This window comes from Allofranklinella schreckenbergeri (genome assembly GCF_003703475.1).
Lineage (GTDB): Bacteria > Pseudomonadota > Gammaproteobacteria > Burkholderiales > Burkholderiaceae_C > Lampropedia > Lampropedia schreckenbergeri.
The window spans coordinates 55,525-112,754 of sequence record NZ_RDQM01000010.1; the positions used below are offsets into that span (position 1 = coordinate 55,525).

Genomic DNA, 57,230 nt, shown 5'->3' on the forward strand with positions numbered 1-57,230 from the left:
TTGCTGCGCGAATTTCGCCTGCACCGCAACCACATGGCGGTGTTGGTCGATGAGTTTGGCCGCATCGCAGGCCTGATCACCATCGAGGATGTGCTGGAGGAAATCGTCGGCGAGATTGAGGACGAGTTCGACGAGCCGGGCGACCAGGGCGAGATTTACGCCCTGGCCAACGGCAGTTGGCGCGTGCGTGGCGACACGCCCATCACCAAGGTGGAGGCGCACTTCGAGGTGGAGTTGGCCGATGCGCACGAGGAGGAGGAGTTCGAATCCATCGGCGGCCTGATCGCCCACCGCCTGGGCCGCGTGCCGCACAAGGGCGAGAAGCTCGATCTCTCCGGCCTGCAATTCGATGTGCTGCACGCCAAGGGCGGCGCGGTGCGCTGGTTTCGCGTCAGCCGCCTGCGGTGATGGGCGCGGCCGCGGCTACAGCGGCAGCGCAAGCTGCACTGGCCCGGCTTCGCGCCGGGCTTTTTCTTGCGCGGCGGCGTCCGCCTGGCGGGCTTGCTCCAGCGGCAGCAGGCCCTCGACTTTCACGCCCAGCAGGCGAAAGCGCTGGCTCAAATCCACGCGCTTGAGGCATTGGCCCGCCGCCTGGCGGATGGCGGCGGCATCCTGCGTGTGAAAGGGCAGCGAGAGCGAGCGCGTGGCGATGCGGAAATCCTGAAACCGAATCTTCACGCCCACCGTGCGCCCGGCGTAGCCCTTGCGCTGCAAATCGCTGGCCACGCGCTCGCACAGGCGGGTGAACAGCGCGGTCAGTTCGGCACGGTCGGCGCGGGCGTGCAAATCGCGCGCGAAGGTCGTCTCCCGGCTGATGGAGACGGGCGCGCTTTGCGTGCACAGCGCGCGCTCGTCGCGGCCCCAGGCGGCGTCGTGCAGCCACAGGCCGAAGCTGGGGCCAAAGGCGTCGATCAGGGTTTGCACATCGGCCTGGGCGAGCTGGCCCAGCGTCTCGATGCCCAGGGCCTGGAGCTTTTGGCTGGCCTTGGGGCCAATGCCGTTGACCTTGCGGCAAGGCAGCGGCCAGATGCGCGCGGTGACATCCTCGGGCATCAAAATGAAAATGCCATTGGGCTTGTGCCACTCGCTGGCCAGCTTGGCCAGCAGCTTGTTGGGCGCCACGCCGATGGAGCAGGTCAGCCCGGTTTCGGCGTAAATGGCCCGCTGGATGCGCTGCGCCAGGTGCAGGCCACCCGCTTCGCCGCCCTGCGGCGCGCTGGTGAAGTCGATATACACCTCGTCGATGCCGCGATCCTCCATCACCGGCGCGTGCTGCGCGATCACCGCCTTGAAGCGGGCGGAAAAGGCGCGGTATTCATCGAAATCGGCCGGCAGCAAATACGCCTGCGGGCACAGGCGCGCCGCCTTCATCATCCCCATCGCCGAGCCGACGCCGAACTGCCGCGCCTCATACGTGGCCGTGGTAATCACGCCGCGCCCCACGTAACTGTGCAGGCGCGGGAAGGCGTGCAGCGGCCATCGCGCGGGCGGCAGCGCCTCCAGCGCCGCATCGCCCAGCCAGCCCGGCGTGCGCCGCCCGCCGCCAATGACCAGCGGCAACCCACGCAACTGCGGTTGGCGCAGCAGCTCGACGGAGGCAAAAAACGCATCCATATCCAGATGCGCAATGCGCCGTTGCAGGGGTGGGGCGGAACTCATGCCGATGGGGGAGGTGCAGACGTTGGGGCAAAGGCTTGCGATTGTGCCGTTTGTCGCTGCCGCTGCCACTTGCTGCCGTCGCTTGCCGAGGCTGTTTGCGCCGCGTGGCTCGGGGTAAGCCGCATGGGCACACGGGCGGCCAGCGTCTATGCTCGCGGGCTGTTGTTATTCACTGCCATGTTTCCAAGGAGCAGCCATGAGCGAGCCAAGCCACAACTGGATGGAGTTCACCCGCTTTGTGCCGGGGTTTGATTTTTTGCGCAACCTCGTGCCCCAGGGCCTGGCGGGCACGCCAGCGGCGCCCAGCGCGCCCAACGTCTTTCAGCAATGGCTGGCGCCGACGATGGACGAGGCCGAAGTGCAAAAGCGCATCGACGAGCTGAAAACCGTGCAGTTCTGGCTGGAACAAAACGGCCGCGCCCTGCAAGCGACCATCCAGGCGCTGGAAGTGCAGAAGATGACGCTCTCCGCCCTCAAAACCATGGGCCAGGGTGCGCAGGAAATGGCCCAGGGCGTGGCCGATGCCTTCAGCGGCGCGCAAAAGGGCGCGCACAAGGATACGCAAAAGGGCGCAGGCGATGATGCCGCGCCGCCACAGGCGCAAAACGCCGCTGCGGCATCCGAGGCCCCTACCAGCGGCACGGACAACGCCGCCGCCACGGCCAGTCACATGCTGGAGGCGGGCATGGCCGAGATGCAGCACATCCAGGGCCAGGCGCTGCAGTGGTGGGGGGCGCTGACCGAGCAGTTCCAAACCATTGCCGCCAAGGCGCTGGACGATATTGGCCAACAAGTCAGCCAGCAGCAGGCCGACGCCATGGAGGCGATGGGCGCCATGGGCGAGGCAATGGGCAGCGCCGCAGCCGCTGGGGCATCGGCGGTAGCGCCAGCAGCGACTTCGGCCCGCACGGCCCAACGTCCAGCGAGCCAGACCGATGGCAAAGCGGTGGCGAAAAAGGCAGCCAAAACCACGGCAAAAAGTACGGGTAAAGGGGCAGCCAAAACCCCGGTGAAAACGGCGGCAAAAAGCACAGCGAAAAACACAGCAAAAAAAGCGGTGAAAAATGCCACGGCTGCGAAAGCGGCCCAGAAGCCAGGGCAAAAACCGGCATCCGGGACGAAGCAAAAGACGGCGCAAGCAGCGGCAGCCAACGGGGCCAAAACCTGAGCCACCCCAAGGTTGCGCCCGGACTGACGACTTGCGGGGCGGCATGCACGCGCCGTAAGGGGGGTGCTTTGGGGCGGCACTAGGTGGGCCGCTACGTCTTTAAATTACACTTCAATAGAAAAATAAAACATCCTATTTTGGCAATTCTGTATTGAAATGGATTTTCTTTTGGTTTGAAGTCATGCGTTGGTGTGCAAGGCGGCCCCAGGCAGGCGGCGACGGCTTCTTCGCGCACGCAGGGGCGGCAAAGCGCCCGATGTGCGCGGCGCGGCCCATCAGCACCACCTCCTGCACCTTGAAAGGGAGCAGCCCGGCATGTGCTTGCGGCACATAGCCAACGTGGCACGCAAACGCGCTGTGCGACCAGTGTCGCGCGGGCTGCCCCTCCACCAACACCTGCCCGGCTAGCGGCGGCAACACACCCAGCAGCGTGCGCAACAAGGTAGTTTTGCCGCAACCGTTGGCGCCCAGCAGGCAAAGCACTTCGGCGCACCCCAGAGTGAAGTCCTGGCCTCCTACAATCGCGCGCCATGAATGTCCAATGGTTTCCCGGCCACATGCATTTGACGCGCAAGGCGATTGCCGAGCGCATCAAAACCATTGATGTGGTGATTGAAATGGTCGATGCCCGCCTGCCGGCATCCAGCGCCAACCCCATGCTGCGCGAGCTGCTGGCGCACAAGCCCAGCCTCAAGGTGCTGAACAAGGCCGATCTGGCCGATCCGGCGCGCACGCAGCAGTGGCTGGCCTGGTACGAGCAGCATCTGGCCACCAAGGCCGTGGCGATGGACAGCCACCACAGCGCCCCCGCGCAGGCGCTGATTGAAGCTTGCCAAGCGCTTGCCCCCGGACGCGGCGCGATGGATAAACCCATGCGTGTGCTCATCTGCGGCATCCCCAATGTGGGCAAATCCACCCTCATCAACACCATGGTGGGCAAGCGCGCAGCCAAGGCGGCCAATGAGCCAGGCGTGACGCGGCGCGAGCAGCGCTTTGCGCTGCAAGATGGGTTTTACCTGTTCGATACCCCCGGGGTGTTATGGCCGCGCATCATCGTGGCGCAAAGCGGCTACAACCTGGCGGCGGCAGGCTCGATCGGCCGCAACGCGTTTGACGATGAACTGGTGGCGCTGGAGCTGCTGGCTTATCTGCAAAAGCACTACGCAGCACACGTGCTGGCGCGCTACGCCGTGCTCGACGGCGATGGCCCTGCCGAGCAGGCGGCGCTGGCGCAGATGCCCGACTTTGAGTTGTTCGAGCGCATCGCCTACAAGCGCGGCGCTTTGCTGCCAGGCGGGCGCATCAATGCCCAAAAAGCAGCCGAATTGATCTTGCATGACTTCCGCAGCGGCGCCCTAGGCCGTTTGACTTTGGAAACGCCAGCAGAATTTGAAGCCTGGCTGGCCACCGGCGAACGCCTGGATGCCGAGCGCCAATTGCGCAAAGAGCAGTACGAACAACAGCGCCAAGCCAAAAAACGCCCGAAAAAGCGTTAGAATCGCGCCTTCGCCGGTTTAGCTCAGCTGGTAGAGCACCCGCCTTGTAAGCGGTAGGTCGTCAGTTCGAATCCGACAACCGGCACCAGTGATATAACCCACATGGTTACCCCATGTGGGTTTTTTCTTTGGCCTTTGAAAGGTTTGAAGGGCCATTTTTCGGGGCCATTTCTCTTGATGCGCAATCCTTACCGATCACTGGCGCCCTTGGGGCTGACCGTAGCGTTGCTGGTTTCTGGTTGTCAGGCGGCGGCCAATCGTCCGCTAAAAGGGGAGGATGTAGCCGCTCCCCCGATAGACGCGCCTGCGCAGTCCTTGAGCACCCACGCCATGGCCGAGAGCTTTTACGAAGTGCTGGTGGCTGAAATGCTGGGGCAGCAAGGTGACTTTGCCTCCAGCTACGAATTGTTGATGCGTGCGGCCACGACGCGCGAGCAGGACGATTTGTTCCAGCGCGCAGGGCAAGCGGCTTTGCACATGGGCGATGGCGAGCGCGCTTTGCGTGCGGCCAAGGTTTGGCAGGACACCTTGCCGCAATCGCGTGAGGCCAACAAAGTGGCCTTGCAGTTGCTCATCGCCATGAACCGCATTCCCCAAACGCAGTGGCACCTCAAGCAGGAGCTGCGCCTGACGCCCGATGAGGAAATGGCGGAGAACTTGTACGCCATCCCCTTGATTTACCAGCGCACGCCCAACAAGGAAATCGCATTCACCGTTGTGCAGGCGGCGCTGCACGCGCAGTTGCAGCTCGATTCGCCTTGGCGCGGCGATGCGCTGGCTGTGCTGGGGCGCTTGCGTTTGCACGCTGGTGATGTAGAGGCGGCTTTTGACTACTTGCAACAAGCGCATGCTGCCAATGCACAGTCGGGCGGCATGGGCTTGTTCGCGCTGGAATTGTTCAACGCAGGCGAGGCCCGCGCCGAACCGCTGTTGCGCGCTTATGCCGATGAGCCTGCCGCAGCGGCCCCCTTTTTGCTGGCCTATGCACGTTGGCAGATTGGCCGCGGCCAAGAAGCGCAAGCGCTGCAAACCCTGGTGCGGTTAACGGATAAAAAGCCTGATTTGCCTGAAGCTTGGCTGGCCAAAGCCGCCTTGCAGGCCGGTCAGCGCGATTACGCGGGTGCGCGCACCTCGCTCGATGTGCTGGGAGGCTTGCTGGACAACTTGAGTAACGCCCAAGCGCGCCAACGCGGCCTGGACGAGGCGGCGGTGCTGCGCGCGCAGATGGCCGATTTGGAAGGCGAATATGCGCAAGCCGACCGTTGGATCGCCCAAATCGAAGATGCGGAAACCGCCATGCGCGCACAAGTGCAGCGAGCGCGCATTCTGGCCGAGGCTGGCCGCCTGGCACATGCTCGCCACATCCTCCAATCCGTGCCCGCCGAGAATGCGCAACAGCAGCGCCTGAAGGTGCTGGCCGAAGTGCAGTTGCTGCGCGATGCGCAGCAGTTTGAGCAAGCGTATGTCTTGTTGGGCAACCTGCTCAAAAGCCACCCCAAAGACGGCGATTTGGCTTACGAACACGCGCTTTTGGCCGAGCGTGCAGGCCATATCAAAGAGATGGAGAAAAGCCTGCGGGCGCTGCTGGCACGCCAGCCTGACCACGTGCATGCGCTCAATGCCTTGGGCTACTCCCTGGCCGATCGGGGCGTGCGCTTGAGTGAAGCGCGCACGCTGATTGCCAAAGCGCTGGAGCTGGAGCCCGAAAGTGCCCACATTATCGACAGCATGGGCTGGCTGGAATATCGCCTGGGCCACTTGCCGCAAGCGCTGGAGCTTTTGCAAAAAGCCTATCGTATCGAGGCGGACCCTGAAATCGCAGCGCATTTGGGCGAAGTGCTGTGGAAGCTGGAGCAGCATGACGAAGCCAGACGCGTGTGGCGCCAGGGGCTTGCGCGTGATGCCAAAAACACCGTGCTGCGCGCCACCATCGAACGCCTGGATGGCCCCGGCAGCGCCTTGCTCCCCACTGCTCCACACAACAAGGTAGCGCCATGAAAACCCCCGCACCCATGACGCGGCGCCAGTGCCTGGCCTTGGGCAGCGCAGCATGGCTCGCTTTGGGGCTGAGCGCATGCGCCCTGCCCAAGCCGTATGCACCATTGCAAGAAGGGGTGTGGCGCGGGCGAATGGCGTTGCACACCGAAGAAGAGCCGCCCCAATCGCATGTGGCGACGTTCGAGCTGCGCGGGCATGCGCAAGCAGGCGCTTTGGACGTTTTCACTCCGCTGGGCTCCATCCTGGCGCGGCTGCACTGGGATGCGCGGCAAGCCGTATTGGAAACGGGCAGCGAAACCCATACGGGCCAGACGCTGGACGAACTGGCCCAGCGCATCTTTGGCGCGCCAATCCCCATCGCTGCCCTGTTCGCGTGGCTCTCCGGCCGCGCCCAGCCGGAGCCAGGCTGGCTGGTCGATCTCTCCCGTTACGACCAAGGGCGCATTTTCGCGGTGCGTCAACAGCCGCTGCCGCGTGCAACGCTGCGCGTCATCTTGCAATCGGACGCCGTTTTATTACAAATCATGCTGAATAACAAATATTGAAATTATTGCCAAAACAAGGTGATTTCTTTTCCTTTGAATTATAAATTGTGATTGAAAACATCCTCGCTCCCGCCAAAATCAACCTGTTTTTGCACATTGTTGGCACCCGACCCGATGGCTACCACTTGCTGCAATCGGCGTTTGTCATGATCGACTGGTGCGATCAGTTGCAGCTCCAATGGCGTGAAGCCCCCGCCATCACGCGCGAGGATTTAACCCACCCATTGCCCGCCGACGACTTGGTGCTGCGCGCTGCACGCGCGCTACAACAAGCCGCGGGGGTGAAGCAGGGAGCGCACATCCGCATTGCCAAACACATCCCTGCACAAGCGGGTTTGGGCGGCGGCTCATCCGATGCCGCCAGCACCCTGCTGGCGCTGAACCGGTTGTGGCGCCTGCATTGGCCTGTGGAGCGCTTGCAAGCCCTGGGTGTGCAATTGGGCGCCGACGTGCCTTTCTTTCTGGGCGGACGCAATGCCTGGGTGGAAGGCATTGGCGAGCAAATAACCCCGTTGCCCGACTGCCCTGCGCTAGGGCAAGCGCGCCTGCTTGTTGTGAAGCCGCAACAAGGTGTGGCAACGGCCCCTATTTTTGCTCATCCTTTGTTGAAACGGGATTCGCCACCCGTTAGAATGCGCGACTTCGCTGCATCGCCATTCGATTTTGGTCGCAATGACATGCAGCCTGTAGCTCAAACGCTCTGCCCTGAAATAAAAAACACCATCGATTTGCTCAAAAGCAAAGGTTTTCAGGCTAGAATGACGGGCTCTGGTTCGGCGGTGTTTGCTGTTGTTCCAGATTCTGAGATGGAATTGCAGGCCGCTGTTGATTTTGTGAGATGGTTTGAAGATCAAGGTTGTTATCAGGCGCGTGTGTGCAAGATACTGGATTCCCATCCAGGCAACAGTTTGAAGGGTTAGGCCAAGCCTGGCCCTGAGTAGGGGAGTCGCCAAGTTGGTTAAGGCATCGGATTTTGATTCCGACATTCGAGGGTTCGAATCCTTCCTCCCCTGCCAAATCTTTTGGTGACGCCGCTTTGCGGCGTTTTGTTTTTGTCGCTCCACAAGCGCACAAGCGCGGTGTCCTATGTCCTACCATCGCCCCGATTTCATGGTGTTTACAGGCAGTTCCAATCCGACATTGGCCGGAGAAATTGCCCAGTATTTGGGGATTGGCCTGGGGGCGATACAGGTTGGCCGGTTTTCTGACGGCGAAGTCACCGTTGAAATCAAGCAAAACGTGCGTGCCCGCGATGTCTTTGTGGTTCAGTCCACCTGCGCGCCCACTAACGACAACTTGATGGAGCTGCTCATCATGGTGGACGCGCTCAAGCGCGCATCGGCTGAGCGCATCAGCGCCGTTATCCCTTACTACGGCTACGCCCGCCAGGACCGTCGTCCGCGCTCGACTCGCGTGCCTATTTCCGCCAAGCTGGTGGCCGATTTGTTGCAGACCGCCGGCGTGGCACGCGTGCTGACGATGGATTTGCATGCCGACCAGATTCAGGGCTTTTTCGATATTCCGGTCGACAACATCTACGCTTCGCCCGTCTTGTTGCATGACCTCAATCAGCGCAAGTACGACGACTTGATCGTGGTGTCGCCTGATGTGGGTGGTGTGGTGCGTGCGCGCGCCTTGGCCAAAGAGCTGGGCTGTGACTTGGCCATCATCGACAAGCGTCGCCCCAAAGCCAATGTGAGCGAGGTCATGAACGTCATTGGCGATGTGGATGGTCGCAATTGCGTCGTGATGGACGACATGATTGACACCGCTGGCACGCTGGTCAAAGCGGCAGAAGTTTTGAAAGAGCGCGGCGCAAAGAGCGTGCATGCCTATTGCACCCATCCGATTCTTTCTGGTCCGGCGATCGACCGTATTGCCAACGGGCAGGCGCTGGATACCGTGGTGGTGACCAACACTATTCCCCTCTCTGATGCGGCCAAGGCGTGTACCAAAATCCGTCAATTGACAGTGGCTCCCTTGATCGCTGAGACCATCCAGCGCATTGCGCGTGGCGATTCGGTCATGAGCTTGTTCAACGAGCACAGCCTGTTCTGATTTGGAAAGCGCTGCAAAGACTTGCAGCGCTTTCTTTGTCTTTCTTTGTGCATGGCGTTGGCCATGCGTTATCAACCGGGGTATCGCTGGTCGCGGCCTGCCCCATTTCTGGAGAAAACCAATGCAAGTTGTTGCATATGCACGTCAAACGCAGGGTACGGGTGCGAGCCGCCGTCTGCGCAATGCCGGTCGTACGCCTGGCATCATCTATGGCGGCTCGGCAGAGCCCCAGTTGATTGAGCTGGATCACAACCCCCTGTGGTTTGCCCTGCTCAAAGAAGCTTTCCATTCCAGCGTGCTGGATATGGAGCTCGATGGCAAGGCGCAAAAAGTGTTGCTGCGCGATGTGCAATACCACCCCTACAAGCAACTGGTTCTGCACGTGGATTTTCAGCGTGTGGACGAGCGCACGCGCCTGCATATGAAAGTGCCTCTGCACTTCGAAGGCGCCGATAGCGCTCCGGCAGTGAAGACCGATGGCCAGGTGATCAACACCGTGACGACGGAAATCGACGTGAGCTGCATGCCTTCCGATCTGCCTGAGCACATCGTGGTGGATCTGAGCAAGCTGGCCAAGAACGGTGTTCTGCGCTTGCGCGATATCAAGCTGCCCCGTGGCGTGAGCGCGACCAAGCGTCAGGCTGCGCTCAACCCCGTGCTGGCAACGGCTACGCCTGCGCCTGCGGTGGAAGAAGACGCCGCTCCGGCTGCTGAGGAATAATCCTCCGCGCCTCTGTGGGCTTGCCGCTGAATAGGACGGCACTCTCGATACAAAGCCTGCCCCTTTGAGGGCAGGTTTTTTTATGGACAAGAATCAAGCCATGCCTTTGAAATTGCTGGTGGGCCTGGGCAATCCCGGGCCGGAATATGAAGCCACGCGGCATAACGCCGGTTTTTGGTGGGTGGATGCGCTGGCGGCGCGTCAGGGGGTGCGGCTGGAGCCGGAAAAAGGTTTTTTCGGCACGCTGGCCAAAACCTCGATTGCAGGGCAAGGGGTCTGGCTGCTCAAGCCCCAGACGTTCATGAACCGTTCAGGGCAGGCGGTAGGCGCCGTGGCGCGGTTTTATCGCGTGCAGCCTGAAGAAATTCTGGTTGTGCACGACGAGCTGGATTTGCAGCCCGGCCAGGTGAAATTGAAGAAAGGCGGCAGTCATGCCGGGCATAACGGCTTGAAAGATATCCAGGCGCAACTGGGCAGCGCTGATTTTTGGCGTTTGCGCATTGGCGTGGGGCACCCGGGGGTGAAGGCGGAGGTGATCCATTGGGTCTTGCGCAAACCTCAGGCCAGCGATCGGGAAGCGATTGACGCAGCTTCATGGCGTGCGCTGGACGCGGTGCCCGAGTTGGTGGCTGGCGAGATGGAGCTGGCGATGCGCAAAATCCACTCCGCGCCCAAGGCGGATAAAGCGTCGTGAATGCCTTTGTGGTCAAGACAGACTTTTATTTTGCAATATGAAAACAAAACCAGAAGGCGAAATATCGCTATGTTGCGATGCAGCAGAAACGTTGCATTGAGAAATAAAATTTCTCAATGCAGGAATGAAAATTTATCTATTTGTTTTTAAAAGAATTTTTTTATCTCTTATATAAGACATAAGAGGAAGCTCGAGCAGAAAAAGGCATTACATTAGTGCCCATGCAACCGTATTAACCCTGTAGGAGTAAACACCATGAGTCAAAAGCTCACCCGCGAACAACAAATTGCTGCCCTGGAGAAAGACTGGGCGGAAAACCCGCGCTGGAAAGGCGTGAAGCGCAATTACAGCGCTGCCGATGTCGTGCGTTTGCGCGGCAGCCAGCCGATTGAATACACCCTGGCGCGTCAAGGGGCGGAGAAGCTCTGGGCCAAGGTCAATGGCGGCGCCAAGAAAGGTTATGTGAACGCGTTTGGCGCCATCACGGCGGGGCAGGCCATGCAGCAGGCCAAGGCTGGGCTGGAGGCGGTGTATCTGTCGGGCTGGCAGGTTGCTGCTGATGGCAACACCAGCGAAACCATGTATCCCGACCAGTCGCTGTACGCCTACGATTCGGTGCCTACCATGGTGCGTCGCATCAACAACACCTTCAAGCGCGCCGATGAAATCCAGTGGGCGCGTGGCGTCAACCCGGGCGATGCGGAGTTCATCGACTACTTCCTGCCCATTGTGGCCGATGCCGAGGCCGGTTTTGGCGGCGTGCTCAATGCGTTTGAGCTGATGAAGAACATGATTGCTGCTGGTGCGGCGGGCGTGCACTTTGAGGATCAACTGGCGGCGGTGAAGAAGTGCGGCCATATGGGCGGCAAGGTGTTGGTGCCCACGCAAGAGGCGATCGAGAAACTGGTGGCGGCGCGTTTTGCGGCCGATGTGATGGGCGTGCCCACGATTGTGCTGGCGCGTACCGACGCAGAGGCGGCGAACTTGCTGACCTCCGATCACGATGCCAACGACAAGCCTTTCCTGACCGGCGAGCGCACGCAAGAGGGCTTTTACCGTGTGAGGAACGGCCTGGAGCAGGCCATCAGCCGCGGCGTGGCTTATGCGCCTTATGCCGATTTGGTGTGGTGCGAAACCGGCACGCCCGATCTGGGCTTTGCGCGCGAGTTCGCCCAAGCCGTGCATGCGGCTTGCCCGGGCAAGCTGTTGTCCTACAACTGCTCGCCGTCTTTCAACTGGAAGAAGAATCTGGACGACAAGACCATTGCCAAGTTCCAGGACGAGCTGTCCGCGCTGGGCTACAAGTACCAGTTCATCACGTTGGCGGGTATCCACGTCAACTGGTACAACACCTTCCAGTTCGCCCATGCGTACGCACGCGGCGAGGGCATGAAGCACTATGTGGAAATGGTGCAAGAGCCCGAATTCGCTGCACGTGAGAAGGGTTACACCTTCGTGAGCCACCAGCAGGAGGTGGGTGCGGGTTACTTTGACGATGTGACTACGGTGATCCAGGGCGGCTCCTCCAGCGTCAAGGCGCTGACAGGTTCGACGGAAGAAGAACAGTTCCACTGATCGATCCAGGTTTTCGGCGCACTCCGCGCCGATTGGGCTGACCGCTTGGCTGCGCTGCGTTTTTCGGGAGGTGCCGGAGAGTCAGCCTGCATGCAAACCGAAATAAAAAACCACGGCGAATGCCGTGGTTTTTTATTTCAAAAGAAAAACACCTTGTTTGTATTCAAGCCGAAACTTGGGTGTTTTTTTGCCTTTGATTTGTGATGTGTTGATGCTTGAATTCTACTTCAAAGAATTTTCTGCTTTATTGTCGATGCGCCGAAATAGGGTGTTTTTATTGCTTATTGATTTGTAATTTTGGGTGCGTCGATAGGCGCTGCGCCCAAGGCTTCGTCCATGGCCTGGAGCATGTCCGGGGCGGTGGCGATGTGCAGCAGGCCCGCTTGCGGATGGTCGATGCCGCGCAAAAACCAGTACAGGGCGCCGCCCAAGTGGCGCTGGGGGTGGTAATCGGGCAGGCGCGCGTGCAGCAGGCGGTGCAGGGCGTAGAGGTACAAGGCGGCTTGCAAGTCGTAGCGGTGTTGCAGCACGGCTTCGCCCAGCGCGCTGGCGTGGTAGCTCGCGGCGTCGGGGCCGAGCCGGTTGGTTTTGTAGTCCAGCACCCAGTAGCGGCCTTGGTGCTGGAAAACGAGGTCGGCAAAGCCCATGAGCATGCCTTGCCATTGGCGCGCTGGCAGTTGTGGCCGGGGCTGGCCGGGGTAGATGTGGCGGCGGCAGAGCGCGTCCAGCGTGTGGGCGTTGAAGGGGGCGTGGGGGTGCGCAGGGGCGTCGCTGCCGGGGGGCACGGGCAGCCAGAACTCCAATTCCGGCAGGGTGCTGTGGAGCTGGCACAGCCGGGCGTTGCCGTCGGGCAAGGGCAGCGCGGCGTCCAGCATGTGGGTCAGCCAGGTTTGCAGTGTGGTGATGTCGGCGTCGAAGCCTGCCAGGGTGGCGGTGCGTGCCAGGCGGTGCTGCTGCGCGGGTGTCAGCGGGGTGGGGAATCCTTCGGCTTGCAGCCATTCCAGACTTTGGTGTACCCAATCGCCCAAGCGGGCGCTACCGGCCAGGGCGTGCCAGGGCGCATTGGCGGGGGGCGCGTCATGCGCTGCATCATGGGGGGACGTTGGGAGCGCGCTGGCTTCTTGCACGGGCTCATCGCTGGCCAATTGGTCCAAAGGTTGCCAGAGCTTGAGGGGCGTGGCGTGGTGGAGGGCGGCTTCATCTGCATTGGCATCTGCATCGGCGGTGTGCGCGGCCGGTTGCGCCAAAGCGGGGGCGGGTTGTGCGCCGCGCACCAGGGCGCTGAAGCTGACGATGGCGAAGTCTTGCTCAATGCCTTGGGGGTAAGGCAGCAGGGGCCGCCAATGGGGGGCGGGCTGTGGCCGTTGGTAGGGGGTGCAGGAGGCGTCCTGAGTAGGGATGACGTGGATGTGGGGGCAGGTTTGCGCCAAGGCGCTGAGGGGGGTGAACCAGTCGCTTTCGCCGCGCTCTTTGGGGCGGAGGCTGCGGCTATCGATCAAATGGGCCAGCGCGCTGCGGGCATCCAGCTTATGCCGGGGGGCGCCGACCCACAGCGCATGGCGCGCCCGTGTGAGGGCTACGTAGAGCAGGCGCAGGTCTTCGCGCAGGCGCTCTTCGGCGGGGTCTGGCGCGGACGGCACTGGGGTTGGCCCTTGCCCTCGGTTGGCGCGGGCGTGCGTGGCAAAGGGCAGTAGCACGACGGGGTATTCCAGCCCTTTGCTTTTGTGGATGGTGACGATTTGGATGAGCTGCGCGTCGCTTTCCAGGCGCAGGGTTTGCTCGCCCGCATCCATGTCGCTCGCGCTGTGGCGGGCGTGGTGGATTTGCTGCACAAGGTGGCGGATCAGCCCTTGCATGCCTTCGTGCTGTTCACTGGCTTGCTGCAACAGCTCGGCCAGGTGCAGCAGATTGGTCATGCGGCGCTCGGCGCGGCCGTCGTGCAGGGCATGCCAGCGTTGGGCCAGATTCAGGCGATGGATGGTTTGGTGCAGCATGGGCAGCACGCCCTGGCGGCGCCAGATGGCATGCAGGCTTTGGAGTGTGTCGAGCTGGCGCTCCAGCGCGTCTTCATGGTCGGCGGCATGCAGCAGGTCGGCAATGGGCTGGGCCATGAGGGGGGTGGCAAAGGCCGCGCGCGCAAGGGCGACGTCGCCTGGCTCGGCCACGGCGCGCAGCCAGTGCACCAGGTCCAGGCTTTCAGGGCTGTCGAAGACGGATTGGCGATCGGAGAGGTAAACGGCATCCAGGCCGCGCTGGCGCAGCGCTTTTTGCATCAGTGCGGCGTCTTGCTGCCGATGCACGAGCACGGCGATGTCGCTCGGCTGCAAGGTACGCCCAGCTTCGGGGGCATCGGGCTGGGCGGCGCTTTGAAAGCGCAAGGGCTGGTTGAGCCACTGCGCGATTTGCTCTGCGCACAGTTGCGCCAGCAGCGGGCGATCGCCTTGCGCGTCGGCAGGCGGGGCGCAGAATGTTAGTGCAGGGACAACGGCGCCCTCTGGGGTTTGCAGGCATTCTTCCAGGCCACGCGCCTGCACGGGGGTAAAGGGCAAGGGATCGTGCTGTTCTGTACGGAAGCGAAACGCGCCTTCTTTGCAGCGGGCTTCGGCTTGCGCAAAGAGGTGGTTGACCGCCGCCACGATGGCGTGAGTGGAGCGGAAGTTGGTGTCGAGCGCGTAGTGTTGCCCTTGTGTGGCCTGCTTGGCGGCCAGAAAGCTGTAGATATCCGCGCCCCGAAAGCTGTAAATGGATTGCTTGGGGTCGCCAATGAGCAGCCATGCGCGGGGCGGTGTGGGCGCGGCCTCGTCGGTGTGGGGCGTTGGCGCGGATGGGCTGACGGTTTGATAGATGGTGTGGAAGACGGCGTATTGGTCTGGCGACGTGTCTTGAAACTCATCAATCAAGGCGACGGGGTAATCGCCGAGCAAGCGTTGGCGCAATGCGGGGCCATGCGGCCCATCCAGCGCTTGGCGCACGCGCAGCAGCAAATCCCCAAAATCCATCAAGGCCTGCTGGGCTTTGAGCTGTTGCCAACGTTGATAGGTATAGCGCGCGGCGAAGTCCGTGGCGGCGTCCCGCAGCGCAGGCAGTTGGGCGAGCTGGTGCAGCAGTTGCTGCAAATCTTCCAGCTCGGGCGGCAAGTCCTGGGCCGCAAGCGCTGGGGCGTTGCGCATGCGCGCAGCCAGCATGCCGCTGGGGCTGAGGCGGCGTTTGGCGCTTTCCGAGAGCGCGTCCATGTGCGGGGTTGGTTGCTGCGCCCAATCAGCGATGGCTTGCAGCCATTTGGGGTAATGCGGCTTGAAGCTCCCGCTCCAATCGGCGCCGTAGTGGAGAACTTGCTCATCCAGCCAGGCTTGCAAGCGCGGTGTTTTTTCTTGCCACTCTGCCGCCCATTGCTGGAGTTGTTGTTGCTGCTGGCGGTAAGCCTGGCCCAGCCACGCGCCAAAGTCGCCACTGGCGCCAGGAAATAACGGCGCTCCCTGTGGTGGACTGCGCAGGGTTTGGCTGGTGGCGAGCCACTTTTGTGCATCAGGCCAAATAGTTTGGATGGCCTGCATGGCATCGCCCTGCATGGGGTAGATGTGGTTGCGCCAGAAATCCATGGCGGCCGCTTGCCACAGCGCATGGGTATCGCCGTCGAGCGAGTCGTCGCCCATGACGCCTGTCAGGCTGGCGTAGTTTTGCAGCACGCGGCGGCACCAACCGTCGATGGTGTGGATGGCGGCCTCATCCATGGTTTCGGCCGCGTTTGCCAGTCGCCAGGCTGCTTGTTCGCGCAACGGCCCTGGGGGGTAGTGCGCACGCAAGTGCTGCAAAAAGGCATCAGGGTGAGTGCTGCCGTCGTCGTGTTGCCGAAAAAAATGCGCCGCTTCGCTCAAACGCTCGCGAATGCGACTGACCAACTCTTGCGTAGCAGCACGCGTGAAGGTGACGACCAGAATCTCTTTGGGGATGAGCGGGCGCGCAAAAGCCAGCCCCAGCATTTCCTGTTCTGCGGGAATGGAGGGCGGGATGGGTGTTTCTTCGGGCGCGGCGTTGGCGCCATGCCCGAGTACAAGCCGCAAGTACAGCGCAGCAATGGTCCAGGTTTTGCCCGTGCCAGCGCTGGCTTCGATCAAACCGCTGCCCGTTAGCGGCAACTTCAGGGCCAAGGGCAGGGCGCTCACCGAGGATGCGAAACGATGAAGCTGTGTGTGAGAGTGAGCAAAGGCATGGCTAGGCTCAGCAGTTTTTGCGAATGTCCTCTTGCGCGCGCTTGCGTTCGGCCTCTCGCTGCGCATCGTTCATGAAGCCGACGTTGCCTTTTTGATCCACCGTAGAAAGGCGCTTGCCCGATGTCAGTTGATCCAGGCGAATTCTGGCGCTGTTGCAAAGGGTGGCACGGTTTTGTCGTTCAATCTCTGCATTCTTTCTGTCGATCTCGGCATTCTTTTTATCGATAGCCTCTTGTTTTTTGGCTTGCTCTTGCTGTTGGGCGTTGTCGGCCGCATCGACTTTGGCTTTGAGATCGCTGTCTTCGGTTGGCGTGCTGTCCGAAGCGGGAGCTGCTGTTGTGGCGGCAGGCTTGAGCGAATTGCCAGTGCCTTTCCCTGGGGCTCTCAGGATGCGGTTTTGTGGAATGTGCGCCGGTGGCGGTGTGTCGCTGTAAACCTTACGGCCGCTGTCGTCAACCCATTGCCACTGCGCGGAGGCAGCGCCGGCCAAACTCAGTGCGATGGCAGCAAAAAAAATGCGAAAAGAGGGCTTGAACATGGTGGGTTTATGGGGTGAAGTGGCAGACAGCCCCAGAGGGAAAGCGAAGCCGTCGAGCCGTGAAAAAAAGTAAGTGCCAGTTTATCTGTTTGCGCCAGCCAAAGATCAATGGTGGGTTAGGCGATGACAATCGTTCAAGGTCTGCTCCTTAACAATGAGGGGGGCGGGTTCTCTTGGAGGGAGGTCCCGCAGTTTGAGTCGAATCGCCTATAATGCCCGGCTTTGCGCGAAAAGCGCTGCATGGTGCGTGCTAGCTGGAGCTGTGGTGCGCGTGGATTTTTGCATGGCAGTATGGCGTGCGCGCCGTTTCTGCTTTTCACTTTTCAGGAGCCGAAAATGGCTGTTCAACAAAATAAAAAATCTCCTTCTAAGCGTGGTATGCATCGTTCGCACAATGCGCTTAAGGTCCCTGGTATGGCTATCGAGCCGAATACGGGTGAAGTGCATTTGCGCCACCATATCAGCCCTGAAGGGTTTTATCGTGGCCGTCGTGTGTTGAAAAACAAGGCTGTCGAAGTTTGATGCTGTTGGCGCGACGTCGCGTTTAGATGCGTCGTTGCGTTTTGTTGGGTCGGTTGCGATTTGTGACGACGATAGTTGCTGTTGACTGCATGGGGGGGGATTTTGGCCCCTCTGTGACTGTGCCTGCCTGTTTGGAGGTGCTTAACCGCCATGAGTGGTTGCGCGTGCTGTTGGTGGGGCATCAGGATGTACTAGGGCATGTGGTGCATCCGCGTGCTGAGGTGGTTCATGCCGAGGAAGTTGTGGCCATGGACGATCCTGTCGAAGTGGCTATGCGGCACAAAAAGCGCTCCTCCATGCGTGTGGCGATCGAGCAGGTTAAGGAGGGGCGTGCCCAGGTTGCGCTTTCGGCAGGGAATACTGGTGCGTTGATGGCGATTGCGCGTTATGTACTCAAGATGCTGGACGGCATTGAGCGGCCTGCAATAGCCTATCCTTTGCCGAATATTAAAGGTGGTGCAACGACGGTGCTGGATCTCGGGGCGAATGTGGATTGCACGGAGCGGCATCTTCTTCAGTTTGCTGTGCTGGGATCGGCTTTGGATATGGCCTTGAAATCCCGCGATAAGCCTACGGTTGGCTTGCTGAATGTGGGTTCGGAGGCTATTAAGGGGAGCGATACCATCAAGCGCGCAGCCGAGTTGTTGCGTGAGGCTGGCGAGCGTTCGCTTATCCATTACTACGGCAATGTAGAAGGTAACGATATCTTTAAGGGTACGACGGATATCGTGGTCTGCGATGGCTTTGTGGGCAATGTTACGCTCAAGGCGACCGAGGGCTTGGCATCCATGATTTCCAGCTTGCTCAAGCAGGAGTTCTCCCGTAATGCGTTGACTAAGCTGGCAGGCTTGGCTGCTATGCCGGTACTTAACGCCTTTAAAGCGAAGGTGGATCATCGTCGTCACAATGGTGCGGCGCTGCTGGGTTTGCGTGGGTTGGTGTTTAAAAGCCATGGTTCGGCCGATCAAATGGCCTTTGAGCATGCTTTAAGCAAGGCAGCGGATGCCGCGCAGAATCAGCTTATGCAAAAAATTGAAAGCAGGGTGCAGCAGGCGGCCTTGCTGTTTTGATTTGAGTCTCCTGTCGCGGGTTGCTGCCGTGATGGATTGAAATCATGCCTTTTTCTTCCATGCAGACCTATTCCAAAATAACGGGCACAGGTAGCTATTTGCCGCCCAAAAGGGTTACCAATCAGGAATTGGCTGATCGATTGGCTCGCGACGGCATTGAAACTTCGGACGCATGGATTGTGGAACGCACGGGTATTCGTGCGCGTCATTTTGCGGAAGTGGATACGCCTAGTAGTGAGCTGGCCACGCATGCTGCACGTCAAGCGTTGCAAGCAGCCGGTCGAAGTGCTGAGGATGTTGATCTCATCATCGTCGCGACCTCCACGCCGGACATGGTGTTCCCCTCCACTGCTTCTATTGTTCAGCATAAGTTGGGGGCATATGGCTGCCCAGCTTTTGATGTGCAGGCGGTTTGCAGTGGCTTCGTCTATGCGTTGACTGTGGCCGATGCCATGATTCGCGCAGGCTCGGCGCGCACGGCCTTGGTGATTGGTGCTGAGGTTTTTAGCCGCATCTTGAATTTCAAAGACAGAACGACTTGCGTACTGTTTGGCGATGGCGCGGGTGCGGTGGTATTGGAAGCGTCTGATACGCCGGGCGTATTGGCCAGCGATATTCACGCCGATGGGCGCTATCGGGAAATTTTGCATGTGCCTGGCACGGTCTGTGGCGGTGAAGTGCTGGGTGAGCCGCTGTTGCGTATGGATGGGCAGGCCGTTTTCAAGCTGGCTGTGGGTTTGCTCGATAAGGCGGCTCGTGCTGCGTTGGACAAGGCTGGCTTGACCTTCTCTGACGTGGACTGGCTGGTTCCGCACCAAGCCAATATTCGGATCATGATGAGCACGGCGCGCAAGCTCCAATTACCGCCCGAGCGAGTGGTGGTGACGGTTCATGAGCATGGCAACACCTCTGCGGCCTCTATTCCTCTGGCTTTAGACCATGCCGTGCGCACAGGCCAAATCCGCGCAGGTCAGCGCGTATTGATGGAAGGCGTGGGTGGAGGCTTTACTTGGGGCGCGGTCGTCGTCCAGATGTGAAGTTTTTGCCGCTATTGCAATTGTCGAGACATTCAAAATGAGCACATTCGCATTTGTGTTTCCAGGCCAAGGCGCGCAAGCTGTAGGCATGTTGGACGCTTGGGGCGATCACCCCGCAGTTTTACAAACCCTGCAAGAAGCCTCGGATGCGCTGAATGAGGATGTGGGTCGGTTGATCCATGAAGGCCCCAAGGAGGCTTTGTCGTTGACGACGAATACCCAGCCCGTCATGTTGGTGGCGGGTGTTGCGTGCTGGCGTGCGTGGAAGGCGGAAGGAGGGAGTGACCCCTCAGCCTTGGCGGGTCATTCGTTGGGGGAATACTCAGCCTTGGTGGCCTCGGGCGTATTGACTTTGACTCAGGCGGCGCCGCTGGTGCGGTTGCGTGCAGCCGCCATGCAAGAGGCGGTGCCCGTGGGTGCTGGTGCGATGGCTGCTTGTTTGGCTCTGCCGGCCGATCAAGTCAAAGCGGTGTGCCAGCAGGTTGCGCAGGATTTGGCGGCGCAAGGCGGGGCTGATTTGGTGGAGGCCGTTAATTTCAATGAGCCTGGCCAGACTGTCATTGCGGGCACCAAAGCGGGGGTCGAGGCTGCTGCTGTTGCCCTGAAAGCTGCAGGGGCTAAGCGGGTATTGCCATTGCCTGTGTCTGCGCCATTCCATTCCAGTTTGATGAAGCCCGCAGCAGAGAGGCTTCGGGAGGCCTTGGAAAATTTGACTTTCAATGGGCCATCCATCCCCGTTATTAACAATATTGATGTTGCAGTGGAGACGGATCCGGCTCGGATTCGAGATGCGCTGTATCGGCAAGCATTTGGCCCTGTGCGTTGGGTGGAGTGTATTCAGGCCATGCAGCAGAGAGGTATCACGCACATCATCGAATGTGGGCCAGGTAGAGTCCTGACAGGCATGACCAGTCGCATTAGCGGCGATCTCCAGGCAGGTGCCATGTTCGATCCCGCCAGCTTGCAGGCAGTAAAGGAAATGCTTTCATGACACATCCAACAGATCAAATTGCGCTTGTGACCGGCGCGACACGCGGCATTGGCGCAGCCATTGCGCAGACTCTGGCCGAGCGTGGGCTGCGAGTGATTGGTACGGCGACTACGCCTGAAGGTGCAGAGAAAATTGGCGCAGCCTTGGCAGGCTATCCTGGCTGTCGTGGCGTGGTCTTGAACGTCAACGATGCCGCCGCAGCGGAGGCCTTGATTGATACGTTGGTTAAAGAGCAAGGCGGTCTTCATGTGTTGGTAAACAATGCCGGCATTACGCGCGATACGCTAGCCATGCGTATGAAGGATGAAGACTGGAATGCCGTATTGGATACCAATCTCTATGCTGTATTCCGTCTCTGTCGGGCGGTAATGCGCCCTATGCTGAAACAACGCTATGGACGCATCGTCAACATTACCAGCGTAGTGGGGGCGATGGGCAATGCAGGGCAGGCCAACTATGCTGCTGCCAAAGCAGGTCTGTCTGGCATGACGCGCGCGTTGGCTCGCGAACTTGGCGCACGTGGTGTCACAGTGAATTGCGTAGCCCCTGGCTTTATTGCAACCGACATGACAGCGGTACTGCCTGAAGATCAACAAAAGGCTTTGGTGGGCCAAGTTCCGGTGGGTCGCCTGGGTCAACCTGCAGATGTGGCAGCTGCCGTGGCGTATCTGGCCAGCCCGGAAGCAGGGTACGTGACCGGCCAAGAGCTGCATGTGAATGGCGGGATGTGGATGTGATGCTGCGCTCCGTGCAATGGCATGGGGTAATCCCCTGAAAAAAACGGGGGCGGGCCTCATGTACAGTACGGGCCTTGTGCTTGCGCCTTAAAGAAAGGCCGCTTGCAATTGCCGCGTTGCCTGGGCGGCAAGTTTGTCTCTCAAGACTTGTGGGACATACTAGAATTCCGGGTTCATTGACTACCCTCAAAGGGACCTTACATGAGCGATATCGAAGCACGCGTTAAGAAAATCATTGCAGAGCAGCTGGGCGTAGAAGAATCCCAGGTGACCAATGAGAAGTCGTTTGTGACTGATCTGGGTGCTGATTCTCTGGATACCGTGGAGCTGGTCATGGCGCTGGAAGACGAGTTCGACATCGAAATTCCAGACGAAGACGCTGAAAAAATCACAACCGTCCAGGCGGCCATCGATTACGCCAATTCCCATCACAAGGCTTGATCGGAATGACGCCGGTTTGCGAACTGGCGTAGATCTTGCCTCATTGAAAGATTGCACCGAATGAGTCGACGCAGAGTTGTTGTCACTGGCTTGGGTTGTGTCAGCCCTGTTGGCAATACCGTGCCTGAGGCTTGGGCCAACATCCTGGCTGGCAAATCGGGCATCGGGCCTATTACCAAGTTCGATGCTTCGAGCTTTGCCGCACAAATTGCCGGTGAGGTTAAGGGGTTGGATGCCAGTGCCCTCATTAACGCCAAAGAAGCGCGGACGATGGATGCTTTCATCCATTACGGCATCGTGGCGGCGCACCAAGCCTATCTGGATGCGGGCTTGCCTTTGGGCGATGCCTTAAGTGAAGAGCAGGCCGAGCGCAGTGGCGTGGTGATTGGTTCAGGCATTGGCGGCCTGCCATTCATTGAGGCCAACTATGCTGAATTCATGAGCCGGGGGGCGCGGCGCATTTCTCCGTTTTTCGTGCCTTCGACCATCATCAATTTGGTGGCCGGACAAGTCTCAATCCGGTTAGGCCTCAAAGGGCCAAACCTTTCGTTGGTGACGGCCTGTACCACTGGCCTGCACTGCATTGGTGAAGGTGCGCGTTTAATCGAGTATGGCGATGCCGATGTGATCGTGGCCGGTGGAGCTGAGTCCACGGTGTGTCCATTGGGTATCGGCGGTTTTGCGGCGATGAAAGCCCTTTCCACGCGCAATGACGATCCGGAAGCGGCTTCGCGACCCTGGGATCGCGGTCGCGACGGCTTTGTGCTGGGTGAGGGTTCGGGTGTGCTGGTGCTGGAAGAGTACGAGCATGCCAAAGCCCGTGGTGCAAGGATTTATGCTGAGGTTGCGGGTTATGGCATGAGTGCCGATGCCAGCCACATCACCGCGCCCAATATCGAAGGGCCGCGCCGCGCAATGTTGGCAGCCCTGCGCAATGCGGGTGTGAATGCCGATGAGGTGGACTACCTGAATGCGCACGGCACTTCAACGCCGTTGGGCGATGTGAACGAGAGCAATGCCATTAAAGCGGCGTTGGGTGATCGTGCGCATCAAATCGTTGTCAGCTCTACCAAGTCCATGACCGGGCATTTGCTGGGCGGCGCAGGCGGTTTGGAAAGCGTGTTCACCGTGTTGGCGCTGCACCACCAAAAGATACCGCCCACGATCAACCTGCACGATCCCGATCCGGAATGTGATTTGGATTACTGCGCCAACACGGCGCGCGATGCCAAGCTGAATGTGGCGGTGAAGAACAACTTTGGGTTCGGTGGTACCAACGGTACTTTGGTGTTCAAGCGGATTTGACGCAGATCATTTCCCTGAGCGATTGCGATGTCGAATGGCCCCAAGCCTGCCCAGGGCAAGCGCTGAACGGACCGTAGTCTCGTGGTAGCCGGATTGAAAATGTGATGAAAGTAGAAAGGCCCGCAAGCGGGCCTTTCTTGTGCCCAGTACAAGTGCACCGTAGATAGGGTATGTCGCCGTCTAATTTTATAAATCAAAAGATAAAAAATAAAGCTTTTTCGGCTTGATGGTATTGCTTTGGTTTTTCTTTTGATTTGTTGATTGATCGAGTGTCGCTGAAGATGGCTTGAGAACAGCCCCGTTGTTGTGACTGAACGCTACCGTCCACCCGCTTTTCGGTATCCCGTTTCGTACAGCCAGCGGGCCGCCAGGTTGGTGGCTGCGCTGGCTTGGCTGATGCCGGTACCTGTGCTGCTAGGGGCTGTTGGGGCCTGGCGAAGCGGTGGGGGCGGTTGGTTGTGGTGGGCGCTGATTGGTGCGGCCAGTGGTCTGTGCTCGCTTTGGGCGTGGGGGCAATGGCGGGGCATGGGGTCTGGTTTTTTGCTGTGGGATGGCTGGGCGTGGGCTTGGCAGGACGCGCAGCCGGACAGGGGCGATGTACAGCCCGTGGCCCTTGAAATGGTGTGGGATGGCCAAAATTTCCTGATGCTGCGCTGTCGCAGCCTAGTGGTGGCGCGCGCGCCGCGCTGGCTGTGGCTGGAGCGTCAAGCCGCCGTGCCGTTTTGGGGCGACTTGCGACGCGCCTTGCATTTTTCCGGCGCTTTGCCGCCCTGATGGCGTGGCGCGTGTCTTCCTGCCCCATTCGCACTTCATGACCGATTCCTACCCCGCCTCCCAAGGCGATTCCGACCAGCAGCTTGTAGCGCGCGCGCAGGCGGGCGACCAGCGAGCGTTTGAGTTGCTGGTGATCAAATACCAGCGCCGTATTGAGCGGCTGATCAGCCGCATGGTGCGCGATGCGGATTTGGTGGAGGATATTGCGCAGGAAACCTTTATTCGCGCTTGGCGTGCCTTGCACCAGTTTCGGGGCGAGGCGCAGTTCTATACGTGGCTGTATCGCATTGCGGTCAATACGGCGAAGAAAAGTCTGGGCGATCTCAAGCGCAACCCTGCCATTGCCGAAAGCGCTTTGCGCAAGCGCGATGAGGATGACGATGCAGCGGGCGCCCCTTTTTTGGAGCCTGTTTCGCCTGAAACGCCTGAGAGCGTGTTGGCTGCCAAGGAAATTGCCGCAGCCGTCAATGCGGCCATGGATGCTTTGCCTGAGGAGTTGCGGCAAGCGGTGACCTTGCGCGAAATTGACGGCTTGAGCTATGAGGCGATCGCTGAGGCGATGGCCTGCCCAATCGGCACGGTGCGCTCGCGTATTTTCCGGGCGCGTGAGGCGATTTCGCAGCGCGTGAAGCCCTTGCTGGAAAACCGCATGGGCAAGCGCTGGTGAGCTGGGTGCGCAGCCACGTTTTTTACACATCTTCACCGCACGTTAGAAAGCAGGAAACTTGTGGCGCTGGCGTGAGTCGAAGGATTCGTTGGGGCTGTGCAGCGTTGGCCAGCCGCGTCACGTTATTGCGCATTTCACGTTGTTTTTCGAGGTTGCTCATGTCACACCCTTCTTTTCAGCGCTCACAAACGACTCGCCCTGCCGTCGATCAAGCCGAGGCGGGTTTGTTGCTTTCGGCCTTGGCGGATGGCGAGTTGTCGGCGGCGGAGTGCGAGCGCTTGATGCAGCATCTGGCCACGGCGCCTGAATGCGATGCGCTGTTGCAAGCTTGGGAGAGCTACCACGTTGCGGGCGAGTGCTTGCGCACTGGGCGCGTGGGCGCGGGCAGCAGTGGCGCGTTTTTGCAAGGGGTGCGCGCGCGCATGGCGCAAGAGGCCGCGATGAATGGCGTCGTACACAACGGTGCCGATACCGCCCAGCCAGAGCCAGCCCCGGTCCTCACGAACGTGGCCGTGGCGTCTGGGCGTGATGCGGCCAATGCCGCTGTTTTCCGTTGGAAGATGGTCGCTGGCGTTGCCTCTTTGGCTGCAGTGGCCGCCATCGGGTGGAACAGCGTTGCGCGCTTTTCTCCTGTCGGGCAGGGTATGCAGTTGGCCGAAGGATCGTCGGCGGCCCAGAAGGCGGCTGTCACGCGTGGCGCTGCGGCGCCGCAGCAAGCGTTGGCGGCTTTTTCAGGCGACGCCATCGAGCGCTCGCCCCAGCGCACTGTCGTAGGTACGCCTTATCCGGCATCGCCTGCGGGGCAAGGGCAGGTGTTGCTGCGCGATCCGCAGTTGGATGAGCTGCTGGCCCGCCAATACGCCCACACCTTGGCTTTGCAGCCGCCCGCGCCGTTCTTGCGCAACGCCAGTGCGCTGCAGCCCGGGCAGTGAAGGGGCGGCCCCCGAATGCGCCTGAACACACCTGCACGCACCGCGTTCCGGGTGGCTAGAGCGTGTGATGCACTTTCCGCCCCCTGCGAGAGCGCCCCGGCGGGTGCAGTGCAAGGCGCTGGCCCCGCCGCAGCCTGGCTGCGCTGCAAGGGGGCGGCAACGCCGCAATGCACATGCCGGGGCGCTCTCCCTTTGGGCTGGCCCCAAAACCATGCACTCGCCGCGTTGGCCCGCTTGCCAAGGCAGCCAGCCTTGGCGGCGCGCGCCGCCTTGCGATTACACGGTTTTGGGGCCAGCGCGGGGGAGCGCAAAGTGCATCACACGCTCTAGAGAAATGGAATAATCGCCCGCATGAGCACGACCGAACTCCCCCCCAATGCCGATGCTGGCGAATTAAAGAAATTTTCTGACTTGGCCCACCGCTGGTGGGATCCGGACGGGGAATTCCGCCCACTGCATGCCATCAATCCCTTGCGCCTGGAGTGGATTGCCCAGCGAGCGGGCGGCTTGGCAGGCAAGCGCATCGTGGATGTGGGTTGCGGCGGCGGCATCTTGGCCGATGCCATGGCCCGTGCGGGCGCAGCCTGGGTGGATGGCATCGATTTGGCTGAAAAATCCTTGAGCGTGGCGCAACTGCACGCGCTGGAGGCGCAAACGCCCAATATCGCCTACCGCTGCATCAGCGCCGAGGCCATGGCGCAGGAGGCTCCGGGCAGCTTCGATGTCGTCACCTGCATGGAGATGCTGGAGCACGTGCCCGACCCCGCCGCCATCGTGCGCGCCTGCGCCGAGATGGCCAAGCCCGGCGGCTGGCTGTTTTTCTCCACCCTCAACCGCAATCCCAAATCGTGGCTGTTCGCCATCGTGGGGGCGGAATACCTGTTGCGCATCCTGCCGCGCGGCACGCACGATTGGGCGCGCTTCATCACCCCGGCAGAGCTGGCCGCCTGGTTGCGCCAGGCGGGGCTGGAGTTGCAGGCGAGCAAAGGCCTGAGTTACAACCCCTTCATGGGCCGCTATAGCCTCAGCGACGATACCAGCGTCAATTACATGTTGGCCGCGCGCAAGCCCGCGTGACGCGCCCAGGCGTCATGTGTCGCCATCGACGGGCGTTCCACCACCCTCGGTGTGCGCCAGTGGCGCCCCCCTTCTCTTGCTTTCCCCGGGCCCGCCATGCTGTTGACCTTGCCCCAATTGCCCGCGCACCTGCACCAGGGGCTGGAGCCGCTGTACATCTTGCACGGCGACGAGCCTTTGCTGGAGCAAGAAGCGCTTGATGCCATCCGCGCCCACGCGCGCAGCCTGGGCTTTACCGAGCGCGAAGCCTTTGTGGCCGCCGCCAGGCAGTTTGACTGGTCTGCCATCGTGGCGGCCTGCGCCAGCCAAAGCCTGTTTGCCGAGCGCAAGATCGTCGAAGTGCGCCTGCCCACGGGCAAGCCGGGCAAAGAGGGCGAGCAAGTCTTTGTGCGCCTGGCGCAGCAGGCCGCTCAGCTGCGCCAGGACGGCGGCGCTTTGCCCGATACCTTGTTGCTGATTTTGCTGCCCCGCGCCGATCGCACCATGCAGCAAAGCGCGTGGTTTACGGCCCTGGAGCGTGCGGGTGCCGTGTTGCGCATCGACCCCGTGGCCCGCGCCGATATGCCCGCCTGGCTGGCGCAGCGGCTCAAGGCCCAGGGGCAAAGCGTGGCGGCGGGCGATGAGGGCTTGCAAACGCTGTCCTTCTTCGCCGATTGCGTGGAAGGCAACCTCATGGCCGCGCATCAGGAAGTGCAAAAACTGGCGCTGCTCTACCCGCCGGGGGCGCTGACGCGTGAGCAGATCGAAGCCAGCGTGCTCAACGTGGCGCGCTACAGCCTCAGCGACCTCTCGCGCGCCTGCCTGCTGGGCCAAGCTGTGCGCAGCCAACGCATTCTGGAGGGCCTGCTGGCCGAGGGCGAAGCGCCTGTGCGCCTGCACAGCACGCTGGCGGGCGATGTGCTCAGCCTGTACCACCTGCGCTGTGCGCTGGATGAAGGCGTGCCCCTGCCACAGGCCTTGCGGCAAGCGCGGGTTTGGGGGCCCAAGGAGAAGCTGTTTGAGCGCGTGGCGCCGCGCTTGCGTCGGCCTGCGCTCTCGCGCCTGGTGCAATCGGCGCACGTGGTCGATGGCATCAACAAGGGGCTGCCCCATCCCCTCTGGCCGCATGACCCGCACGGCGCCTTGCAACGCCTGGTGATGCAGATTTGCCGCGCCATGCAGGTTTGATTTCAGATCAATGTATAAATACTTTTATACCTATGTTGCCAAAACAAGGTATTTTTATTTACTTTTGATTTGAAATAAATCGAGTGGATTCAGGCCGATTCAGGCGCGATATGCAGCGGTATGGTGACAGGCCCGTCATTGACCAGCATCACCTGCATATCGGCCGCAAAAATGCCCGTGGCCACCTCGGGGTGCAAGGCGCGCGCTTGGGTGACGAAGTAGTCGTACAAAGCCCTGGCTTGCTGTGGCGGGGCGGCGCGCGAAAAGCCCGGGCGGTTGCCCGCGCTCGTGTCGGCGGCCAGGGTGAACTGGCTCACCAGCAGCAGCGCGCCCTGCACATCTTGCACGCTGCGGTTCATGCGCCCTTGCGCGTCGTTGAAGATGCGCAGTTTCAGCAGTTTGGCCAGCAGCTTGTCGGCCTGCGCGGGCGTATCGCCGCATTCGGCGCACAACAGCACCAACAGGCCGGGGCCAATTGCGCCGACGGTTTGGCCATCGACTTGCACGCTGGCTTGGCGCACGCGTTGAAGCAAGGCTTGCATAGGAAGTGATGAGTCAAAGGGGGAAAAGAAAAAGGAGAACAGCGCTCGCGCGCTCATGACGCCATGCTTTGCGCCAGCGGCTGGGCGGCGGGCAGGTGCAGGCCCGGCTCCGCATACGGCGTGGCATGCAGCACGGCGCGCACGGTGGCCAGCGCCACCGCTTCGGCGGCCATGACGGCCAACACCATCATGCCGGGGTGGCTGGCGGCCTGGCCGGTAGCCAGAGCAAACAAGGTGTCGCCATCGGACATGGTGTGCACCGGCGTGATGGTGCGCGCCAGGCCATCGTGCCCTGCCATCGCCAGCCGCTGCGCCTGCACCTTGCTCAGCGGCGCATCGGTGGCGATCACGCCAATGGTGGTGTTGGCCCCGGCCAGCGCGGGCAGGGGCGGCACGCCTGCCAGCAGGCTTTGCTGGGCGTCGCACAGTTGCAGGCTCTCGGGCGATTGGCGTGCACCGGCGAGGATGCGGCCATCGCCGCCGTGGCGCACATCGCCCACGGCATTGCAGGCCACTACCGCGCCCACCGTCACGCCTGCCACGCGCAGGCTGGCCGAGCCAATGCCGCCGCGCATGGCGCGATCGAGGCCAAACATCTTGCCGACGACGGCGCCGCTGCCCGCGCCCGCATTGCCCTGGGCCAGCGGGCCGGTGGAGTTCCAGGCGGCTTCGCAGGCGGCCCAGCCGCAGGCGGCATCGGGGCGGATGCGCGCATCGCCCAGCAGCAGGTCGTACAGCACGGCGGCGGGCACGAGGGGCACGCGGGCGTAGCCGGTATCCAGCCCCCAGCCGCGCTCCTCCAGCCATTGCATGACGCCGGTGGCGGCGGCCAGCCCGTAGGCCGAGCCGCCGCACAAGGCGATGGCGTGGGCATGCTCCACAAGCTGGCCGGGCGCGAGCAAATCGGTTTCGCGCGTGCCGGGCGCCGCGCCGCGCACATCGACGGCGGCAATGGCCCCGCGCTCGGTGAGGATGACGGTGCAGCCTGTGGCGCGATCGGCCATGCGGGCATGCCCGGCGCGGATGCCGGGCACGTCGGTGATGCAACCGGCTTGTTGCAGTCGGGTGGCGAAGGATCTCATGTTAATTCCAAATCAATAATAAAAGTCACTTCATATCAAAATTGCCGAAATAGCATGATTTTGTTTTCTTTGATTTGTAATTGAAAGCGCCCCGCAGGGGCGCTGAGGGATTCTGGCGGGGCGCGATGGTTTGCGCACAGCGATGCTCAGTCCACTTCCTCGAACACGAGGGCGGTGGGCTGCTCGGTCACGCGCACCAGGCTGCCCAGATCGCGCTGGATGCGGTGGGCGAAGTAGCTGTTTTGCGTATCCGGCTCCAGCGCGGCGGCGATCAGGTGGGCCAGCGGCTGCCCCATGGGCACGTAGTACGCGCCTGCAGGCACTTCCACGCGCTGGGGCCGCAGTTGCGCCCGAATGCGCAGGATTTCGCCTTCGGCGCTCATGGCGCCGCGCACGTCCTGTCGGGTGGCGGCTTCGCGCGCGGTTTCCTGATATGCCTCCACTTGCAGGCTGCCCGGCTCGGCCACGCGCAGCACCGTCACGCCCAGCATGTGCAGGCGCTCCACAGCGTCGCGCTCCATCTCGCCCAGCAAATAGCCGCAGGGGCGGTTGCGCTCCAGCGTGGGGCGGATGACCAGGGAGGATTGCCACGGCAGGGTGCGCATCACATCCACCCCCGTGCGCGGATCCAGCAGGGCGATTTCGCGCTGCTCGGGCTGTTGCGCCGCGTCGATGACCATGCGGCCCTGGCAGGCTTGCGAGGCGGCATCGCGGGCGACGAAGTTTTGCACCTGCTTGAGGTGCCCGGCGCGCGCCGCGGCTTGCTCCAGCACCTTGTGCGCGGCAATCACATGCGTGTGCACGCGCCGCTGGATGTGCGTGCGACCAATGCCAATGCCGCGCGTCTCAATCAAAAGGCTGACGGCGTTTTTCAGGCCGTTGACGTTGCGCCCCGTGTCGGGGCGGATGCCACCCATGCGCAAGCCCATGTCCTGCATATCGGCAGAGGTGGTGAAGTACCACTGCGCGCGCAGGTTTTGCGCCTCCCACGCCTGGAAGATGGGCTGGGCAAACCACTCCTTGGCAGCGCGGGTGACGAACTCGGCCACATTGGGCGTCATGGCGTATTGCAGCATGCCGTCATAGGCTTGCAGGCCCTGGAATTTTTGCTGGAAGCGCCCGCCTACGGTGTATTCGTGGTTGTCCACCACCACCAGCGGCTGGTAATCGCGCACCAGCAGGGCCAGCGCGCGCGCCTCCGGCGTGCGCAGCAGCAGGTGATCGCGGTTGAGGTCGATGCGGTTGGCCAGCTCGCGCTGGTTGGCGGCCGTGCCATCGGGGTTGGCGTGCGGCACGATGATGACGTTGACCTGCTCCAGCGCCTTGGACCATGCGCCGCTGAGCAATTGCTGCGCCACCACCAGCAGCGCCTCGCCCGCCGCAGGCTCATTGCCATGTTGCTGGCCGATGAATAACACCGTGGGTTTGCTCTGTGCGTTCTCGGGGGTGAGCGTGGCGCCCTTGGCGATGAACACGGCGTGCATCTCCGCCCCCATTTGCGAGCGCCCGATGGCTTGCACCCGCGCCTGCACGCCTGCACTGGCGCGGTTGGCCGCATCTTGCAAAAACGCCCGCACTTCTTCATTGGACGAAAATGCCTGGCGGCCAGGTTGCAGCCCCGGCGTGGCGTAGTGCACCCCGGGATCGGGAAAGCGCGCGGCCACCGCCGGGCTGTAGTCCGCCGCTCCTGTGACCCCCAAGCCCACTGCGGGGCCGGGCGGCAAGCGATGAGTGATAGCGCCTGGGCTGCGCACCACCACGGCGTTTTGCGCCGGGCCTTCCCACGGCGGCAACGGGGTTGTGGAACAAGCCGCCAGCAGCGTGGCGGCCAAAACGGGCAGGGCGGCAGCGCGCAAGCGGCGCTTCCAGTGGGGGGCGTGTAAGCGTTTTGTCATGGCATGCAAGTCTGAGAACCCGTCCTCAAAATTCACGCGCCGCGCTCATCCCCAGGGCCGGGCGCTATGTGCGGCGATTGAGAGGACAGGCTCTGGCACTGAACCCTCGCTAGCACGCCACCAATCGGGGGTGCAAAAGCGCGGCGCAACCATACCATAGAGCGTGTTGCGCACTGGGCGCGCCATGCTTGGCCCAGCAAGGCTCTGCCAGCGCACGCACCCCCCCTTTGAAGCTACCCGATTCGGCTGAGAGGTGGCAGAGATTGCGCTTTTAAAATCGCGCGCTTTTTCTTCTTTTTCCCCCTTCTTTCACCCCTTCCGCGAGGCGCTTTGTGTTGCCGCCCCCGCGCCCTGAATCGCTCTGACCCTCTCTCAACCGTGACTTTCGAAAAAGAAACCCGCCGCCGCCGCACCTTTGCCATCATCTCCCACCCGGATGCGGGTAAAACCACGCTGACTGAAAAGCTGCTGCTGTTCTCCGGCGCGATCCAGATCGCTGGCGCCGTCAAGGGCCGCAAGGCCAGCCGCCACGCCACGTCCGACTGGATGGAGATCGAAAAGCAACGCGGCATCTCGGTGGCCTCCAGCGTGATGCAGATGAGCTACCGCGAGCATGTCATCAACCTGCTGGACACGCCCGGCCACAAGGACTTCTCCGAGGACACCTATCGCGTGCTCACCGCCGTGGATTCGGCGCTGATGGTGATCGACGCGGCCAACGGCGTGGAGGCGCAAACGCGCCGCCTGATCGAAGTCTGCCGCCAGCGCGACACGCCCATCATCACCTTCGTCAACAAGATGGACCGCGAGGTGCGCGACCCGCTGGACATCCTTGATGAAGTGGAGCGCGAGCTGGGCATGCCCTGCTGCCCCATCACCTGGCCCGTGGGCCAGGGCAAGAGCTTTGGCGGCATCATCAATCTGCGCACGCAGAGCATGACGGTGTTCCAGGCCGGCACCGAAAAGCGCCCGCAGGACTTTGAAGTCATCCCCTTGGCTGAGGCCGACAAGCTGCGCGCGCGCTTTGGCAAAACCTTTGACGATGCGCTGGAGAGCATGGAGCTGGCCCAGGGCGCATCGGCCGAGTGGGATCACGAGGCGTTTCTGGCCGGCAAGCTCACGCCCGTGTTCTTCGGCTCCGGCGTGAACAACTTCGGCGTGATGGAGGTGTTGGACGCGGTGGTGGACATGTCGCCCCCGCCCGGCCCGCGCATCAGCCGCCTGATCGCCAAGAACGGCGAGGCCACGGAAACCACCATCCGCCCCGAAGACGCGGCCTTCTCCGGCGTGGTCTTCAAGGTGCAGGCCAACATGGACGCCAACCACCGCGACCGCATCGCCTTCGTGCGCGTGGCCAGCGGCCAGTACAAGCCCGGCATGAAGATGAAGGTGCAGCGCACCGGCAAGGAGCTGCGCCCCACCAGCGTCGTCACCTTCATGAGCCAGCGCCGCGAGGCCGTGGAAGAAGCCTTTGCCGGCGACATCATCGGCTTCACCACCCACGGCGGCGTGCAGCTGGGCGACACGATCACCGACGGCGCGAATCTGCAATTCACCGGCCTGCCATTCTTCGCGCCAGAGATGTTTGCCACCGTGGTGCTGAAAAACCCGCTGCGCACCAAGCAATTGCAGCAAGGCCTGCTGCAATTGGGCGAGGAGGGGGCGATCCAGGTCTTCAAGCCCGATGCGGGCGGCAACATGTTGTTGGGCGCGGTGGGGCAGTTGCAATTCGAAGTGGTGCAGCACCGCCTGAAGACCGAATACGACGCCGAAGTGCGGCTGGAGCCCAGCCAGTACACCAGCGCGCGCTGGATCACGGCCGAAACCCCCGAAGATTTGCGCCAGTTCGAGAACGCCTACCCGCTGCGCATGGCGCACGACGCCGCCGGCGCGCTGGCCTATATGTGCACCAGCCCCTACGACGTGCGCCTGGCGCAGGAGCGCTTCCCGAAAATCACCTTCCACCCGCTGCGCGAACACGCCGGGTTGGAATTGCAGGGCATGTGATATCTGATATTTGCAACCGGCGATTTTGAAAATCGGTTCCGTCCTGGTTGCGGGGGTAATGATTGAATGAAAAATACCTCAGGTTTGTGCCGCATTGGGGAATCATGCCGTGTTTTTTTATGGCCGCTTCTGGCATGTATGGTGGGATGGCAGCAGCTTGCCCAATACATGCATGCTGAGGTGTATTACGACGCTCAGCACACCTATTTGCCCTATGCCCAGCGATTCTTGAACGAGGGTTGGTCGTTTCTGCTCACCCCGGAAAGCTATCAGGTCGTGCCATTGGCTTATTTATGGCTGGCCGTCTGGCAGGTAGAAACGCAATGGATTCGTTTCGCTAATTGTGGTTTATGGGTTTGTTGCGTCTTTTTTCTATGGTCCAGCGCACGTCAATTGGGGGGCGAGCGCGCGGGCATAGTGGCCTTGGCGCTATGGCTGGTTAATCCGGAAATCCATCGCTATTTCCCTAGCGAATTGACGGAGCCGATTTTCCTGTTTGGCTTGTTGTGCTGGACTTGGAGCATGCTGGGACTGATACAAAGGCCCAACCGCTGGCTAATTGGCGCGGCCGCCTTGGGGCTGTGCATCACCTTGCTTTCGCGGCCTGTATTGCAATTGATGGCCCCATTGGGTTTATTGGTTTGCGTGTTTTTTTTATGCTGGACCAAATTCAAAAAACGCCAATACGCTTGGGTGCCTTCTGTCAAAGCCATTGCCTGGAGTTTGGCGCTGGGTATGCTGATTCCGGTGGCGCTGGTCATCAAAAATATCTTGGTTTTCGGGCTGTGGGGGCTTGGCACGGGTGCAGGCTCCGGTATTTATCTGGGCACACATATTCTTTTTCAGGGGGCTGAACCCATTTATCTGGGCTTCAATTTCGATAATGTTCTCTATACCCGGGAAAATTTTCATCACTTGGGAGTAGAAGAAGATGGCGCTGCCCGCTTGGTGGGCATGTGGCAATTGGCCTCCATGCCATTGGGCGATGTGCTGGCGTTTTTATTGCGCAAACTGTGGTGGTGGCTGACGCACCACCCCGCCGTCTTGCTGCAAGAAGGCGCTTTCATCCGCCAATTGCGTTTGCTGGAAATCGGCATGGTGTTATGGGCGCTGGGGATCATGGCCTACACCTATGCACGCGGCGGCAGGCAAGCCCTGGCGCAGCGCTTGCTGGGCCACCCTTTGTCCATGCGTTTGGTGGGGGCGGCATTTCTGCTGCTGATGTTTTTGGGGCTGCTGGCCCAATTGCTGCCCATTCTCTACAACAGCCGCTACAGCACCACCTTGTTAGGGCCGTGGCTGATACTGCTGGCCGCCTGGGCTTTCTCGATTGTGACGGCTCCGCTGCGCACATCCTGGCGTTGGCGTACCTGGGCGCTGCGGGCGCGCTCGCCGCATGGCATCGTGCCCTTGCTGCTGGTTGCGGCAGCGCCCGTCGCCCTTGCCTCCGCAGCCTATAACTACGCCAAAAAACATGATGTGCTGGCCATCGACCAGCCCGGCCCCACCCGCACCGTGCGCGCCGTGCCTGCCGCCCCTGTTGCCGCTCTGAACCTGACCCCGTCAGGCAAAAACCGCTGGGTCACGACCGAGCCCGTGGCCGTGCTGACGCAGGAATTCACCGCTGAGGACGTCGCCGCGCTGGCCGCCAGCCCCGTCTACAACGCCTTGTGGCGGCTGGAGTGGGAAATTTCCCCCAAAGGCCGCACCTGCAAACCGGCCCATGTGGCCTACCAACAGCACGACGGCACGATTCGGGGGGAGGGCTTTGTGTTGCCGCTGCGCAGCTATGGGCAGCGCACGACGGCCTATGTGCATGCCAACCGTACCTTGCGCCCAGATGTGCCTGGGCGTTTGCACATCACGCTGAGTTGTCCCGTGGGCAGTGAAGTCACCTGGTTTGGCGCTGCCCTATTGGAAAGCACTTATTCGCTTGAGTGGACTCGACGTTTTGAAGCCAGGCAGAAATCGTAGTGCGCGGGCCGGATATTCTTTGGGCACATGTTGTATCGGCCTCTGGACATCTGAGTGAGGGTATTTACTGATACCGTATTCTCTGCGCATGGCGCACGATGCCTCTGGAGCGGTAGCTGTGGCAGGCGAGGCTCTATTGTGTGGACGTGTTTCTCGAACTAGTAGCTAAGGAGGTTATATGCTCTTTCGTCGCAATTCATTAGCGAAAGCTGTTTTTTCGATTTTCTCTTTGACGGCAGCAATTGCCTATGCGGCTGATCACAATTGGAGAGCTCCAATTGTTAATAACGGGTCTATTGCATCGAAATTTTGGGCGCCTTCGGATGGGGTTTATTTTTTTGATATGGCCCCAGGGACGAATTTTGTGCCTCATTCACAATGGAATGTGAATGACATGACGTTTGCCGGGATTCAAAATAGTTCTAACTTTCAGGCTTCGGTTGATCCGAATGGCTATGGGTGGACCTCTGTGCAATGGCAGGGCGATAAGTTCTCTGCGTGGCTAAATACTTGGAGTGTTAATCCGAGCAGTAATCCTCTTGTGAATTATTGGTCTATCGGTTTTGGCGGGTCGATACCTGGGGATAATCGCGCATGGAGTTCTTATCAATTTGGCGCAAACCCCATGCTTTGTTCGGCTCATTTTCAAAAAGTTAACAGGCTTTTCACGGCTGGAGATATAGCTTTATATAATTTTGTCGGGCTTTTCATTCAGGATGTTTCAACTGGTAGAACTATCAATATGGTTGTTGCCGTGTGGGATAGCAGGCCTAATTTTCAGTTTTATGAAAACATAGGTGTGGACGTTCAGGTTGGAGCGTTTTTGCAGAGCTACATCGGAGGGAGCAGGTATACTACTCTCATGCCATGGAGTCAAACTGCTCAATCCGGTTCTGAAAGGCCTGAAGAATGGTATGGTTTTTGTATCACAAAAGCCAACCTCTCAAACATAATTAACGATTTCAATGAGCGACTCAGTCGGGATCGCGATGATTTGTCTGCGATGCGGAATAGACTGGCGTGGCAAGATAAATATCTTGAGTCTATAAATTCGGTTCCATCTGTTTCATTGGATCATAATAATTATAGGGTGACTGCGGTGTATCTTCAGCCGGAGGCGGGAAATGTTAGAAATCCGGGTGCTGGGGGGCATGTGGGTATTGTTATGCGCGAAAATTGGGTTTTTACTCGATATTAATATTCATTTGATGTTTTTTTGAGATTGCATTTTATTGATCGAGCGCATAAAAAGCGCTCGATTTTGTTTTCTTAGTATTTATGAAAAACAGTGTTTTTAGGGTTGCGCTAACCATAAGTTTGGCTTTGTTCTTTCTGCACGCCACTTGGTATTTGGCCGTGTGGCCTGGTCCCATCGGGGAAGATGGGTATTCAGTTATTTCAAATATCGAAAGAGGTGTGCCTAAGTATTCAGGGAAAGAAGCTGCATGGCTTCTTTATGTCTTAGCAACTTATAGCATGACTTGGCGGCTGGAGGCAGTCGTTATTCCTTTGATTCTGTTGCAGGTTGCCATTTTTACCCGTATTTTATCCTGGAATTATGCGCAAGGTTATCGAAAAACGGCGTTGTTCCTTCTGACTTGGATTGCTTGTGCCCCGCATGTGATGAATTTTGAAGTCAGTCTTTATCCTGATGCGGTATTTAGTCTAGCGTTTATAGGGGTTTTATTTGAAGTTTGGATTGGTCTAAAAGAGAGGCAGATTAAACCCTGTGGTGCATGGGCGATTGCCTGTATGCTGCCTGCGGCAGCTTTTTTTAAAGCCAATGGCATTTTAATTTTTGTGCCGGTTTTGTATTTGGCTTACCGTTTGCAGGGGCGCTGGCGCTGGTTTTTGGTGGCGGCTTGTGTTTTTTGGGCTGCTTTGGTGCAGATCGGCAGCAAGGTGCATGATTTAGGTAATGGGCATGGTGCATTGAAGCCACTCGTGCTGTTTGAAACTGTTAATTTTATGCAATCGAAGCCTATGGGGTTGTGGGAAAACCGCCAAATGGTGACGGAAAAGACGCAGAAAATTATATATAAATATATTTCTCAGCAGGACATTGATGCTTTATACGACCGTGATTATTGGGATACGCTTTGGCATCAAAATCGTGATCGGGTAAGATTCTGGCAAATGTCTGCGGAGGATCGTCGCGCCCTGCGGTACGATTTTTTCACTTATAATTTGTGGCGAAATTTGCCGGCATTTTTATCTAGCCGGGTTAATATTTTTTTGGCGTCGGCTTTTGCCCAGGGAGGTATCGTACGACCGGATAATGCGATGCATTATATAGATAGACTACAGACGGTTTCGAAAAAAAATACCTTCGACTTGGAGATTTTGCCTGGTGTGGCGGATAAATCTTTTCAGTTGAGTTACGATTGGCGCTTTCTGTGGTGGACGCCGTTTTTTGGCGTGTTCCTGATTGTGATTTGCTCTTGGACGGCCATGCGCCAAAAAGCGTGGGACGACGCAGTGGTAACATGGACTCTTTTGGTGCAACTGGGAGGTATATTTGTTTTTTCTATCGCGGCGGAATACCGTTATCTGCTATTGATTTTTTACAGCCCCCTATTGTTGCTTCCCTTGCGATATCTACAAAGAAAATAACAAGAGGTGTGAAGGACGAGGTTTCGAGATTATTGGTGAAAACTGACTTCTCATTTCTAATAGCCTACCTTTCGAGGTTTTTTTCAAGGAGGGGCCTTTCACTCTCCTTTACCCAGAGGGATTAGGGAGGAGAGATGCTCCCCATTGTATTGGACCATATGCAGCGCGCAAGCGTCTTACCGATCCCGCCCCCACACCTTCTCTCCCTGAACCCTGTCCCGTACAAGAGCCTGTTCAAAATCTTTGCACGGCGAGCAATGGAACCCGGATTTGGGCGGTCTGCGGCGTCGCAAAGCCCCGCCATGGCGGCGGCTATGGCGTGTTCTGCGCCTTGCAGCCCATCCCAAACCGCTTCTTGTCCACTTCGCGCCGAGATTTTGAACAGGCCCCAACAGGTTGCTGAAATACTTCCGCAAAGAGGCATCAACCCCTCTATCAAGGGGTGCCTGGTTGGGCCCCCTTACCCATGCCGAAAAAACCGCTTGTAGCTCGTTTTGAATGGTCGACCTGCAAGTGGCTAGAGCGTGTTATGCACTTTTCGCCCCCCCCGTGAGAGCGCAAAGTGCATAACACGCTCTAGAAGGCCAAAGCAGTATTTCAGCAGCCTGCTAAGTGGGGTTGTACGGGGCGCTTGGGCAGGCATCCGGAAAAGACTTTGAAAAGCCGGGCTTTGAGTAGGTTTTGGAAGGAGGTTTTCCCCCTTAATTCCAAAATTATTTTCGAGATGCGCTTTTACTGTTTAATGATAAATATATTCCATTCGCGGAAGCGGGCTCCCATATGCCCCGTAATTGGTTTTTTTGCGCTAATTTCTCCGCCGATAACAGCAAACTTTAGGCTGTAATTGGCGACATTATTGGAGTAGTATGGCAGCAACGGTTCATTCCGTTGCATGCGCACCTGGTTGATGGCAGCAACCTGACTATTGGCCGCGTCAATTACCGAAAGTAAATTGTTTTTATAAATGCAAAATCCAAACCAATCCTCTGTGTTCCACGTCGAGCTTCTACTCAAAGCAGAGCCGGGTGATGTGGAAAAATGGTTTTGAGTTCCATAGTTTGCATTAGTCCAAAACCAGCCTGTTTCTGTGTCTAGGCCACTGTGCTCGGTAAGGTGTGATGGGTTGCTATCGTAATATAGCCCGCCGGCAGTCAAGGTTAATTGGGTTGAGTTGTCGTATAAATTAAAAGCGGATCCTCCTTGATTATTAGATCCCGCGCCATGCCATGATACTGGGACTGCTGCAAAAAAAGCATTGCAAAGCCCCGGATTGTTTCCATAAGTCTGGCTCCAAGGTCTAATATCTCCAGAAAAATTTACCTGATAATTTGTGGTGTAAAGCGGGTCTGGTCGATTGTTTGGAGGTGCGGAATCTGTGTTTATAAAAAAAGAAAACTTATTCCCATAACCTTGAACCGCTGATGCACCTTGCCAATTGGGATCTACGGATCTCTCATAGATAGGTTTCAAATGCTGAGGAACATGCAGGCCTGTGAAATTTTCTATCCCTACGGACGGGGTGTAATTGTGACTTCCTAGGGCGAAATTTAAAACGGTCAAGGTATTCGGCTGGTATGAGTTTATGTAATTAGAAATTGGCGGCATTACGGCAGGGGATGAAAATAGCCAAACATTTTGAGATAGAGCTGTGGAGCTCACCAATGCCAACGTGACGGCGGTCAATTTTTTCATTTCAGCCTCCTTTTGGTTTGAAAAACACAGATTCGGATCGAATCATTAAAATTTCATAGACCAAATAACGGTGTGTGGCTCGGTAGACGCGTTTTCGCACAAATGCTGTACTCATCTTTTTTGCTGGGATACTCAACCCCATCACTCGTAACGAATTTAATGGGGCGTCGCTCCATCAGCAACTAGGAGGGCACAAGAGCTCTTTAGTGGTCTACCAAGATTGGTTATTGGAGTGGGCCAGTGTAGAAAGCGAAATGGTTCAGTGTGAGAGGGTTAACCCATATCTCACATCTGCGGCCTGGCCATGTCGCTTAGCCCTGCTGGGTTGGCGATGCGCACGTAGCGGCGATCCACTTCGATCAGGCCCATTTCCCCCAGTTTGCTGAAGGCGCGGCTGACGGTTTCGAGTTTGAGGCCCAGGTAGCTGCCGATTTCTTCGCGCGTCATGCGCAGCACGACTTCGCTGGACGAAAAGCCGCGCGCGCTCAGGCGCTGGGCGAGGTTGACGAGAAAGGCGGCCAGGCGCTCTTCGGCGCGCATGCTGCCCAGCAGTTGCATGACGCCGTGCTCGCGCACGATTTCGCGGCTCATGATGCGCTGGATGTGGCGCGTGAGGGCGGGGATTTCGTGGCACAGGCTGTCCAGCCGTTCCATGGGCAGTACGCAGACTTCGGCGTTTTCCAGCGCGATGGCGTCGCAGCAGTGGCGCTCATCGACGATGCCGTCAAAGCCCAGGATTTCACCGGCCATTTGAAAGCCGAAAACCTGCTCGCGCCCGTATTCGTTGTGGATGCAGGTTTTGAATACGCCCGAGCGGATGGCGTACAGCGCCTTGAAGGCGGTGCCTTGGGTGAAGAGCCATTGGCCGCGACGCACGGTTTGGCGGTGGGAGACGATGCTGTCCACGCGCTGCATGTCTGCTTTGCTCAGACCGGTGGGCATGCAGAGGTCGCGCAGGTTGCAGTCTGAGCAAGCGACGTGGCGGGCGGCGCAATTCATGGGCAAATTGGAGGCCTTTAATCAACTTTTGTGGGCTGCGCGCAGTTGCGGCAGAGGCGAGTGCAGGCGCGCTGGGCAAACCATCTGCACGTGATGGGGTGCGGATGGCGGAAGTTTTACAAAGGGTGCGTGTTGGTAAAACTTGCTTGCATTATCGGCGCGAAATTTGTGCGCTTTGCGCAAAGCTTGATCGCCATCAACGCGGCTTGCGATGCTTTGCGAGACAGTGGCGCGCTCATCTTTTTTCATTGGAATTGCCATGTCCAGCTCCCCAGCCCATGCGGCGGTTTTGCCCGATGGCGCGGCTTCGGGTGATGATGAGCCTGATATTGCGCTGCTCAAGCGCTTTGACGTGCCAGGCCCGCGCTATACCTCCTACCCCACGGCCGACCGGTTTGTAGAGGCGTTTGGCCACGCGGATGCGCTGGGCGCTTACGCTGTGCGCCGCAGTGTGGCTGCGCAGGCGGCGCGGCCGCTGTCGATGTATATCCACATCCCGTTTTGCGAGTCGCTGTGCTACTACTGCGCCTGCAACAAGATCATCACCCGCCACCATGAGAAGGCGGTGCCGTATCTGGATGATTTGGAGCGCGAGTTGGCGCTGGTGGCGGCGCAATTGGCGCCTGAATCAGCCGCTGAATCGGCCCTTGGCGCGCCACCCGCTGCGGCAGGGCTGCCCAAAGTGTCGCAACTGCATTTGGGCGGCGGCTCGCCCACGTTTCTCAGCGATGCGGAGCTGGCGCGGCTGATGCAGATGCTGCGCGCGCGGGTGCAGTTCACGCAGGCGGCGGAGTTGTCGATCGAGGTCGATCCGCGCACGGTGGATGCGCAGCGGCTGGCGCATTTGCGGGCGCTGGGGTTCAATCGATTGAGTTTTGGCGTGCAGGATTTCGACGCCGCCGTGCAAAAGGCGGTGCACCGCCAGCAATCGACCGAGGCCGTGTTTGCGCTGATGCAGGCGGCGCGCGCGCTGGGGTTTGAGTCCATCAACGTCGATCTCATTTACGGCCTGCCGCTGCAAAGCCAGGCCACGTTTGCGCAGACGTTGCAAACGCTGGCCGATTTGCGGCCCGACCGCGTGGCGCTGTACGCCTACGCGCACCTGCCCGAGCGCTTCAAGCCGCAGCGGCGCATCGACAGCTTCAAGCTGCCCAGCGCGGGCGAGAAGGTGGCCATGCAGGCGCAGGCGCTGCGGGCGTTGCGGCAAGCGGGGTATGTGGAGATCGGCATGGACCACTTCGCCTTGCCGCAGGACAGCCTGAGCATTGCGCGCCAAAACGGCCTGCTGCACCGCAATTTCCAGGGCTACAGCACCCAGGCCGATACCGATTTGATTGGCCTGGGCGTTTCGGCCATCAGCAAGATTGGCGCGGCCTACAGCCAGAACGTCAAGGACGTGCAGAGCTACCACTACGCGCTGGCGCAAGGCCATTTGCCGGTGGCGCGCGGCCTGGCGCTGGGCCGCGACGATCTGATGCGCCAGAGCATCATCATGGCCTTGATGTGTCAGGGCGTGCTGAGCATGGATGCGGTGGAGCAGGCCTGGCTGGTGGACTTCCCCGGCACGTTTGCCAGCGAACTGCAAACGCTGGCCCAATACCAGGAGGACGGCCTGGTGCGCCTGGGCCAGCGGCAGATTGAGGTCACGCCCAAAGGCTGGCATTTCGTGCGCGCCATTGCGATGGTGTTCGACCGCTACTTGCAGGCCGACCAGCGCCGGGCGAAGTTCTCGCGGATTTTGTAAGCACCTGTCCCGACCACAATTACACATCAAAGTAAAAATTACTTTACGAATAAATTGCCGAAACAAGGTTATTTTGTTTCCTTTTGATTTGTAATATAAAGGCTTTGGCGGCGTCTTTGCAAGGCGTTGGCGCGCGGATGCACCAAAACGAAGCGCGCGCCCCGTTTTGGTGCCGGGGCGCATGCCTCGCCGTGGGGCGCAGGGCGCGCGCGGCAGCCTTTGCGGGGGGCTTGGCCTGCGTTTTCCTTGGGCCGACGGGGCCTGCCAGCGCCTGGCACGGCTTTTGCTTTGGATGCTCCGTCACATTTCCCACGTAACAGGAGCGCCCGCATGGCAAAAGCAAAAACCGTCGATGACGTCATGGCAATGATCGAAGAAAACGACATCAAGTTCGTTGACTTCCGCTTCACCGACACCCGTGGCAAAGAGCAGCACGTCACCGTGCCGATTTCCCATTTCGATGAGGACAAGTTCCACAGCGGCCATGCATTCGATGGCTCCTCGGTGGCAGGCTGGAAAGGCATCGAAGCCTCGGACATGCTGCTCATGCCCGACCCCGACACTGCCAACATCGACCCCTTCTTCCAGGAGCCCACCCTCTTTCTGACCTGCGACGTCGTCGATCCGGCCGACGGCACGCCCTACGAGCGCGACCCGCGCAGCATCGCCAAGCGCGCCGAGGCCTATCTGAAAGCCTCCGGCCTGGGCGACACCGCCTACTTCGGCCCCGAGCCGGAGTTCTTCCTCTTTGACGGCGTGCGCTGGGAAAACAGCCCCGGCAAGGCTGGCTTCGAGATCGAGGAGTACGAAGCGCCCTGGAACACCGGCGCGCGGCTCGAAGGCGGCAACCGCGGCCACCGCCCCACGGTCAAGGGCGGCTATTTTCCTGTGCCGCCGGTGGACAGCACGCAGGACATGCGCGCCGAGATGTCGTTGGTGCTTGAGTCACTGGGCATCCCCGTGGAGGTGTTTCACCACGAAGTGGCTGGCGCAGGCCAGAATGAAATCGGCACGAAGTTCAGTACCCTGGTTCAGCGCGCGGACTGGACACAGCTGCAAAAGTACGTCATCCACAACGTGGCCAACCTCTACGGCAAAACGGCCACCTTCATGCCCAAGCCCATCGTGGGCGACAACGGCTCGGGCATGCACGTGCACCAATCGGTCTGGAAGGACGGCAAAAACCTGTTTGCCGGCGAGGGCTACGCGGGCCTGTCGGACTTTGCGCTGTACTACATCGGCGGCATCATCAAGCACGCGCGCGCGCTCAACGCCATCACCAACCCCGGCACCAACAGCTACAAGCGCCTGGTGCCCGGCTTTGAAGCGCCGGTCAAGCTTGCCTACTCGGCCAAGAACCGCTCGGCCTCCATCCGCGTGCCCTTTGTCAGCAACCCCAAGGCCCGCCGTGTGGAGGCGCGCTTTCCCGATCCGCTGATGAACCCCTACCTGGGCTTTGCCGCGCTGCTCATGGCCGGGCTCGATGGCGTGGAAAACAAGATCCACCCCGGCGAGGCGGCCACCAAGGACCTGTACCACCTGCCGCCTGAGGAAGACGCGCTCATCCCCACCGTCTGCCACAGCCTGGACCAGGCGCTGGAGGCGCTGGACGCTGACCGCGCCTTCCTCACCAAAGGCGGCGTGTTCACCGACGCCATGCTGGACGCCTACATCGAGCTGAAGATGGGCGAAGTCACGCGCTTTCGCCAGGCCGTGCATCCGCTGGAGTTCGAGATGTATTACTCGCTGTAAAGCGCCTGCCGTCACGATGGGCCGTCACGATTCGTTGTCACGGCCCGCTCCCGGCGCTGTCTGGGCGGCCCCGCCGACTTGCCCCACCCCAAAACGCACAAGAAAACCGAACAAGAAGGAGTACGCCATGAGCCAGGCGTCCGAGGCGCAGCAGCTGCGCCAGCAGGGTTTGTACGACCCGTCCCGCGAACACGATGCTTGCGGCGTGGGCTTTGTGGCCCACATCAAGGGCGTCAAAAGCCATGCCATCGTCACCCAGGCGCTGCAAATCCTGGAAAACCTTGACCACCGCGGCGCGGTGGGCGCCGACCCGTTGATGGGCGATGGTGCGGGCATTCTGATCCAGATCCCCGATGCGCTGTACCGCGCGGAAATGGCCGAGCAGGGCGTGGCGCTGCCCCCGGCGGGCGAGTACGGCGTGGGCATGGTGTTTCTGCCCAAGGAGCACGCCAGCCGCCGCGCCTGCGAGCAGGAGCTCGAGCGCGCCATCAAGGCCGAGGGCCAGACGCTGCTGGGCTGGCGCGATGTGCCGGTGGACCGCGCCATGCCCATGAGCGAGGCGGTGCGTGAGAAGGAGCCGGTGATCCGCCAGGTCTTCATCGGCCGCGGCGGCGACGTGATCGTGCAGGACGCGCTGGAGCGCAAGCTCTACGTGATCCGCAAGACCGCCAGCGCCGCCATCCAGCGCCTGGGGCTCAAGCACAGCAAGGAATACTACGTGCCCAGCATGAGCACCCGCACGGTGATCTACAAGGGCCTGCTGCTGGCCCATCAGGTGGGCACGTACTACCGTGATTTGCAGGACGCGCGCTGCGCCTCTGCCCTGGGGCTGGTGCACCAGCGCTTTTCCACCAACACCTTCCCCGAATGGCCGCTGGCGCACCCTTACCGCTACGTGGCGCACAACGGCGAGATCAACACCGTCAAGGGCAACTACAACTGGATGCGCGCGCGCGAGGGCGTGATGCGCAGCCCGGTGCTGGGCGAGGATCTGCAAAAGCTCTACCCCATCAGCTTCGCCGACCAGTCTGATACGGCCACCTTCGACAACTGCCTGGAGCTGCTGACCATGGCGGGCTACTCGCTCAGCCAGGCCATGATGATGATGATCCCCGAGCCGTGGGAGCAGCACGAGGGCATGGACGCGCGCCGCCGCGCCTTCTACGAATACCACGCGGCCATGCTGGAGCCGTGGGACGGCCCGGCATCCGTGGTTTTCACCGATGGCCGGCAGATCGGCGCCACGCTAGACCGCAACGGCCTGCGGCCCTCGCGCTACTGGGTCACCGACGACGACCTGGTCATCCTCGGCTCCGAAGCGGGCGTGCTGCCCATTGACGACAGTCGCATCGTGCGCAAATGGCGCCTGCAACCGGGCAAGATGCTGCTGATCGACCTGGAGCAAGGCCGCATGATCGACGACGAGGAGATCAAGGCCAGCGTGGCTGGCGCCAAGCCCTACCAGCAGTGGAGCGACAACCTGCGCGTGCGCCTGGACAGCGTGCCCGCCCCGGCCGCTGTGGCCGCCGCGCCGTTGCCTGCGCACGCACTGGCGCTGCGCCAGCGCCAGCAGCTGTTCGGCTTCACGCAGGAAGACCTCAAATTCCTGCTCGCGCCCATGGCCGCACACGGCGAAGAAGGCATTGGCAGCATGGGCAACGACAGCCCGCTGGCCGTGCTCTCGCCGCGCAGCAAGCCGCTGTACAACTACTTCCGCCAGCTTTTCGCGCAGGTCACCAACCCGCCCATCGACCCGATCCGCGAGGCCATCGTGATGAGCCTGGTGTCCTTCATCGGCCCCAAGCCCAATTTGCTGGACATCAACCAGGTCAACCCGCCGATGCGGCTGGAAGTGCGCCAGCCCGTGCTGGACGCGGCCGATATGGCCAAGCTGCGCGACATCGCCGCGCTCACGCACGGCAAGTTCAAGAGCGCGGTGATCGACATCACCTACCCGCTGGCCTGGGGCCGCGACGGCGTGCAGGCGCGCCTGGCCTCGCTGTGCGCGCGCGCCGTGGACGCGGTGCGCGACGGGGCCAACATCCTCATCGTCAGCGACCGCGACGTGGCCGCCGACCGCATCGCCATTCCGGCGCTGCTGGCGCTCTCGGCCATCCACCAGCACCTGGTGCGCACGGGCCTGCGCACCGCCACCGGCCTGGTGGTGGAAACCGGCACCGCGCGCGAGGTGCACCACTTCGCCGTGCTGGCCGGTTACGGCGCCGAGGCCGTGCACCCCTGGATGGCCATCGAAACCCTGCACGACATGCACCAGCCGCTGGCGGGCGCGCTGTCGCCTGAAAAGGCCGTGGCCAACTACATCAAGGCTGTGGGCAAGGGCCTGTCCAAGATCATGTCCAAAATGGGCGTGAGCACCTACATGAGCTACTGCGGCGCGCAGCTGTTCGAGGCCGTGGGCATCAACGCCGAGACGGTCAGCCAGTACTTCACCGGCACCGCCAGCCGGGTCGAAGGCATGGGCGTGTTCGAAATCGCCGAGGAAGCCATCCGCTTGCACCAAGCCGCCTTCGGCCACGATGCGTCTGCCTCCGGGCCTTCCTCCGCGCCCCGCATGCTGGATGCGGGCGGCGAATACGCCTGGCGCGCGCGCGGCGAGGAACACATGTGGACGCCCGACGCCATCGCCAAGCTCCAGCACAGCACGCGCGCGGGCAGTTTTGCCACCTACCAGGAATACGCCCGGCTCATCAACGACCAGAGCCGCCGCCTGATGACGCTGCGCGGCCTGTTCGAGTTCAAGACCGATCCGGCGCGCGCCATCGCGCTGGAAGAAGTTGAGCCTGCCAGCGAAATCGTCAAGCGCTTCGCCACCGGCGCCATGTCGCTGGGCTCCATCAGCACCGAGGCGCACGCCACGCTGGCCGTGGCCATGAACCGCATTGGTGGCAAGAGCAACACCGGCGAAGGTGGCGAGGACGAGCGCCGCTACCGCCAGGAGCTCAAGGGCATCCCCATCCGCGCGGGTGAAACCTTGGGCAGCGTGATCGGCGCGGAAAACGTCGCGGTGGACCTGCCGCTGCAAGATGGCGATTCCTTGCGCAGCCGCATCAAGCAGGTGGCCTCCGGACGCTTTGGCGTCACTGCCGAATACCTGGTCAGCGCCGACCAGATCCAGATCAAGATGGCCCAGGGCGCCAAACCCGGCGAAGGCGGCCAGCTGCCCGGCGGCAAGGTGTCCGACTACATTGGCCGCCTGCGCCACAGCGTGCCCGGCGTGGGCCTGATCTCGCCGCCGCCGCACCACGACATTTATTCCATTGAAGACCTGGCCCAGCTCATCCACGACCTGAAGAACGTGGCCCCGCACGCGGACATCAGCGTCAAGCTGGTCAGCGAAGTGGGCGTGGGCACCATCGCCGCCGGGGTGGCCAAGTGCAAGGCCGATCACGTGGTCATCGCCGGGCACGACGGTGGCACCGGTGCATCGCCCTGGTCCAGCATCAAGCACGCGGGCAGCCCGTGGGAGATTGGCCTGGCCGAAGCCCAGCAAACCCTGGTGCTCAACCGCCTGCGCGGGCGCGTTCGCGTGCAGGCCGACGGCCAGATGAAAACCGGGCGCGACGTGGTCATCGGCGCGCTGCTGGGGGCCGACGAATTCGGCTTTGCCACCGCGCCGCTGGTGGTGGAAGGCTGCATCATGATGCGCAAGTGCCACCTCAACACCTGCCCCGTGGGCGTGGCCACGCAAGATCCGGCGCTGCGCGCCAAGTTCGCTGGCAAGCCCGAGCACGTCATCAACTACTTCTTCTTCGTGGCCGAGGAGGTGCGCCAGATCATGGCCCAGCTGGGCGTGCGCACCTTTGACGAGCTGGTGGGTCGCAGCGACCTGCTGGACATGCGCCAGGGCGTGGCGCACTGGAAGGCCAAGGGGCTGGACTTCTCGCGCCTGTTCGCCCAGCCCAGCGTGGGCGATGAGGTGCCGCGCCGCCACGCCGAAGCGCAGGACCACGGCCTGACCAATGCGCTGGATCACCGGCTCATCGAGCGCAGCCGCCCGGCCCTTGAAAAAGGCGAACGCGTGCGCTTCATCGAAGCCGCGCGCAACGTCCACCGCAGCGTGGGAGCCATGCTCTCGGGCGCGCTCACCCGCCTGCACCCGGAGGGCCTGCCCGATGACAGCATCCACGTGCAGCTCGAAGGCGTGGGCGGCCAGTCCTTCGGCGCCTTTCTGGCGCGCGGCATCACCCTGTACCTGATCGGCGAGGCCAACGACTACACCGGCAAGGGCCTCTCGGGCGGCCGCATTGCCGTGCGCCCCAGCCTGGACTTTCGCGGCGAGGCCGCGCGCAACACCATCGTGGGCAACACGGCCCTGTTCGGCGCCACCAGCGGGCAGGCCTTCTTCGCGGGCGTGGCGGGCGAGCGCTTTGCCGTGCGTCTGTCGGGCGCCACGGCGGTGGTCGAAGGCGTGGGCGACCACGGCTGCGAATACATGACCGGCGGCACCGTTGCCGTGCTCGGCAAAACGGGCCGCAACTTCGCCGCCGGCATGAGTGGCGGCGTGGCCTACGTCTATGACGAAGATGGCCTGTTCGCCAGCTGCTGCAACACCGCCAGCGTCAGCCTGGAGCGCGTGCTGCCGCACGACGAGCACGAGGCGTGCATCGACCGCGCCATCTGGCACCAGGGCCAGAGCGACGACGCCCAGCTGCGCGCCCTGCTCGAAGCGCACCACCGCGCCACCGGCAGCCGCCGCGCGCGCGAGCTGCTGGACAACTGGCAGGCCGCGCGCAGCCGCTTCGTCAAGGTCTTCCCTCACGAATACCGGCGCGCCCTGGCCGATCTGCACGCGCGCCGCCAACGGGCGCCCGCCCTGGCCGCTGAAGCCGCTCCCAAGGACGGATCAAAGAACAGCGCCAAGGCTGCCCCCCGCGCCAGCGGCCAGCGGGCCTGAGCCTGCGCCTGCCTGTCCGCACACACCAAAAAGGAACCACGATCATGGGAAAACCCACCGGCTTTCTGGAATACCAACGCATCGAGCCCGGCTACCTGCCCGTGCAAGCCCGGCTGAAGCACTACAAGGAATTCGTCATCGCCCTTGACGAAGCCCAGGCACAGACCCAGGGTGCGCGCTGCATGGACTGCGGCACGCCGTTTTGCAACCACGGCTGCCCGCTGGGCAACGTCATCCCGGACTTCAACGACCTGATCTACCGCCAGGACTGGGCCAGCGCGCTGGAGGTGCTGCACAGCACCAACAACTTCCCCGAATTCACCGGCCGCATCTGCCCTGCGCCTTGCGAGGCCGCCTGTACCCTCAACATCAACAGCATGCCCGTGGGCATCAAATCCATCGAGCAGGCCATCATCGACCACGCCTGGGAAGCCGGGGCGGTGCAGCCCCGGCCTGCGGCGCACAAAACCGGCAAGCGCGTCGCCATTGTCGGCGCCGGCCCCGCCGGGCTGGCCGCCGCGCAGCAACTGGCGCGCGCCGGGCATGCCGTCACCCTGTTCGAGAAAAACGACCGCCCCGGCGGCCTGCTGCGCTACGGCATCCCCGACTTCAAACTCGACAAAAGCCACATCGACCGCCGCATTGCGCAAATGCAGGCCGAAGGCGTCACCTTCCGCACCGGTGTGCTCGTTGCAGGCCCCGACGGCCTGGGCGCGGGCAGCAAAGTCACCAACTGGGCCGGTGAAACCATCGCTCCCGAAACCCTGATGGCCCAGTTCGACGCCGTGCTGCTCACCGGCGGGGCCGAGCAAAGCCGCGACCTGCCCGTGCCCGGCCGCGAGCTGGACGGCGTGCATTTCGCCATGGAGTTTTTGCCCCAGCAAAACAAAGTCAACGCGGGCGACGCGCTGCCCGGCCAGATCCGCGCCGAGGGCAAGCACGTCATCGTCATCGGCGGCGGCGACACCGGCAGCGATTGCGTGGGCACCAGCCGCCGCCAGGGCGCCGCCGAAGTTACCCAGTTCGAGCTCATGCCCATGCCGCCCGAGCAGGAAAACAAAGCCCTGACCTGGCCCTACTGGCCCCTCAAGCTGCGCACCAGCACCAGCCACGAAGAAGGCTGCACGCGCGAATTCGCCATCGCCACCAAGGCCTTCGTGCCCGGCAAAGGCAAGGACAAAGGCCGCGTTGCCGCCGTCAAAACCGTGCGCGTGCAATGGCAGGACGGCCAAATGCGCGAAGTGCCCGGCAGCGAGCAAACCCTCAAGGCCGACCTGGTGCTGCTGGCCATGGGCTTCGTCAGCCCCGTGCCCAGCGTGCTGGCCGCCTTTGGCGTGCAAACCGACGCGCGCGGCAACGCCCAGGCCAGCGCCGAGCCCACCGGCGGCTACGCCACCAACGTGCCCAAACTCTTCGCCGCAGGCGACATGCGCCGCGGCCAATCGTTGGTTGTCTGGGCGATCCGCGAGGGAAGGCAAGCCGCCCGTGCCATTGACGAGTTCCTGATGGGGTTCAGCGACCTGCCCCTTTGAGGCACGCGGATCGCCCTTTGGGTGGCGTCGTGGCGTGGCCGGGGCGTCTGTTGTGAATTGGTGCGCATGCGGCAATCCGGGGGGGGGCGCCAGCGCCGCGTCGGTGTTTTAGCTCGTCATTCCCGCGCACGGCTTGCCCTCGCGGGAGTGACGAGGTGGCGCTTGCAGAGAGTGTCTTCATGAGAATTGGAATTGCCCTGGCGCGACATTTCAATCAAAGGAAAAATCACTCTAATACCATACTGCCGAAAATGGCATATTTATTTTCCTTTTGATTTAGAAATTGGGGTGCGCCGCATGACAGGCGGGCCGATCAGCCGCCGTCCAGCCCCAGCTCCTGGAGTTTGCGGGTGAGGGTGTTGCGGCCAATGCCCAGGCGTTGCGCGGCTTCGATGCGGCGGCCTTGGGTGCTGGCCAGGGCGGCGCGCAGCAGTTGCGCTTCGGCGCGGCGCATGAGTTGTTCCCAGACATGGGGCTGGCCCTGGGCGAGCAGTTGTGCGGCCTGGGCGTGCAGGGCGCGCTCCCAGGCGGCGCTGGCGTTTGCGCCGTTGCCGGTATCGGCGTCGGCGTCGGCGGGCGCGGGCGTTTCTGGCGCGGGCGGCGCGTGCAGCACTTCGGGCGGCAGGTCTTTGGCTTCGATGGCGGTGGCGGGGGCCATGACGGTGAGCCAGTGGCAGATGTTTTCCAGCTGGCGCACGTTGCCGGGGAAGTCGAAGCCTTCCAGATGCCGCAGCGCGGCCGGGCTTAGGCGCTTGGCCTGCACGCCCAGCTGGCGCGCGCTGGTGTGCAGAAAGTGCTGGGCCAGCGCGGCGATGTCTTCGCGGCGTTCGCGCAGCGGCGGCAGGCGCAGGCGGATGACGTTGAGGCGGTGAAACAGGTCGGCGCGGAAGCTGCCGCTGGCCACGCGCTGCTCCAGGCTTTGGTGGGTGGCGGCGATGACGCGCGCGCGGGCCTGGATGGGACTGTGCCCGCCCACGCGGTAGAAGTGCCCGTCCGAGAGCACGCGCAGCAGGCGTGTTTGCAGCTCCAGCGGCATGTCGCCGATTTCGTCCAGAAACAGCGTGCCGCCTTCGGCCTGCTCGAAGTGCCCGCGCCGCAGGGCCTGCGCGCCGGTGAAGGCGCCGCGCTCGTGGCCGAACAGCTCGCTTTCCAGCAGGTCTTTGGGGATGGCGGCGGTGTTGATGGCGATGAAGGGGCCGCCCGCGCGCGGCGAGTGCCGGTGCAGCGCGCGCGCCACCAGCTCCTTGCCGCTGCCCGATTCGCCGGTGATGAGCACGGTGGCATGGCTGGCCGAGAGGCGGCCTATGGCGCGAAACACTTCTTGCATGGCGCTGGCCTGGCCGAGCATTTCGGGCGCGGCGGGGGCGGGCGGCGGGGTGTGCGGGGGGCGGGGGTTTTCCTGCATGGCGCGGCGGATCAGCGCCACGGCCTGCGGCACGTCGAAGGGCTTGGGCAGGTATTCGAATGCGCCGCCCTGGAAGGCGGCCACGGCGCTGTCCAGGTCGGAGTAGGCGGTCATGATGATGACGGGCAGGCTGGGCAGCCGGGCCTTGATTTGCGCCAGCAGCTCCAGGCCGGAGCCGCCGGGCATGCGGATGTCGCTGACCAGCGCCTGCGGCGTCTGGCCCGCCCCGCCCTGGGCGGCCTGGGTCAACGCCTCAAGCGCTTCGCCCGCGTGGCTGAAGCTGCGCGTGGGCAGGCGCTCGCGCGCCAGCGCCTTTTCCAGCACGAAGCGGATGGAGGGGTCGTCGTCCACGATCCAGATGGGCGGTGCGAGGGCGTCGCGGACGTCGGAAGTTTCGGCGGTGGTCATGGGCTGCGGGGGCGGTTCAGGGCAGGGGAAGGAGGATGCGGAAATCGGTCTGCCCGGGCTGGCTGTGCAGCTCGATCAGGCCGCCGTGCTGCTGCACGAAGGTTTGCGCCAGCGCCAGGCCCAGGCCGGTGCCATCGTCGCGGCCCGAGACCAGGGGCAGGAACACCCGGCTGCGAATGGCCTCGGGCACACCGGGGCCGTTGTCGATGATGTGCAGCCGCAGGGCCAGCCGGTGGCGGGTTTTGCCGATGGTGATTTGCCGCGCCACGCGGGTTTTGAAGCGGATCAGCGCATCGCCTGCCGCGCGGCGCACGGCCAGCGCCTGCGCGGCATTGCGCGTGATGTTGAGCACGGCCTGGATGAGCTGTTCGCGGTCGCCATGCAGGGGTGGGATGGAGATGTCGTAATCACGCTCCAGCCGCAGCCCTGGGGCAAACTCGGCCAGCACCAGGGCGCGTACGCGCTCGCATACTTCGTGGATGTTGACGGGCGCCAGTCGCTGGCGGTGGCGGTGCGGCGCCAGCAGGCGGTCCACCAGCGCCTGCAGGCGGTCACACTCGTGGATGATGACCTGGGTGTACTCGCGCAGGCTGGGGTCGTGGTCTGTTTCCATCTCCAGCAGCTGCGCCGCGCCGCGAATGCCGCCCAGCGGGTTCTTCACCTCATGCGCCAGGTTGCGCAGCAGCTCCTTGCTGGCTTGCGTCTGGTCCAGCAGACGCTCCTCGTGGTCCTGCCGCGCTTGCTGGGCGCGCGGCAGGCATTCGAGCAGAAACTCCCCCTCGCACTCGCCTGCGGAGATGGTCACGTGCACCGGCAAGGCTTCGCCGCCGGGGCCGCGCAGCTCATCGTCGTAGCGCAGCGAGGCCAGCTCCTGCCGCGCCACCGCTTGCAGCGCGCCGCGCAGCGCCGCCGCATCGCCAGCGAAGTGAAACACTGGCAGGCCCGCCAGATGCTGGCGCGAGAGGTGCAGCGCGTCCTCCAGCGCGGCGTTGACGAACAGCACCCGCCCATCGCCATCGACCACGGCCAGCAGCGTGGCCAGGGCGTCGAAGGCGTGGAAGCGCTCGGTGGGGGAGGGCAGCAGGGCAGGGGGGCGGGGCGGGGGCATGATGCGAAAAGTGTACGCGCCCGGGCGTGCGGCGCAGGTGGTGCAGTCCGCGGCACGCTCTACCGCTCTACACTAGCGCGCCTTCCGTCCGGCCTGTTGCACGGCTTTGTTTCCGCGTTTTTCGCACTACTAGGGGCACCCCTCCAATGGCGCAACCCATCATCACCAGCTTGCTCGATACCGATCTCTACAAGTTCACCATGTGGCAGGCGATGCTGCACCGGCACCCGCAGGTGCAGGCGGAATACCGCTTTGTGTGCCGCCAAAAGCCCGAATTTGCGCTGGCGGGCCTGATTGACGCGGTGAACGCGGAACTCGATCACCTCTGCCAACTGCGTTTTACCGAGCAGGAGCTGCATTACCTGGGCGGCTTGCGCTTCATCAAATCGGACTTCATCGATTTCTTGCGCATCTTCCAGTTCCAGCGCGCGTTCATCCAGGCCCGCGTGGAGGGCGATGCGCTGCGTATCGAGGCCAAAGGCCCGCAAGTGCATGTGATGGCGTTCGAGATTTTCGTGCTGGCCATCGTCAACGAGCTGTACTTTCGCCAGTTCGACGCCCAGGCCGCGCTGGCCGAAGGGCAGCGGCGCTTGAGCGCCAATGTGGAGGAACTCAAAACCCTGGGCCGCGAGGCGGCGCTGCGCCACCCGTTCGAGCTGTTCGACTTCGGCGTGCGCCGGCGCTACTCGCGCGCCTGGCAATACCACGTGGTTAAAACCTTTGCCGAGGAAACGCCGCAATGGTTCAAAGGCACCTCCAACGTGCGCCTGGCTATGGATTTGGGCATCGTGCCCATCGGCACGATGGCGCACGAGTATTTTCAGACCTACCAGGCGCTGGGCGTGGTGCAGTTGCGCAACTTCCAGAAAGCGGCGATGGAGAGCTGGGTGCAGGAGTACCGGGGCGATTTGGGCATCGCCTTGACCGATACCGTGGGCATGGATGCGTTTTTGCGCGACTTCGATTTGTACTTCGCCAAGCTGTTCGACGGCTTGCGCCACGATTCGGGCGACCCCATCGTCTGGGGCGAAAAGGCGCTGGCGCATTACGCCAAGCTGCGCATCGATCCCCACGCCAAACGGCTGGTGTTCTCCGACGGGTTGACGGTGCCCGAGGCGCTGCGCATCTACCACCACTTTGCCGATCGCACCCAGTGCGGCTTTGGCATCGGCACGCAGTTGACCAACAACATGGGGCTTCAGCCCCTGTCCATCGTCATGAAGCTCACGCGCGCCAATGGCCAGCCGGTGGCCAAGATCTCGGACACGCCCGGCAAGCTGCTGTGCGAGGACCAGACGTTTCTGGACTATCTGCGCCAGGTCTTTCAAGTCGGCATGCCCGCCTGAACGCGCACGGGCGTATCCCCTGTACTGCCACCTACGCACCACCCACATTTGAGGAGGCCGCATGAGCGCACCCCCAAGCCCCACATGGGACGTGGCCGTTTTCATCGGCCGCATGCAGCCGCCGCACAACGGCCATTTGGCCATGCTGCGCCATGCGCTGGCAGCGGCGCGACAGGTCGTCGTCGTGCTTGGCTCCGCGCACCAGGCGCGCACGCCCAAAAACCCCTTCACCTGGCAAGAGCGCCAGGCCATGCTGCATGCAGCCTTGCCCGAGGACGAGCGCGCCCGCGTGCACTTTTTGCCCATGCGCGACTTTTACGATGAAGCCCGCTGGGTACAGGCCGTGCGTAGCGCCGTGGCGCAATGGGTGCGCACGCATGGCGCGGCAGCGGTGGCGCCGGTGGGCGGCGTTGCCGATGCGCCGCCGCGCATTGCACTGGTAGGCCATTTCAAGGACGCCAGCAGCGCCTATCTGGCCCAGTTCCCCGGCTGGCAATTGCTGGACTTCCCCCGCCAGGGGCAGACCGACGCCACCAGCGTGCGTGACGCCTTGTTCGCCGCCCCCGACACCCCCGCTCTGGCCGCCGCGCTGCGCCGGCATGTGCCCGAGGCCGTGGCCCAATGGCTCCTGCAATGGCGCGCAGGCGGCGAGCGCGGGCGCGATGAGAACTTTGCCCAGTTGCAGCAGGAGTGGCAGATGCTGCGCGACTACCGCCAATCCTGGGCGGCAGCGCCTTATCCGCCCACCTTCGTCACCGTCGATGCGCTGGTGCAATGCCAGGGGCGGGTGTTGCTGGTCGAGCGCGGGCAACTACCCGGCAAAGGCTTGTATGCGCTGCCCGGCGGCTTTCTGGAGCCGCGCGACACGCTGTGGCAGTCCTGCCTGCGCGAGCTGCGCGAAGAAACCGCGCTGGCGCTGGATGAAGCCGCCTGGCGTCAGGCGCTGCGCGGCATCCGGGTGTTCGACCACCCCGACCGCAGCCTGCGCGGGCGCGTTGTCACCCAGGTTTTCCACTTCGATTTGGGCTATGGCGAGCCGCCGCGCGTGCAAGGCGGCGACGATGCCCGCACCGCGCTGTGGGTGCCCATCGACGCCATTGCCGCCATGCCCGAGCGCTTTTTTGACGACCATTTCTTCATCCTGGATGTGCTCTTGCAGCTCACCCACCAGGTCGCACCCCAGCCATGAACGAAACGCCCCCGCTGGAGCACTGGCCCAGCCCCGATTGGGATGCGCTGGGCACGCGCGACTTCGCCCGGGCCAGCGCCGCCTTGCGCGCGCGCAGCGTTGCCATCCTGCCCGTGGGCGCGACCGAGCAGCACGGCCCGCACCTGCCTCTGTGTGTCGATGCCGCCATCACCGCCGGCATCGTCGCCGCCGCGCGCCAAGAGTGGCTGGGCATGGCCGAGGGCCAGCGCCCGCCGCTGTTGTTTTTGCCACTGCAAGCCATCGGCTTCAGCCCCGAGCACGCCAGCTTCCCCGGCACGCTCACGCTCTCCATCCACACCCTCATCGGCCTGTGGGGCGACATCGGCGCCAGCGTGGCCGCCAGCGGCCTGCGGCGGCTGCTGATCTTCAACAGCCACGGCGGCCAGGTCAGCGTGATGGACATCGTGGCGCGCCAATTGCGCCAGCAGCACGGCCTGCTGACCTACAGCACAAGCTGGTGGCAACTGCCGCGCCCGCCCGCCCTGCAGCCTGATGCGCACGAGGCGCGCTTTGGCATCCACGGCGGTCAGGAGGAAACCGCCCTCATGCTGCACCTGCACCCCGAGCGCGTGCGCATGCAGCACGCCGCGCGCTTTGACACCAGCGCCCAGTGGCGCGCCCAGCGCTACCCCATCGTGGGCAACGGCCACAGCGCCAAAATGGGCTGGATGATGCAGGACTACAACCGCGACGGCGCGGCGGGCAACGCCCTGGCCGCCACCGCCGAGCAAGGCGCGGCCCTGGTGGACAACGCCGCGCGCCAACTGCTGGCGCTGGCCGCCGAGATCAGCGATTTGCCCTTGCCTGAGCCAGGTTGAGTCATGGGCGTTCGTACGGGCTAAATTCACATCAAAGTGAATTCAACTCGAATGCCACAATGCCGAAATAGGGTGTTTCTATTTCCTTTTGATTGGTAATTTTGATTATTCCAGCAGCCCCGCCTGCTGAAAAAACGCCCGGTACGCCTGGGCCTTGCGCGCCAGGCTCAGCGGGTAAGCGCGTGATGTGGAGGGTAGGCGAAACAGCCGCAGCGCCCGGCCCGCGTAGGGGAAATCCATGCTTTGCCCCGTTTTGAGCGCCTTGCGTGGCGGCGTGGGGCGGGGTGTATCGGGTGGCTCGCTCAGTCGCCCATCCTGTTGCGCGTGTAGCGCCTCCAGCAGTACCTCCGTCGCCTTGCCCCCGGTGGTGAACAGCGCCTGGCAATGCGGCACCTGCGCCAGCACGGCGGGCAGATCGACCGCTTCCACCACTTGCAAAAACGCATCCGAAGCATTGCCGCGCTGGCGAATGGCGCGGCGCACCGTCGGGCACAGGGCAATGCCCCGCTCTTGCAAAAAAGCGCGGATGCGCTGGGCATCAAAACGCTTGGCCTGCCCGTCCTGAAAGTGCATCGGGTCGTCGAAAAACACCAGCCCGTAAATGCGCCACATGTCGTTTTGGAAATTGGGGTAGTGAAACGCCATGCTGCGCTTGTCTGCCGTGGGCGGAAACGACCCCATCATCATCACCGTCGCCTGCGGCGGCAGCACCGGGGCGAAGGGGTGGGTTTCGACGGACTGATCTGTCGCGGACTGCTCCATGGCGTGCCCTCCTCAATAATCGCCCCGCGCCACGCGCAGGCGG

The 57,230-nt window shown here is 61.7% G+C and carries 48 protein-coding genes and 2 tRNA genes (2 of these 50 only partly in view); 35 read left to right on the forward strand and 15 right to left on the reverse strand.

Translation table 11 applies throughout. The annotated features are described in order from the left end of the window. Window positions 1-408, forward strand: the end of a protein-coding gene (locus EBQ26_RS08805; protein WP_122238653.1) for an HlyC/CorC family transporter. The gene continues 456 nt to the left of window position 1, outside the view; 408 of the gene's 864 nt are visible here — the last part of the coding sequence; the start codon falls outside the window, past its left edge; the stop codon is at window positions 406-408. Window positions 409-423: 15 nt separating this feature from the next. On the opposite strand, the gene dinB is transcribed toward EBQ26_RS08805, so the two are convergent. Further along, a complete protein-coding gene (dinB, locus tag EBQ26_RS08810; RefSeq protein WP_238944262.1) occupies window positions 424-1,659 on the reverse strand; it encodes a DNA polymerase IV in 1,236 nt (411 codons plus the stop codon). A 196-nt stretch (window positions 1,660-1,855) separates the two neighbouring features. Between dinB and EBQ26_RS08815 the strand changes: the two genes are divergently transcribed. Then, window positions 1,856-2,827, forward strand: coding sequence for a PhaM family polyhydroxyalkanoate granule multifunctional regulatory protein (locus EBQ26_RS08815; protein ID WP_122238654.1), 972 nt, complete (start codon window positions 1,856-1,858; stop codon window positions 2,825-2,827). A 132-nt stretch (window positions 2,828-2,959) separates the two neighbouring features. On the opposite strand, the gene EBQ26_RS08820 is transcribed toward EBQ26_RS08815, so the two are convergent. Then, window positions 2,960-3,370, reverse strand: a complete 411-nt coding sequence (locus EBQ26_RS08820) for an ATP-binding cassette domain-containing protein (protein ID WP_122238655.1) — start codon at window positions 3,368-3,370, stop codon at window positions 2,960-2,962. Here EBQ26_RS08820 and ylqF point away from each other — a divergent pair. From ylqF to aceA, 10 genes are all read left to right on the forward strand, one after another. Then, window positions 3,358-4,323: a ribosome biogenesis GTPase YlqF gene (gene ylqF, locus EBQ26_RS08825; protein WP_122238656.1), complete on the forward strand. Its 966-nt coding sequence runs from the start codon at window positions 3,358-3,360 to the stop codon at window positions 4,321-4,323. The genes EBQ26_RS08820 and ylqF overlap by 13 nt on opposite strands. A 12-nt stretch (window positions 4,324-4,335) precedes the next feature. Next, window positions 4,336-4,411, forward strand: a tRNA-Thr gene (locus tag EBQ26_RS08830). Between the two features lie 227 nt (window positions 4,412-4,638). Continuing rightward, the gene (locus EBQ26_RS08835) at window positions 4,639-6,321 is read left to right on the forward strand and encodes a tetratricopeptide repeat protein (RefSeq protein WP_238944263.1); all 1,683 of its coding nucleotides are present in this window, start codon (window positions 4,639-4,641) and stop codon (window positions 6,319-6,321) included. After that, the gene (locus tag EBQ26_RS08840; RefSeq protein ID WP_122238658.1) at window positions 6,318-6,866 is read left to right on the forward strand and encodes a lipoprotein insertase outer membrane protein LolB; all 549 of its coding nucleotides are present in this window, start codon (window positions 6,318-6,320) and stop codon (window positions 6,864-6,866) included. The genes EBQ26_RS08835 and EBQ26_RS08840 overlap by 4 nt, the downstream gene beginning before the upstream one ends. Before the next feature lie 47 nt (window positions 6,867-6,913). Further along, window positions 6,914-7,786 carry a 4-(cytidine 5'-diphospho)-2-C-methyl-D-erythritol kinase gene (gene ispE / locus EBQ26_RS08845; RefSeq protein WP_313790377.1) on the forward strand — a complete coding sequence of 291 codons (873 nt, stop codon included), beginning with the start codon at window positions 6,914-6,916 and terminating at the stop codon, window positions 7,784-7,786. 19 nt (window positions 7,787-7,805) lie between these two features. Then, window positions 7,806-7,882: transfer RNA gene (locus tag EBQ26_RS08850), tRNA-Gln, on the forward strand. Between the two features lie 70 nt (window positions 7,883-7,952). Beyond that, window positions 7,953-8,924: a ribose-phosphate pyrophosphokinase gene (locus EBQ26_RS08855; RefSeq protein ID WP_122238660.1), complete on the forward strand. Its 972-nt coding sequence runs from the start codon at window positions 7,953-7,955 to the stop codon at window positions 8,922-8,924. A 121-nt stretch (window positions 8,925-9,045) separates the two neighbouring features. Continuing rightward, window positions 9,046-9,645 (forward strand): 50S ribosomal protein L25/general stress protein Ctc, encoded by a 600-nt coding sequence (locus EBQ26_RS08860; RefSeq protein WP_122238661.1) that lies wholly within the window; start codon window positions 9,046-9,048, stop codon window positions 9,643-9,645. A gap of 100 nt (window positions 9,646-9,745) precedes the next feature. Continuing rightward, on the forward strand, window positions 9,746-10,339 hold the full coding sequence (gene pth, locus EBQ26_RS08865; RefSeq protein WP_122238727.1) for an aminoacyl-tRNA hydrolase: 594 nt from the start codon (window positions 9,746-9,748) through the stop codon (window positions 10,337-10,339). A 255-nt stretch (window positions 10,340-10,594) separates the two neighbouring features. Further along, complete coding sequence (gene aceA, locus EBQ26_RS08870) at window positions 10,595-11,914, forward strand: isocitrate lyase (RefSeq protein ID WP_122238662.1); 1,320 nt, start codon at window positions 10,595-10,597, stop codon at window positions 11,912-11,914. Window positions 11,915-12,195: 281 nt separating this feature from the next. Here the strand turns inward: aceA and recB are convergent, their stop codons facing one another. Further along, window positions 12,196-16,077, reverse strand: a complete 3,882-nt coding sequence (gene recB / locus EBQ26_RS08875) for an exodeoxyribonuclease V subunit beta (protein WP_238944264.1) — start codon at window positions 16,075-16,077, stop codon at window positions 12,196-12,198. Window positions 16,078-16,132: 55 nt separating this feature from the next. Further along, complete coding sequence (locus EBQ26_RS08880; protein WP_122238664.1) at window positions 16,133-16,663, reverse strand: DUF4124 domain-containing protein; 531 nt, start codon at window positions 16,661-16,663, stop codon at window positions 16,133-16,135. A gap of 336 nt (window positions 16,664-16,999) precedes the next feature. Between EBQ26_RS08880 and rpmF the strand changes: the two genes are divergently transcribed. The 12 genes from rpmF (at window position 17,000) to holA (ending at window position 27,383) form a co-directional block, all read left to right on the forward strand. Beyond that, window positions 17,000-17,185, forward strand: coding sequence for a 50S ribosomal protein L32 (gene rpmF / locus EBQ26_RS08885; protein WP_122238728.1), 186 nt, complete (start codon window positions 17,000-17,002; stop codon window positions 17,183-17,185). A gap of 26 nt (window positions 17,186-17,211) precedes the next feature. Next, a complete protein-coding gene (gene plsX / locus EBQ26_RS08890; RefSeq protein WP_122238665.1) occupies window positions 17,212-18,255 on the forward strand; it encodes a phosphate acyltransferase PlsX in 1,044 nt (347 codons plus the stop codon). Between the two features lie 59 nt (window positions 18,256-18,314). Then, window positions 18,315-19,292: a beta-ketoacyl-ACP synthase III gene (locus EBQ26_RS08895; protein ID WP_122238666.1), complete on the forward strand. Its 978-nt coding sequence runs from the start codon at window positions 18,315-18,317 to the stop codon at window positions 19,290-19,292. 37 nt (window positions 19,293-19,329) lie between these two features. Beyond that, a complete protein-coding gene (gene fabD, locus EBQ26_RS08900) occupies window positions 19,330-20,283 on the forward strand; it encodes an ACP S-malonyltransferase (RefSeq protein WP_122238667.1) in 954 nt (317 codons plus the stop codon). Then, window positions 20,280-21,020 (forward strand): 3-oxoacyl-ACP reductase FabG, encoded by a 741-nt coding sequence (gene fabG / locus EBQ26_RS08905; protein WP_122238668.1) that lies wholly within the window; start codon window positions 20,280-20,282, stop codon window positions 21,018-21,020. Before fabD ends, fabG begins: the two co-directional genes overlap by 4 nt. 201 nt (window positions 21,021-21,221) lie before the next feature. Further along, on the forward strand, window positions 21,222-21,461 hold the full coding sequence (gene acpP / locus EBQ26_RS08910; protein ID WP_122238669.1) for an acyl carrier protein: 240 nt from the start codon (window positions 21,222-21,224) through the stop codon (window positions 21,459-21,461). 60 nt (window positions 21,462-21,521) lie between these two features. Continuing rightward, entirely contained in the window at window positions 21,522-22,766 is a 1,245-nt protein-coding gene (fabF, locus tag EBQ26_RS08915) for a beta-ketoacyl-ACP synthase II (protein WP_122238670.1), read from the forward strand. Window positions 22,767-23,291: 525 nt separating this feature from the next. Next, complete coding sequence (locus EBQ26_RS08920) at window positions 23,292-23,540, forward strand: hypothetical protein (RefSeq protein WP_122238671.1); 249 nt, start codon at window positions 23,292-23,294, stop codon at window positions 23,538-23,540. Window positions 23,541-23,577: 37 nt separating this feature from the next. After that, entirely contained in the window at window positions 23,578-24,207 is a 630-nt protein-coding gene (gene rpoE / locus EBQ26_RS08925; RefSeq protein ID WP_122238729.1) for an RNA polymerase sigma factor RpoE, read from the forward strand. A gap of 158 nt (window positions 24,208-24,365) precedes the next feature. Then, the gene (locus EBQ26_RS08930) at window positions 24,366-25,139 is read left to right on the forward strand and encodes a sigma-E factor negative regulatory protein (protein ID WP_122238672.1); all 774 of its coding nucleotides are present in this window, start codon (window positions 24,366-24,368) and stop codon (window positions 25,137-25,139) included. A gap of 351 nt (window positions 25,140-25,490) precedes the next feature. After that, window positions 25,491-26,216: a bifunctional 2-polyprenyl-6-hydroxyphenol methylase/3-demethylubiquinol 3-O-methyltransferase UbiG gene (gene ubiG / locus EBQ26_RS08935; RefSeq protein ID WP_122238673.1), complete on the forward strand. Its 726-nt coding sequence runs from the start codon at window positions 25,491-25,493 to the stop codon at window positions 26,214-26,216. A 96-nt stretch (window positions 26,217-26,312) separates the two neighbouring features. Continuing rightward, window positions 26,313-27,383 carry a DNA polymerase III subunit delta gene (gene holA, locus EBQ26_RS08940; protein ID WP_122238674.1) on the forward strand — a complete coding sequence of 357 codons (1,071 nt, stop codon included), beginning with the start codon at window positions 26,313-26,315 and terminating at the stop codon, window positions 27,381-27,383. Window positions 27,384-27,472: 89 nt separating this feature from the next. On the opposite strand, the gene dtd is transcribed toward holA, so the two are convergent. From dtd to EBQ26_RS08955, 3 genes are all read right to left on the reverse strand, one after another. Continuing rightward, the gene (dtd, locus tag EBQ26_RS08945) at window positions 27,473-27,925 is read right to left on the reverse strand and encodes a D-aminoacyl-tRNA deacylase (RefSeq protein WP_122238675.1); all 453 of its coding nucleotides are present in this window, start codon (window positions 27,923-27,925) and stop codon (window positions 27,473-27,475) included. Window positions 27,926-27,978: 53 nt separating this feature from the next. Next, entirely contained in the window at window positions 27,979-29,007 is a 1,029-nt protein-coding gene (locus EBQ26_RS08950; RefSeq protein WP_122238676.1) for a P1 family peptidase, read from the reverse strand. A 146-nt stretch (window positions 29,008-29,153) separates the two neighbouring features. Continuing rightward, entirely contained in the window at window positions 29,154-30,902 is a 1,749-nt protein-coding gene (locus EBQ26_RS08955; RefSeq protein WP_122238677.1) for a M14 family metallopeptidase, read from the reverse strand. A 378-nt stretch (window positions 30,903-31,280) separates the two neighbouring features. Between EBQ26_RS08955 and EBQ26_RS08960 the strand changes: the two genes are divergently transcribed. After that, on the forward strand, window positions 31,281-32,909 hold the full coding sequence (locus EBQ26_RS08960) for a peptide chain release factor 3 (protein WP_122238678.1): 1,629 nt from the start codon (window positions 31,281-31,283) through the stop codon (window positions 32,907-32,909). A 458-nt stretch (window positions 32,910-33,367) separates the two neighbouring features. Here the strand turns inward: EBQ26_RS08960 and EBQ26_RS12980 are convergent, their stop codons facing one another. Next, on the reverse strand, window positions 33,368-33,670 hold the full coding sequence (locus EBQ26_RS12980) for a hypothetical protein (protein WP_238944266.1): 303 nt from the start codon (window positions 33,668-33,670) through the stop codon (window positions 33,368-33,370). Window positions 33,671-33,824: 154 nt separating this feature from the next. On the opposite strand from EBQ26_RS12980, the gene EBQ26_RS12985 reads away from it, so the two are divergent. The 3 genes from EBQ26_RS12985 to EBQ26_RS08970 all read left to right on the forward strand — a co-directional run bounded on the left by EBQ26_RS12985 (window position 33,825) and on the right by EBQ26_RS08970 (window position 37,496). Then, the gene (locus EBQ26_RS12985; protein ID WP_238944267.1) at window positions 33,825-34,883 is read left to right on the forward strand and encodes a hypothetical protein; all 1,059 of its coding nucleotides are present in this window, start codon (window positions 33,825-33,827) and stop codon (window positions 34,881-34,883) included. Between the two features lie 178 nt (window positions 34,884-35,061). Continuing rightward, window positions 35,062-36,081: a hypothetical protein gene (locus EBQ26_RS12705; protein WP_147473738.1), complete on the forward strand. Its 1,020-nt coding sequence runs from the start codon at window positions 35,062-35,064 to the stop codon at window positions 36,079-36,081. Window positions 36,082-36,161: 80 nt separating this feature from the next. Then, a complete protein-coding gene (locus tag EBQ26_RS08970; protein ID WP_147473739.1) occupies window positions 36,162-37,496 on the forward strand; it encodes a hypothetical protein in 1,335 nt (444 codons plus the stop codon). Between the two features lie 732 nt (window positions 37,497-38,228). On the opposite strand, the gene EBQ26_RS12710 is transcribed toward EBQ26_RS08970, so the two are convergent. The 3 genes from EBQ26_RS12710 to EBQ26_RS08980 all read right to left on the reverse strand — a co-directional run bounded on the left by EBQ26_RS12710 (window position 38,229) and on the right by EBQ26_RS08980 (window position 40,436). Next, window positions 38,229-39,188 carry a hypothetical protein gene (locus tag EBQ26_RS12710; protein ID WP_147473740.1) on the reverse strand — a complete coding sequence of 320 codons (960 nt, stop codon included), beginning with the start codon at window positions 39,186-39,188 and terminating at the stop codon, window positions 38,229-38,231. Window positions 39,189-39,473: 285 nt separating this feature from the next. After that, entirely contained in the window at window positions 39,474-40,187 is a 714-nt protein-coding gene (fnr, locus tag EBQ26_RS08975) for a fumarate/nitrate reduction transcriptional regulator Fnr (RefSeq protein ID WP_122238681.1), read from the reverse strand. Between the two features lie 21 nt (window positions 40,188-40,208). Then, a complete protein-coding gene (locus EBQ26_RS08980; RefSeq protein WP_122238682.1) occupies window positions 40,209-40,436 on the reverse strand; it encodes a hypothetical protein in 228 nt (75 codons plus the stop codon). Between the two features lie 10 nt (window positions 40,437-40,446). Here EBQ26_RS08980 and hemN point away from each other — a divergent pair, with 10 nt between their 5' ends. From hemN to EBQ26_RS09000, 4 genes are all read left to right on the forward strand, one after another. Further along, on the forward strand, window positions 40,447-41,931 hold the full coding sequence (gene hemN / locus EBQ26_RS08985) for an oxygen-independent coproporphyrinogen III oxidase (RefSeq protein WP_122238683.1): 1,485 nt from the start codon (window positions 40,447-40,449) through the stop codon (window positions 41,929-41,931). A 330-nt stretch (window positions 41,932-42,261) separates the two neighbouring features. After that, the gene (glnA, locus tag EBQ26_RS08990; protein ID WP_122238684.1) at window positions 42,262-43,683 is read left to right on the forward strand and encodes a type I glutamate--ammonia ligase; all 1,422 of its coding nucleotides are present in this window, start codon (window positions 42,262-42,264) and stop codon (window positions 43,681-43,683) included. A 127-nt stretch (window positions 43,684-43,810) separates the two neighbouring features. Beyond that, window positions 43,811-48,598, forward strand: coding sequence for a glutamate synthase-related protein (locus EBQ26_RS08995; protein ID WP_122238685.1), 4,788 nt, complete (start codon window positions 43,811-43,813; stop codon window positions 48,596-48,598). Window positions 48,599-48,642: 44 nt separating this feature from the next. Beyond that, window positions 48,643-50,130, forward strand: coding sequence for a glutamate synthase subunit beta (locus EBQ26_RS09000; protein ID WP_122238686.1), 1,488 nt, complete (start codon window positions 48,643-48,645; stop codon window positions 50,128-50,130). Between the two features lie 313 nt (window positions 50,131-50,443). Here the strand turns inward: EBQ26_RS09000 and ntrC are convergent, their stop codons facing one another. Further along, on the reverse strand, window positions 50,444-51,943 hold the full coding sequence (gene ntrC / locus EBQ26_RS09005; RefSeq protein WP_122238687.1) for a nitrogen regulation protein NR(I): 1,500 nt from the start codon (window positions 51,941-51,943) through the stop codon (window positions 50,444-50,446). Between the two features lie 16 nt (window positions 51,944-51,959). After that, complete coding sequence (glnL, locus tag EBQ26_RS09010) at window positions 51,960-53,051, reverse strand: nitrogen regulation protein NR(II) (protein WP_122238688.1); 1,092 nt, start codon at window positions 53,049-53,051, stop codon at window positions 51,960-51,962. A gap of 146 nt (window positions 53,052-53,197) precedes the next feature. On the opposite strand from glnL, the gene pncB reads away from it, so the two are divergent. The 3 genes from pncB (at window position 53,198) to EBQ26_RS09025 (ending at window position 56,425) form a co-directional block, all read left to right on the forward strand. After that, window positions 53,198-54,397, forward strand: coding sequence for a nicotinate phosphoribosyltransferase (pncB, locus tag EBQ26_RS09015; protein ID WP_122238689.1), 1,200 nt, complete (start codon window positions 53,198-53,200; stop codon window positions 54,395-54,397). A 61-nt stretch (window positions 54,398-54,458) separates the two neighbouring features. After that, window positions 54,459-55,586 (forward strand): bifunctional nicotinamide-nucleotide adenylyltransferase/Nudix hydroxylase, encoded by a 1,128-nt coding sequence (locus EBQ26_RS09020; protein WP_122238690.1) that lies wholly within the window; start codon window positions 54,459-54,461, stop codon window positions 55,584-55,586. Continuing rightward, window positions 55,583-56,425 (forward strand): creatininase family protein, encoded by an 843-nt coding sequence (locus EBQ26_RS09025; RefSeq protein ID WP_122238691.1) that lies wholly within the window; start codon window positions 55,583-55,585, stop codon window positions 56,423-56,425. The genes EBQ26_RS09020 and EBQ26_RS09025 overlap by 4 nt, the downstream gene beginning before the upstream one ends. 105 nt (window positions 56,426-56,530) lie before the next feature. Here the strand turns inward: EBQ26_RS09025 and EBQ26_RS09030 are convergent, their stop codons facing one another. After that, the gene (locus EBQ26_RS09030) at window positions 56,531-57,187 is read right to left on the reverse strand and encodes a DNA glycosylase (RefSeq protein WP_122238692.1); all 657 of its coding nucleotides are present in this window, start codon (window positions 57,185-57,187) and stop codon (window positions 56,531-56,533) included. Between the two features lie 12 nt (window positions 57,188-57,199). Beyond that, window positions 57,200-57,230, reverse strand: partial view of a hypothetical protein gene (locus EBQ26_RS12990; RefSeq protein WP_238944268.1) — the 3' portion only. The gene runs 350 nt beyond the window's last position; the window shows 31 of its 381 coding nt (coding positions 351-381); its start codon lies off the right edge, out of view; the stop codon is at window positions 57,200-57,202.

What these genes read in the sequence shown, in the direction of transcription:
- EBQ26_RS09020 (WP_122238690.1), top strand. Translation starts at nt 54,459, where the DNA reads ATGAGCGCACCCCCAAGCCCCACATGGGACGTGGCCGTTTTCATCGGC.
- EBQ26_RS12710 (WP_147473740.1), bottom strand. Translation starts at nt 39,188, where the DNA reads ATGAAAAAATTGACCGCCGTCACGTTGGCATTGGTGAGCTCCACAGCT.
- EBQ26_RS08980 (WP_122238682.1), bottom strand. Translation starts at nt 40,436, where the DNA reads ATGAAAAAAGATGAGCGCGCCACTGTCTCGCAAAGCATCGCAAGCCGC.
- rpoE (WP_122238729.1), top strand. Translation starts at nt 23,578, where the DNA reads ATGACCGATTCCTACCCCGCCTCCCAAGGCGATTCCGACCAGCAGCTT.
- EBQ26_RS08930 (WP_122238672.1), top strand. Translation starts at nt 24,366, where the DNA reads ATGTCACACCCTTCTTTTCAGCGCTCACAAACGACTCGCCCTGCCGTC.
- EBQ26_RS08880 (WP_122238664.1), bottom strand. Translation starts at nt 16,663, where the DNA reads ATGTTCAAGCCCTCTTTTCGCATTTTTTTTGCTGCCATCGCACTGAGT.
- EBQ26_RS08860 (WP_122238661.1), top strand. Translation starts at nt 9,046, where the DNA reads ATGCAAGTTGTTGCATATGCACGTCAAACGCAGGGTACGGGTGCGAGC.
- EBQ26_RS08815 (WP_122238654.1), top strand. Translation starts at nt 1,856, where the DNA reads ATGAGCGAGCCAAGCCACAACTGGATGGAGTTCACCCGCTTTGTGCCG.
- EBQ26_RS08955 (WP_122238677.1), bottom strand. Translation starts at nt 30,902, where the DNA reads ATGACAAAACGCTTACACGCCCCCCACTGGAAGCGCCGCTTGCGCGCT.
- fabD (WP_122238667.1), top strand. Translation starts at nt 19,330, where the DNA reads ATGAGCACATTCGCATTTGTGTTTCCAGGCCAAGGCGCGCAAGCTGTA.
- EBQ26_RS08840 (WP_122238658.1), top strand. Translation starts at nt 6,318, where the DNA reads ATGAAAACCCCCGCACCCATGACGCGGCGCCAGTGCCTGGCCTTGGGC.
- EBQ26_RS12705 (WP_147473738.1), top strand. Translation starts at nt 35,062, where the DNA reads ATGCTCTTTCGTCGCAATTCATTAGCGAAAGCTGTTTTTTCGATTTTC.
- holA (WP_122238674.1), top strand. Translation starts at nt 26,313, where the DNA reads ATGCTGTTGACCTTGCCCCAATTGCCCGCGCACCTGCACCAGGGGCTG.
- EBQ26_RS09030 (WP_122238692.1), bottom strand. Translation starts at nt 57,187, where the DNA reads ATGGAGCAGTCCGCGACAGATCAGTCCGTCGAAACCCACCCCTTCGCC.
- ntrC (WP_122238687.1), bottom strand. Translation starts at nt 51,943, where the DNA reads ATGACCACCGCCGAAACTTCCGACGTCCGCGACGCCCTCGCACCGCCC.
- glnA (WP_122238684.1), top strand. Translation starts at nt 42,262, where the DNA reads ATGGCAAAAGCAAAAACCGTCGATGACGTCATGGCAATGATCGAAGAA.
- fnr (WP_122238681.1), bottom strand. Translation starts at nt 40,187, where the DNA reads ATGAATTGCGCCGCCCGCCACGTCGCTTGCTCAGACTGCAACCTGCGC.
- rpmF (WP_122238728.1), top strand. Translation starts at nt 17,000, where the DNA reads ATGGCTGTTCAACAAAATAAAAAATCTCCTTCTAAGCGTGGTATGCAT.
- EBQ26_RS08895 (WP_122238666.1), top strand. Translation starts at nt 18,315, where the DNA reads ATGCAGACCTATTCCAAAATAACGGGCACAGGTAGCTATTTGCCGCCC.
- aceA (WP_122238662.1), top strand. Translation starts at nt 10,595, where the DNA reads ATGAGTCAAAAGCTCACCCGCGAACAACAAATTGCTGCCCTGGAGAAA.
- dtd (WP_122238675.1), bottom strand. Translation starts at nt 27,925, where the DNA reads ATGCAAGCCTTGCTTCAACGCGTGCGCCAAGCCAGCGTGCAAGTCGAT.
- pth (WP_122238727.1), top strand. Translation starts at nt 9,746, where the DNA reads ATGCCTTTGAAATTGCTGGTGGGCCTGGGCAATCCCGGGCCGGAATAT.
- fabF (WP_122238670.1), top strand. Translation starts at nt 21,522, where the DNA reads ATGAGTCGACGCAGAGTTGTTGTCACTGGCTTGGGTTGTGTCAGCCCT.
- EBQ26_RS08950 (WP_122238676.1), bottom strand. Translation starts at nt 29,007, where the DNA reads ATGAGATCCTTCGCCACCCGACTGCAACAAGCCGGTTGCATCACCGAC.
- glnL (WP_122238688.1), bottom strand. Translation starts at nt 53,051, where the DNA reads ATGCCCCCGCCCCGCCCCCCTGCCCTGCTGCCCTCCCCCACCGAGCGC.
- EBQ26_RS09000 (WP_122238686.1), top strand. Translation starts at nt 48,643, where the DNA reads ATGGGAAAACCCACCGGCTTTCTGGAATACCAACGCATCGAGCCCGGC.
- plsX (WP_122238665.1), top strand. Translation starts at nt 17,212, where the DNA reads ATGCGTCGTTGCGTTTTGTTGGGTCGGTTGCGATTTGTGACGACGATA.
- ylqF (WP_122238656.1), top strand. Translation starts at nt 3,358, where the DNA reads ATGAATGTCCAATGGTTTCCCGGCCACATGCATTTGACGCGCAAGGCG.
- EBQ26_RS09025 (WP_122238691.1), top strand. Translation starts at nt 55,583, where the DNA reads ATGAACGAAACGCCCCCGCTGGAGCACTGGCCCAGCCCCGATTGGGAT.
- hemN (WP_122238683.1), top strand. Translation starts at nt 40,447, where the DNA reads ATGTCCAGCTCCCCAGCCCATGCGGCGGTTTTGCCCGATGGCGCGGCT.
- fabG (WP_122238668.1), top strand. Translation starts at nt 20,280, where the DNA reads ATGACACATCCAACAGATCAAATTGCGCTTGTGACCGGCGCGACACGC.
- pncB (WP_122238689.1), top strand. Translation starts at nt 53,198, where the DNA reads ATGGCGCAACCCATCATCACCAGCTTGCTCGATACCGATCTCTACAAG.
- acpP (WP_122238669.1), top strand. Translation starts at nt 21,222, where the DNA reads ATGAGCGATATCGAAGCACGCGTTAAGAAAATCATTGCAGAGCAGCTG.
- EBQ26_RS08920 (WP_122238671.1), top strand. Translation starts at nt 23,292, where the DNA reads ATGGGGTCTGGTTTTTTGCTGTGGGATGGCTGGGCGTGGGCTTGGCAG.
- EBQ26_RS08995 (WP_122238685.1), top strand. Translation starts at nt 43,811, where the DNA reads ATGAGCCAGGCGTCCGAGGCGCAGCAGCTGCGCCAGCAGGGTTTGTAC.
- ubiG (WP_122238673.1), top strand. Translation starts at nt 25,491, where the DNA reads ATGAGCACGACCGAACTCCCCCCCAATGCCGATGCTGGCGAATTAAAG.
- dinB (WP_238944262.1), bottom strand. Translation starts at nt 1,659, where the DNA reads ATGAGTTCCGCCCCACCCCTGCAACGGCGCATTGCGCATCTGGATATG.
- EBQ26_RS08855 (WP_122238660.1), top strand. Translation starts at nt 7,953, where the DNA reads ATGTCCTACCATCGCCCCGATTTCATGGTGTTTACAGGCAGTTCCAAT.
- EBQ26_RS12980 (WP_238944266.1), bottom strand. Translation starts at nt 33,670, where the DNA reads ATGACCAGCGCCACCGGAATCAGCATACCCAGCGCCAAACTCCAGGCA.
- EBQ26_RS08970 (WP_147473739.1), top strand. Translation starts at nt 36,162, where the DNA reads ATGAAAAACAGTGTTTTTAGGGTTGCGCTAACCATAAGTTTGGCTTTG.